Source organism: Microvirga aerophila, from assembly GCF_003332305.1.
GTDB lineage: Bacteria > Pseudomonadota > Alphaproteobacteria > Rhizobiales > Beijerinckiaceae > Microvirga > Microvirga aerophila.
Map to the genome: position 1 here is coordinate 57,672 of NZ_QOIO01000013.1, position 57,671 is coordinate 115,342.

The window sequence follows — 57,671 nt, forward strand, 5'->3', positions numbered from 1 at the left end:
ATCGATCCGGCGACCGGACAACCGGTCGGCTCTACGGACCCGTACTTCGTTTCGATCAAGGATGAGCTGTCCGACAAGGGCTTCCTGGTCACCTCGACCGAGGAGCTGATCACCTGGGCGCGCACAGGCTCGCTCATGTGGATGACCTTCGGTCTCGCGTGCTGCGCGGTCGAGATGATGCACATGTCCATGCCGCGCTATGACGCCGAGCGCTTCGGCTTCGCACCCCGCGCCTCGCCGCGGCAGTCCGACGTGATGATCGTCGCCGGTACGCTCACCAACAAGATGGCGCCCGCGCTCCGCAAGGTCTACGATCAGATGCCCGAGCCGCGCTACGTCATCTCCATGGGCTCCTGCGCCAATGGCGGCGGCTACTATCACTATTCTTATGCGGTGGTGCGCGGGTGCGATCGCATCGTGCCCGTCGACATCTATGTGCCGGGCTGCCCTCCGACCGCGGAGGCGCTCCTCTACGGCGTTCTCCTTCTCCAGAAGAAGATCCGCCGCACCGGTACGATCGAGCGGTAAGCAAAGGTCCTTCGCATGAGTGCGGAACTGCAAGCTTTAGGCGAACACGTCGCCTCGTCCCTTGGCGAGGCCGTCGTCGATTGGGCGATCGCCTATGGCGATTTGACCATGGTGGTTCGCGGCCAGGACATCGTGCGGGCGATCAGCTTCCTGCATGACGATCCGCAATGCCGCTTCGTCAGCTTCATCGACATCTGCGGCGCCGACTATCCAGGCCGCGAGAAGCGCTTCGACGTGGTCTATCACCTGCTCTCGCCGCAGCATAACCGCCGCATCCGCATCAAGGTCGAAGCGGACGAGGTCACCCCGGTGCCGTCCATCATTGGCATCTTCCCGGGGGCGAACTGGTTCGAGCGCGAGACCTACGACATGTACGGCGTTCTGTTCTCGGGCCATCCGGACCTGCGCCGGATTCTCACGGATTACGGGTTCGAGGGCCATCCCTTCCGCAAGGACTTCCCTCTCACGGGATACGTGGAGGTCCGGTACGACGATGCCGAGGGACGAGTGGTCTACGAGCCGGTGAAGCTCCCGCAGGAGTTCCGCAACTTCGACTTTCTCTCGCCCTGGGAAGGCACGGATTACGTGCTGCCGGGTGATGAGAAAGCCCCTCAATCGTAAGCGGGAGTCGTCATGGGCGAGCACAATATCCGCAACTTCTCGATCAACTTCGGCCCGCAGCATCCGGCGGCGCACGGCGTGCTGCGCCTCGTGCTGGAGCTCGATGGCGAGGTGGTCGAGCGGGTCGATCCGCATATCGGTCTCCTGCATCGCGGCACCGAGAAGCTGTGCGAGTACAAGACCTATCTCCAGGCGATGCCTTACTTCGACCGCTTGGATTACTGCGCTCCCATGAGCCAGGAACACGGTTTCTGCCTGGCTGCCGAAAAGCTCATCGGACTCGAGGTTCCGCGTCGCGGGCAGCTGATCCGCGTGCTGTTTCTGGAACTCAGCCGGATCATGTCGCACCTTCTCAACGTGACGACGCAGGCCATGGACGTCGGCGCGCTCACGCCGCCCCTCTGGGGCTTCGAGGAGCGCGAGAAGCTGATGATCTTCTACGAGCGGGTCTCCGGATCGCGCATGCACGCCAATTATTTCCGCGTCGGCGGCGTGCGCCAGGACGTGCAGCCCGAACTGCTCGACGACATCGAGGAGTGGTGCCACCATTTCCCGACGGTTCTCGACGATCTCGACAACCTCGTCATGAACAACCGCATCTTCAAGCAGCGCAACGTGGACGTTGGGCTGGTCTCGCTCGAGGATTGCTGGAAGTGGGGCTTCTCGGGCGTGATGGTGCGCGGCTCCGGCGCTGCCTGGGATCTGCGCAAGACCCAGCCCTACGAATGCTACGAAGAGCTCGACTTCGACATTCCGATCGGCAAGAACGGCGACAACTACGACCGCCAGATCATCCGCATGCACGAGATGCGCCAGTCCACGCGCATCATGCTCCAGTGCATCGCCAAGCTGCGCGAGCCCGCCGGGCAGGGGCCGATCTCCGCCGAGGACGGCAAGATCGTGCCCCCCTCGCGCAAGGACATGAAGCGCTCCATGGAAGCGCTGATCCAGCACTTCAAGCTGTTCACGGAAGGCTTCCACGTGCCGGCCGGCGAGGTTTACGTGGCGACCGAGACCCCCAAGGGTGAGTTCGGCGTCTATCTCGTGAGCGACGGCACCAACAAACCCTACCGGGTTCGGATCCGTCCGCCGGGTTTTGCCCATCTGCAGGGCATGGATTTCATGTGCCGCGGCCACATGCTGGCCGACGTCGCAGGCGTCCTCGGCTCGCTGGACATCGTGTTCGGCGAGGTGGACCGCTAAGGATCGACGCCAGCCTCCGGGATGGCGCCCACGCCCCACAGGCGCGGAGAATAAGTCAAGTCGCGGATGGCCGGGGTCGACCCCGGCCATGCCGATGAGGAGAAGATTGAATGGCCGTTCGTAAGCTCGCGCCTAAGGAAATACAGCCGAAAAGCTTCGCGTTCACGCCGGAGAACGAAGCATTCGCTGATCAGCAGATCGCCAAGTACCCGCCGGGCCGCGAGGCCTCGGCGATCATCGCCGTTTTGGGTAAGGCGCAGGATCAAGCCGGCGGCTGGCTGCCCCGGAAGGCCATCGAGACCGTCGCCGCGAAGCTCAACATGGCACCCATCCGCGTGATGGAGGTGGCGACCTTCTACACGATGTTCAACCTCGAGCCGGTCGGGAAGTATTTCATCCAGTTCTGCGGCACGACACCCTGCATGCTGCGCGGGGCTGGTGACATCAAGAAGGTCCTGGAAAGCCGCTTCGGCGAGCAGAACCACGTTTCGGCCGATGGGCTTTTCTCCTGGCTCGAAGTCGAGTGCCTGGGCGCGTGCTGCAATGCGCCGATGGTGCAGATCAACGACGATTATTACGAAGACCTGACGACCGAGAACTTCGAGAAGCTTCTCGACGATCTCGCGGCGGACCGCCCCGTGAAGCCGGGGCCGCAGAGCGGCCGCCGTTCGTCGGAGCCCTTCGAAGCCGTCAGTACCTTGCAGGACCCGTCGCTTTTCGACGGATCGATGATCGGCGCGTGGCGCAAGCGCTTCGAGGAGCAGGCCAAACCCGCCGAGACCGGTGAGGTCGCGGCCGAGATGGCGAGCATCCCGAAGGAGGTGAAGGCCTCAAAGCCGACGGCTGGCCGCGCCATCGAAAGCGATGCTGCCGACACGCCGGCCAAGCGCGCCAAGGAGGGTGAAACCCCGATCAATCCGGTCGATCGGAAGGAAGCGTCGGATCCCTCGACGGCCACCAAGATCGAACCGCGCCAGGAGGCCACTGACAAGCCTGCTCCCCAGAGCAGCAAGTCCTATGTGGCGACGCCGTCCAAGCCGGGAGAGGGAAAACCCGTGCCGACAAGCCCGACGACGCCGGAGGCGGGAACGCCGCCGGCTCAGGCCGAGACCCGCCGCGACGGCAGCGAAAGCAAGCCGGACGTTGTTATCGACAAAGACAACACACCGTCCTGATGGAGTGATGTGACAGATGCTTCAGGACAGAGATCGTATTTTCACAAACCTTTACGGGTTCCATTCCCCGGACCTGCAGGCCGCCAAGATGCGCGGCGCGTGGGACGGCACCAAGTTCCTGCTCGAAAAGGGCCGGGACTGGATCATCGATGAGATGAAGGCGTCGGGCCTGCGTGGCCGCGGCGGCGCGGGCTTCCCGACGGGCCTGAAATGGTCCTTCATGCCCAAGCAGTCGGATGGGCGTCCGCACTACCTCGTGGTGAACGCCGACGAGTCCGAGCCAGGCACCTGCAAGGACCGGGAGATCATGCGGCATGATCCGCACCTTCTGGTCGAGGGCTGCCTCATCGCCTCCTTCGCCATGGGCGCACATGCGGCCTACATCTATATCCGCGGCGAGTACGTGGCCGAGCGCTACGCACTTCAGCGGGCGGTGGACGAGGCCTACGAGGCCGGCCTGATCGGCAAGAACAACATCCACGGCTACCCGTTCGACCTTTACGTCCACCACGGCGCAGGCGCTTACATCTGCGGCGAGGAGACGGCGCTCATCGAGAGCCTCGAGGGCAAGAAGGGCATGCCGCGGCTCAAGCCGCCATTCCCGGCCAATATGGGCCTGTACGGTTGCCCCACCACGGTGAACAATGTGGAGTCGATCGCGGTCGCCGGCACCATCCTGCGCCGCGGCGCCGCCTGGTTCTCCAGCATCGGCCGGCCGAACAACGTCGGCACCAAACTCTTCTGCGTGTCGGGCAACGTGAACAAGCCCTGCAACGTGGAAGAGGAAATGGGTCTTACCTTCCGCGAACTGATCGACCGCCATTGCGGCGGCATCCGGGGCGGCTGGGACAATCTCCTGGCGGTGATCCCCGGCGGATCATCGGTTCCGCTGGTTCCGGCGGATCAGATCATCGACGCCAATATGGATTTCGATACCTTGCGGAATCTGAAATCCGGTCTCGGCACGGCTGCCGTGATCGTCCTGGACAAGTCCATTGACGTCGTGCGCGCGATTACCCGCATCTCGTACTTCTACAAGCACGAGAGCTGCGGCCAGTGCACTCCGTGCCGCGAGGGCACAGGCTGGATGTGGCGCGTGCTCACCCGCATGTCGGAAGGCCGCGCCCAAAAGCGCGAGATCGACATGCTCCTCGAAGTCTCGACCCAGATCGAAGGCCACACCATCTGCGCGCTCGGCGACGCGGCGGCTTGGCCGGTCCAGGGTCTGATCCGCCACTTCCGTCACGAGATCGAGAAGCGGATCGACGATTACGCGGCGAACCCGCATTCAGAATCCGTCATGATCGCGGCGGAGTGAGAAACCAGATGGCTAAAATCATCGTTGATGGCGTCGAGGTCGACGTTCCGCCGGAATACACCCTGCTCCAGGCCGCCGAGGCGGCCGGAGCGGAAATTCCGCGCTTCTGCTTCCATGAGCGGTTGTCGATCGCTGGCAATTGCCGCATGTGCCTCGTCGAGGTGAAGGGCGCGCCGAAGCCGGTCGCGTCCTGCGCCTGGGGCGTGCGCGACTGCCGCCCGGGCCCGAACGGCGAGCCGCCGCAGATTTCCACCAAGTCGCCCACGGTCAAGAAGGCCCGGGAAGGCGTGATGGAGTTCCTGCTCATCAACCATCCGCTCGATTGCCCGATCTGCGATCAGGGCGGCCAGTGCGACCTGCAGGACCAGGCCATGGCCTACGGCGTCGACACCAGCCGCTTCCAGGAGAACAAGCGCGCGGTGCCGGACAAGTATCTCGGCCCGCTGGTGCGCACCTCCATGAACCGGTGCATCCACTGCACCCGCTGCGTGCGCTTCACCACCGAGGTGGCGGGCGTGGAAGATCTCGGCGCGATCTGGCGCGGCGAGGACATGGAAATCACAAGCTATCTGGAAAAGGCTCTTGGTTCCGAGCTGCAGGCCAATGTGGCGGATCTATGCCCGGTGGGCGCGCTGACCCACAAGCCGGAGGCCTTCCACTACCGTCCCTGGGAACTCTCCAAGACCGATTCGGTCGATGTGATGGATGCGGTCGGCTCCTCGATCCGAGTCGACTCGCGCGGCCGCGAGGTCATGCGCATTCTTCCCCGCGTCAATGAGGACGTGAACGAGGAGTGGATCACCGATAAGGCACGCCAGATCGTCGACGGCCTGCGCCTGCAGCGTCTCGACCGTCCTTTCGTGCGCGAGAACGGCCGCCTGCGGCCCGCCACTTGGCAGGAAGCGTTCGCCGTTATCGCCAACCGGCTGAAGGGCACGAGCCCCGATCGCATCGGCGCCATCGCGGGCGACTTGCCGGCGGTTGAGGAGCTCTATGCGCTCAAGCTTCTCATGCAGAGCCTCGGCGTCGCGAACATCGACGCCCGCCAGGACGGCACGGCGCTGTCGCCGGCCTATGGCCGCGGCTCCTACCTGTTCAACTCCACCATCGCAGGCATCGAGGACGCGGATGCGATCCTGATCATCGGCTCGAACCCACGCATCGAGGCTTCGCTCGTCAACGTGCGCATTCGCAAGCGCTGGCGCGTGGCTCCGCCGCCAATCGCCATGATCGGCGAGAACGCGGATCTTACCTATTCCTACGACTATCTTGGCGCAGGACCTGAGACCCTGGCCGATCTAGTCGCCGGCCGGCACAGCTTCCTGGAGAAGCTGCAGGGAGCCCAGCGTCCGCTTATCATCGTCGGACAGGGCGCTCTCACCTGCCAGGATGGTTTTGCGCTTCTCTCCCTTGCGGCGCAGCTCGCGCAGAGCATCGGCGCGGTCAAGGACGGCTGGAACGGCTTCTCTGTTCTGCACACGGCGGCCGCGCGGGTCGGCGCTCTCGATCTCGGCCTCGTACCGGGCGAGGGCGGCCTGACAGCTCAAGCTATGGCCCAGGGCGGCGTAGACGTATTGTTCAACCTCGGCGCGGACGAGATCGACATCGCGCCCGGCCCGTTCGTGATCTACCAGGGCACCCACGGCGACCGTGGCGCTCACCGCGCCGACGTGATCCTGCCCGGGGCAACCTATACGGAGAAGTCCGGTACCTACGTGAACATGGAAGGCCGGGTGCAGATGGCGAACCGGGCGGCCTTCGCGCCCGGCGAGGCCCGCGAAGACTGGGCCATTCTGCGCGCCCTGTCCGACGTGCTGGGACACCGCCTGCCCTTCGACTCGCTCAACGCCCTGCGCCAGAAGCTCTATGCCGAGCATCCGCATTTCGCAGCGCTCGACAGAGTCTCGCCGGCGGACGCGGCATCGGCCGTGCAGGCGCTGGCCGGGATCGGCGGCAATCCTGGCCGCGACAGCTTCGCCAGCCCGGTCAAGGACTTCTATCTCACGAACCCGATCGCCCGCGCGTCCGGCGTTATGGCCGAGTGCTCCGCACTTGCTCGTGAGCTCCGGCTCGAGGCGGCCGAGTAAGAGGATCGGATCATGGAACTCGGAGACATTCTCCTCGCGGTTGCGATCATGCTGGGCAAAAGCCTGCTCATGCTCGTGGCGCTTCTCATCTTCATCGCCTACGCGCTTTACGCGGACCGTAAGGTCTGGGCGGCGGTCCAGCTGCGGCGCGGCCCGAACGTGGTCGGCCCCTGGGGGCTGCTCCAGTCCTTCGCGGACCTGCTCAAGTTCGTCCTGAAGGAGCCGGTGATCCCGGCCTCGGCCAACAAGGGCATGTTCCTGCTGGCCCCGCTGTTGATGTGTACCCTGTCTCTCGCGGCCTGGGCGGTGATCCCGCTCAATGCCGGCTGGGCCATTGCCGATATCAATGTGGGCATCCTCTACATCTTCGCGATCTCATCTCTGGGCGTCTACGGCGTCATCATGGGCGGGTGGGCCTCGAACTCGAAGTACCCGTTCCTGGGCGCGCTGCGTTCGGCGGCCCAGATGGTGTCCTACGAGGTCTCCATCGGGTTCGTGATCGTCACCGTGCTCATGTGCGCCGGCACCCTGAACCTTTCGGCCATCGTCGAGGCGCAGAACACGGGTCTGGGCATCCTGGGCTGGTACTGGCTGCCGCTCTTCCCGATGTTCGTCGTGTTCTTTATCTCGGCCATGGCCGAGACGAACCGCCCGCCCTTCGACCTTCCGGAAGCGGAATCGGAACTCGTGGCCGGCTACATGGTCGAGTACTCCTCGACCCCGTACCTGCTGTTCATGCTGGGCGAGTACGTGGCCATCATGACCATGTGCGCCTTAGGGACCATTCTGTTCCTGGGCGGCTGGCTCTCGCCGATCCCGTTCGCGCCGTTCACCTGGATACCCGGCGTGATCTGGTTCGTCCTGAAGGCGAGTTTCCTTTTTCTTCTCATCGCCATGGTGAAAGCCCTGGTTCCGCGTTATCGCTACGACCAGCTCATGCGTCTGGGCTGGAAGGTGTTTCTGCCGCTCTCGCTGGCCATGGTCGTCATCGTGGCGGGGGTTCTGATGCTGACCGGCACCGCGCCGGGCATGCGCTAGGGGAGATCGGCCGATGAAGCTCGATCGAATTGCCCAATCCCTTCTCCTGAGGGAATTCATCACGGGGTTCATCCTGACCGTGAAGTACTTCTTCAAGCCGAAGGCCACGATCAACTATCCCTTCGAGTTCGGGCACCGGGGGCCGCGCTTCCGGGGCGAGCACGCCCTGCGCCGTTATCCCAACGGGGAAGAGCGCTGCATTGCCTGCAAGCTCTGCGAGGCTGTCTGCCCGGCGCAGGCCATCACCATCGAGGCCGGCCCGCGCCGCAACGACGGCACCCGCCGCACGACCCGCTACGACATCGACATGGTAAAGTGCATCTATTGCGGCCTCTGCCAGGAGGCCTGCCCGGTGGACGCCATCGTGGAGGGGCCGAACCTCGAGTTCTCGGTCGAGACCCGGGAAGAGCTCTATTACGACAAGGCCAAGCTTCTCGCGAACGGGGAGCGCTGGGAACGGGAAATCGCGCGCAACATCAAGCGCGACGCTCCCTATCGGTAATGACGTCCCTGTCCTGGAAAGGGCAGGGGGCAAGCAGGCCCGGCGGGTTGTCCCGCCCGGATTCGGAAATTATAGACAGGCCGCCGGATTCTCCGGGGCCACGTCGGAAGGGGCCGCTTCTTGCGGCTTAAGCTTGAAGCATGACGGTTACCGCTGCCTTCTTTTACCTCTTTGCCACGATCACCGTCGCCTCGGGCTTTATGGTGATCGCTTCGCGCAACCCCGTGCAGGCGGTGCTCTTCCTCATCCTGGCCTTCGTCAATGCGGCCGGGCTGTTCCTGATGATGGGCGCCGAGTTCCTGGCGATGATCCTGGTCATCGTCTATGTGGGCGCGGTGGCGGTGCTCTTCCTGTTCGTGGTCATGATGCTGGACGTGGATTTCGCCGAGCTTCGCCAGGGCTTCCTACAATATCTGCCGGTGGGCGGCCTCATCGGGGCGGTGTTCCTGCTGGAGCTGATCCTGGTGATCGGCGCCTATGTGGTCGATCCGGGGTTGGTCCGGTCGCCGGCAGTCGCCATTCCGTCGCCTCAGGTCATGACCAATACCGAGGCCCTCGGTCAGGTTCTCTACACCCGCTACTTCTATTTCTTCCAGGCAGCCGGGCTGATCCTGCTCGTCGCCATGATCGGCGCCATTGTGCTGACCCTGCGTGAGCGGGTTGGCGTGAGGCGGCAGGACATTTCCAAGCAGAACGCCCGTACGCAGGAGACTGCCGTCGAGGTGCGGAAGGTTCCCTTCCGCCAGGGCGTCTAAGGAGGCACGTGATGGTCATCGGACTCGGCCACTATCTCACCGTCGCGGCGATCCTCTTCACGCTCGGTGTGTTCGGCATCTTCATCAACCGCAAGAACGTGATCGTCATCCTGATGTCGATCGAGCTGATCCTGCTCGCGGTGAACATCAACATGGTGGCCTTCTCGACCCACATGAACGACATCGTCGGTCAGGTCTTCGCGCTGCTGATCCTCACGGTCGCGGCGGCGGAGGCGGCCATCGGCCTTGCCATTCTGGTGGTCTTCTTCCGCAACCGCGGCTCCATCGCGGTTGAAGACGTCAACAGGTTGAGGGGCTAATCCCGTACGGATCGGCGAAGTAAACGACAATGTATCACGCAATCGTCTTCCTGCCGCTCGTCGGCTTCCTCATCGCAGGCCTGTTCGGGCGCATGCTCGGGCCGCGCCCTAGCGAGATCGTCACGACCGCGCTGCTGTTCATCGCCGCCGTTCTGTCCTGGGTGTCGTTCATCCAGGTGGGCTTCGGCGACGGCGCGACCCGCGTTCAGGTGGCCCACTGGATGTCCTCCGGGGACCTCGTGGTCGACTGGGCGTTCCGGATCGACACTCTGACCGCCATGATGCTGGTGGTGGTGAATACGGTTTCGGCGCTCGTTCACCTCTATTCCATCGGCTACATGCACGAAGACCCGCATCGTCCGCGGTTCTTCGCCTATCTGTCGCTCTTCACCTTCGCCATGCTCATGCTGGTGACGGCGGATAACCTCGTTCAGATGTTCTTCGGCTGGGAAGGCGTGGGCCTCGCGAGCTACCTGCTCATCGGCTTCTGGTACCAGAAGGACTCGGCGAACGCGGCCGCCATGAAGGCGTTCATCGTCAACCGGGTGGGCGATTTCGGCTTCCTGCTCGGCATCTTCACCCTGTTCGTTCTGTTCAACAGCGTCTCGTTCGACCAGATCTTCCCCCGCGTGGCGGAGATCGCGAACAACCGCTTCATGTTCCTCGGCATCGAGTGGCACGCGATGACTATCGCGGCCCTGCTGCTCTTCATGGGTGCCATGGGCAAGTCGGCGCAGTTCCTGCTGCACACCTGGCTGCCGGACGCGATGGAAGGCCCGACCCCCGTCTCGGCCCTTATCCACGCGGCCACCATGGTCACCGCCGGCGTCTTCATGGTCGCGCGCCTTTCGCCCGTGTTCGAGTATGCGCCCGCGGCGCTCACCGTGGTCACGGTCATCGGCGGCATCACGGCCTTCTTCGCCGCGACGGTCGGCCTCGTCCAGAACGACATCAAGCGGGTCATCGCCTATTCGACCTGCTCGCAGCTCGGCTACATGTTCGTGGGCCTCGGCGTCGGGGCCTATGGGGCCGGCGTGTTCCACCTGTTCACGCATGCCTTCTTCAAGGCGCTGCTGTTCCTCGGCGCCGGCTCGGTGATACATGCGATGCACCATGAGCAGGACATGCGCCACATGGGCGCGCTGCGCCGCTACATCCCGTTCACCACGGCCATGATGGCTATCGGAACGCTGGCCCTGACCGGCTTCCCGTTCACGGCAGGCTACTATTCCAAGGACGCCATCATCGAGGCTGCCTACGCGTCGCATTCGACGGCCGGTTCCTTCGCGTTCCTGGCGACCGTCATCGCGGCCTTCATGACGTCCTTCTACTCCTGGCGCCTGTTCTTCCTCACCTTCGAGGGCCGGGCGCGCTGGGGGCACGGTGGTCACGGCGCTCACGACCATCAGCATGCGCCTCACGATCATGAAGGCGTGGAGCATGACGCGCGCAGCCGCGACGTAGAGCCCGCCTCGCATGCCCAGCACGAGCATGTCCATGACGACCATGGCCACGGTCACCATGGCGCGCATCAGCCCCATGAAAGCCCGCTCGTGATGCTGCTCCCGCTGGTGGTACTCGCCCTCGGGGCGGTGATTGCAGGCGTGGTCTTCCACAACGCCTTCATCGGCGAGGGATACCAGGAGTTCTGGAAGGGCGCGATCTTCACCCGTCCGGAAAACCATATCCTGGAGGAGATGCATCATCTCCCGGGCTGGGTGCCGCTGCTCCCAACCGTCATGATGATTCTGGGCTTTGTGCTGGCAGTCTACATGTACATCGTCGACAACAAGCAGCCGGCGAGGCTGGCGGCGGATCACCCGATCCTTTACCGCTTCCTGCTCAACAAATGGTACTTCGACGAGCTGTACGACGCGATCTTCGTGCGGCCGGCCATGGCCATCGGGCGCTTCTTCTGGCGCACGGGCGACCAGAGGATCATCGACGGCCTCGGGCCTGACGGCATCTCGGCCCGCGTCCTCGACGTGACGCGCGGCGTGGTCCGCATCCAGACCGGCTACCTCTATCACTATGCCTTCGCGATGCTGATCGGCGTTGCGGCTCTCGTGACCTTCTATCTCTTCCGGGGAGCGCACTGATGCTCGGGTTCGGTATTCTCTCCGGCCTTCTGATCCTGCCGCTTGTCGGCGCGGCCTTCATCCTGACGCTTCGCGGCGACAGCCAGGCGGCCCGCTCCAACGCCCGCTGGGCGGCGCTCGCGACCACCGTCGCGACCTTCCTGCTGTCGCTGGTGGCCTGGGGCCGGTTCGACACGGCCTCGTCCTCGTTCCAGCTGGTCGAGACCCATGCCTGGCTGGCGGAAACCATCAGGTTCAAGCTCGGCGTCGACGGCTTCTCGATGCCGTTCATCCTGCTGACGACGTTCCTGATGCCGTTCTGCATCCTGGCGTCGTGGGATTCCATCGAGACCCGGGTGAAGGAGTATTTCGTCGCGTTCCTGATCCTCGAGACCACGATGATCGGCGTCTTCGCCGCCCTTGACCTCGTGCTGTTCTACCTGTTCTTCGAAGCGGGCCTCATTCCGATGTTCCTCATCATCGGCATCTGGGGCGGCAAGCGGCGCATCTACGCGAGCTTCAAGTTCTTCCTCTACACGCTGCTCGGCTCGGTGCTGATGCTGCTGGCCATCATGGCCATGTTCTGGGCCGCCGGCACCACCGATATCCCGACCTTACTTGCCTACAAGTTCCCGGCGCACCTTCAGACCTGGCTCTGGCTCGCCTTCTTCGCGTCGTTCGCCGTGAAGATGCCCATGTGGCCGGTCCATACCTGGCTGCCGGACGCGCACGTGGAGGCGCCGACAGCCGGCTCGGTCATCCTGGCGGGCATCCTCCTGAAGATGGGCGGCTACGGCTTCATCCGTATTTCCCTGCCGATGTTCCCGGACGCCTCGGTCTATTTCGCGCCGCTCGTCTTCTCGCTCTCCGTCATCGCGATCGTCTACACCTCGCTGGTCGCCTTGATGCAGGAGGACATGAAGAAGCTCATCGCCTATTCGTCGGTGGCGCATATGGGCTTCGTGACCATGGGCCTGTTCAGCATGAATCCGCAGGGCATCCAGGGCGCCATGTTCCAGATGGTGTCGCACGGGCTCGTGTCAGGCGCGCTCTTCCTGTGCGTCGGCGTCGTCTATGACCGCATGCACACCCGCGAGATCCGGGCCTATGGCGGACTAGTGAACCGGATGCCGCTCTACGCCGTGGCTTTCCTGGTCTTCACCATGGCCAATGTGGGACTTCCGGGCACGTCGGGCTTCGTGGGCGAGTTCCTGTCGCTCATGGGAGCGTTCCGCGCCAACACCTGGGTGTCGTTCCTCGCCACCACGGGCGTGATCCTGTCCGCGGGCTATGCCCTCTGGCTCTACCGGCGTGTGGTCTACGGGGTGCTCGACAAGCCGAGCCTCCAGGGCATCACGGATCTGAACCGCCGCGAGATCATCACGCTCGCGCCCCTTCTCCTGCTGGTCATCTATTACGGCGTTCAGCCCGGCCCGATCCTCGACGCTTTCGCCGCGCCGACGGATACGCTCCTCAAGAGCGTCGAGGCCGCGCTTACAACCGTGAAGACGGCGGCTGTCGCCGCACACTGAGGTCACGATGAACCCCGCCTTCGCTATTCCCGCTTTCGGTCCTGCGCTGCCGGAGATCATCCTGGCGGTCGGCGTTCTCGTCCTCGTCCTGTTCGGCGCGTTCCGCGGCGAGCGGTCGGGCGAGGGCATGAACATCACCGCGCTCGCGCTTCTGACGGTCGCGTTCGTGGCCGTGCTGATGCTCCCCTCTGAGCGCGTCGAGACCATGGCCGGCTCCTTCGTGGTGGACGGCTTTGCCAAGATCATGAAGGCTCTGACGCTTCTAGGTTCCGCCGGGGGCATCATCCTGTCGATGGATTACATGCGTCGCGAGGGCATCTATCGGTTCGAGTACCCGATCCTGATCGTGCTCTCGACGATCGGCATGCTCATGGTGATCTCCGCCAACGATCTCATCGCGCTCTACCTCGGTCTCGAACTCCTCAGCCTCTCTTCCTACGTCATCGCGGCCTTCGACCGGGACAACCTGCGTTCGACAGAGGCCGGCCTGAAGTACTTCGTGCTTGGCGCGCTGTCCTCGGGCATGCTGCTTTACGGTGCGTCCCTGGTCTACGGATTCACGGGCAGCGTGTCGTTCCCGGTGATTGCCTCAACGCTTCAAGGCAACGTCGGCAGCGGCGTGATCTTCGGACTTGTCTTCGTGTCGGCCGGCATCGCGTTCAAGATTTCGGCGGTGCCGTTCCATATGTGGACGCCGGACGTCTATGAGGGTTCTCCAACGCCGGTGACCGCTTTTTTCGCGGCCGCTCCGAAAATGGCCGGCATGGCCATGGCGACCCGGGTGTTCATCGACGCCTTCCCGGGCATCACCGGCCAGTGGCAGCAGATCATCGTCTTCATCTCGATTGCCTCCATGGCGTTGGGCTCATTCGCGGCCATCGGCCAGCGCAACATCAAGCGCCTGATGGCATACTCCTCTATCGGCAATGTGGGCTACGCCTTGATCGGCCTTGCGGCCGGCACACCGGAGGGCATCCAGGGCGTCGTCATCTACATGGCTATCTACCTGGCCATGACTTTGGGTTCGTTCGCGGTCATCCTCGGCATGCGCCGCGGCCGGGTGATGTTCGACACCATCGACGACCTTTCAGGTCTCGCGCGTACCCATCCCGCGCTGGCGTTCTGTCTGGCTATGATGATGTTCTCGCTCGCAGGCATCCCGCCGCTCGCCGGCTTCTTCGCGAAGTTCTACGTGTTCGCGGCAGCCATCCAGGCGAACCTGGTGACGCTTGCGGTGATCGGCGTCGTGACCAGCGTGATCGGGGCGTTCTATTACCTGCGCATCGTCAAGGTCATGTACTTCGACGCGCCGGGCGAGAAGTTCGAGCGCATGTCGCCGGGCGTGAGCTTCGTGCTCGCGGTATCGAGCGCCGTTGTGCTGCTGTTCTGGCTCGCGCCCGCTCCGTTCGTCAACGCCGCAGGCGCTGCTGCGCGCTCCTTGTTCTGACGTGCGTCTGTCGTCCAAGACCGAGTCCGCCGGATACCGGCTCGTTTCCCTCGAGACGACGGATTCCACGAACGATGATGCGCTTGAGGCTGCCCGCTCCGGCGATCCGGGGCGGCTCTGGATCGTGGCTGTCGAGCAGCGCGCGGGCCGGGGACGTCACGGCCGGCAGTGGTCATCGCCTCCGGGCAATCTCTATGCCAGCCTCCTGCTGATGGAGCCCTGCGAGCCGGCGGTTGCGCCGCAGCTGGGATTTGTAGCAGGGCTGGCCCTTCACGAGGCTGTCGAGACGATGACCAGCCTTGGCGCGCCGCGCCTGTCCCTCAAATGGCCAAATGATCTTCTGCTCGATGGGGCAAAGGTTTCCGGCCTGCTTCTGGAAGCCCATCGCGTCGGCCCACAGGCACGTCTCGCGATCATCATCGGCTTTGGTGTGAACGTCGCCTATGCGCCGACCGGAACGCCGTACCCGGCCGCTTCCTTGCAGGCCGTCAGCCCAGGCTTAGGTCGCGAGGGGGTTCTCCTCTCCTTGGGCGAGGCATTCGCCCGCACCCTGGCTGCCTGGCAGGCATCGGTGCGCCGCAGCCCTTCTGAGCCCTTCGCAGCGATCCGCCATCTCTGGCTCGAGCGCGCAGCCGGGCTCGGAAAAGAAGTCACGCTTCGCCTTCCCACGGGTCAGAGGAGCGGTATCTTCGAAGGGCTCGACCGCTTCGGTCGATTGCAGCTCAAAACGCCGTCCGGCGTGGAACTCATCGATGCAGGCGACCTTTATTTTCCCAATTTACAGCACGATATAGCCAAGCTCGACGCTGGCGCGACAAGGTCCTGATAATGTCATCCTCGAATGATGAACTCGTTTTTCTCCCCCTCGGAGGCTTAGGCGAAATCGGCATGAACGCCGCGCTCTACGGCTTCGGACCGGAGCTCGACCGCCGGTGGATCCTGGTGGATTGCGGGATGGGCTTTGGCGGCGAAGAGCACCTGCCGGGGATCGATCTGGTCTATCCGGACCTGCGTTTTATCGAGGAAGAGCGACATAATCTGCTGGGCATTTTAATCACCCATGCCCACGAGGACCATATTGGAGCCCTCGTGGAGATGTGGCCGCGCCTGCGCGCCCCAGTCTACGCGACGAAGTTCGCCATCGGTCTGCTGCAGACGCGCCGGCTGGCCGAGGCGGACGCGCCGAAGATCGAGCTCAACGAGATCGCGCCCAACGAGCGCCTGAAACTCGGCCCCTTCGAAGTCGAATATGTGCCCGTCGCCCACTCGATTCCTGAATCGAATGCCCTTGCGATCCGCACGCCTCACGGGCTCGTGGTCCATACCGGCGACTGGAAGCTCGATAACACACCCTATCTCGGCAGCCTGACCTCGGAAGAGAAGTTTCGGGCCCTCGGGGACGAGGGCATTCTGGCTCTCGTGTGCGACTCCACCAATGTCGTCCGCGATGGGGTGAGCCCCAGCGAGGCCGACGTGTCGCGCAACCTGGCGCAGCTCATCAAGGACGCACCCTATCGGGTCGCGATCACCACCTTCGCGTCCAATGTCGCCCGCATCCGGTCGGTCGCTGAAGCCGCGAAGGAATGCGGTCGCGAGGTTGTCGTGGTGGGCCGCGCCATGGACCGAGTGGTCGATGTGGCGAACGAATGCGGCTTCCTGGAGGGCCTGCCGGAATTCCGCTCCCCCGATACGTTCGGGTACCTGCCGCGCGACAAGGTTGTGGCGGTCCTCACAGGGTCTCAAGGCGAGCCGCGCGCCGCGTTGGCACGGATCGCACAGGATGAACATCCGGATATCGCTTTGTCCAAGGGCGATCGGGTGATCTTCTCGTCCCGGGCTATTCCGGGCAACGAGAAGGAGGTTGGGTCCATCATCAACCGCCTGATCGAGCAGGGCATCGAGGTGATCACCGACCGCACCGAACTCGTTCACGTGTCGGGCCATCCGCGCCGTGGCGAGCTGGCCCAGATGTACGAGTGGACCCGGCCACGCATCGCCATCCCGGCCCACGGCGAGGCGATGCACCTGGCCGAGCACGCGAAATTCGCCCACGCTCAAGGCGTGCCGGAAGTAGTCCGCGCACGGAACGGCTCCTTGGTTCGTCTTGCGCCGGGACCCGCCGAGATCGTCGACATGATCCCGGTCGGGCGTCTCTACAAGGACGGCAATATCGTCATCGGAAATGGGGAGCGGGCGCTTCCGGAGCGCCGCAAACTGGCTTTTGCGGGCATCGTCAGCGTCGCCGTCGCCATTGACGAGCGCGGCGAGATCGCCGGCGATCCGATAATCGACACGATGGGACTGCCGGAGAAGAACCGGCAGGGCGAGGACATCGCGGATCTTATCGCCGATGCGGTGGGCGACCTGCTCGACAATCTGCCCAAGGCCAAGCGCCGCGACCCGGAAGCCGTGGAGAATGCAGTTGTCAGAACTGTGCGGGCAGCCGTAAATCAGATGTGGGGCAAGAAGCCTGCCTGCCACGTGCTGGTGATCGAGGTCTGAGCATGATCGGTCGCCTCAATCATATCGCCATCGCGGTGCCGGATATCGCAGCCGCGTCCCGGCTATACCAGGGAACCCTGGGGGCCGAGGTCTCAGCGCCGGAGAAGCTTCCGGAGCATGGCGTAACAGTGGTCTTCATCACCCTGCCTAATACTAAGATCGAGCTGCTTGAGCCTTTGGGCGAAGCTTCGCCGATTGCCAGGTTCCTAGACAAGAATCCCGATGGCGGCATCCACCATGTTTGCTACGAGGTCGAGGATATCGGCGCGGCTCGCGACTGGCTCGTGACTTCCGGAGCGCGGGTGCTTGGCTCGGGAGAGCCCAAGATCGGCGCCCATGGCAAACCGGTGCTTTTTCTGCACCCGAAGGATTTCAACGGCGCGCTCATCGAACTCGAGCAGGCCTGAGGGAAAGCCATTGAACAAGCTCGTCAAAGCCGTCGCCGGGACCTTGTGGTCGACGCTGGCCGTCGTGGTGGTCGTATCCGGCTTGGCTGTCGCCGTCGTGGTCAACACGTTCGACTTGAGCGTGACCGGCGGACTCGCGCTCTACTTTGTCATTTGGTGGACATTGCTGTTCGCGATCCTGCCGTTCGGCGTGCAGAGCCAAGCCGAGAGCGGGGAGGTGGTTCAGGGGAGCGAACCGGGAGCGCCATCGGCTCCGGCTTTGCAGGAGAAGGCGGTTTGGACGACGCTGGTCGCATCCGTCGTTCTCGTCGTCGTCGCTGCCGTATTGCCCCTGTCGGGTCTCTAGCGGGTCTCTAGCCCAAAAGAAAAAAGCAAGGCTTTCGCCTTGCCTGAACTGCCTTTTGGCATGTTGACCCTTGGCTTTCTAATGCCGTCGCCTGCGGGGCGCGCGAGGGTCTTGTTCCTCCCGAAACTCGGACCGCAACCTCTGACTTCTGCAAGTCGAAGGCTTTAAGTAACGGCTTTATACTGATCCAAGTTAGTCGTGTCACCTTTTTTGGGCATGCCTTGATGCATTTTTCGGCACATACTGCATTGGTCTTTCGTCTAAGGCGGGGCTCGAAACCCTTCTGCTCCAATGACAGCTTGTCTTTTGCCGGCTCCCTGTGTTGTGTGCTTCAAACGAGTCGCAACCCGTCAATCCAACTTTATCGAGATTAAAGGCGTCCTATGCGTTTGAGCCGCTTTTTCCTGCCCATTCTCCGTGAGACGCCGAAAGAGGCGGAGATCGTGTCCCACCGCCTGATGCTGCGCGCCGGCATGATCCGCCAGGAATCCGCAGGCATTTACGCTTGGTTGCCGTTGGGCCTGAAGGTCTTGAACAAGGTCAACGCCATCGTTCGTGAGGAGCAGAACCGCTCGGGCGCAGTCGAACTTCTGATGCCGACGATCCAGTCGGCCGATCTCTGGCGGGAGTCGGGTCGCTATGAGGCCTATGGCAAGGAGATGCTTCGCATCCAGGACCGGCACGAGCGCGAAATGCTCTTCGGGCCAACCAACGAGGAAATGATCACGGAGATCTTCCGGGGCTACGTCCGCTCCTACAAGGATCTGCCTCTGAACCTTTATCACATCCAGTGGAAGTTCCGCGACGAGGTACGTCCGCGCTTCGGCGTCATGCGCTCGCGCGAGTTCCTGATGAAGGACGCCTATTCGTTCGACTTGGATCAGGCCGGCGCGCGCCATTCCTACAACAAGATGTTCGTGGCCTATCTTCGCACCTTTGCCCGCATGGGCCTGAAGGCGATTCCGATGCGTGCTGATACGGGCCCGATCGGCGGCGATCTCAGCCATGAATTCATCATCCTGGCATCGACCGGCGAGAGCGAGGTGTTCTGCCACGCGGACTATCTCGACTTCGACATCCCGGCGGCGGATACGGATTTCGACAGTGCGCCGGCGCTTCAGGGTCTCGTGGACAAGTGGACGTCGCTCTATGCGGCCACCTCCGAGATGCACGACGCCGCAGCCTTCGACGCCGTTCCGGCAGACAAGAAAATGTCGGCCCGCGGCATCGAGGTCGGCCATATCTTCTATTTCGGCACCAAGTACTCGAAGCCCATGGGCGCCAAGGTCATGGGGCCAGACGGGCAGGAGCACGAGGTGCATATGGGCTCCTACGGCATTGGCCCGAGCCGCCTCATCGCCGCCATCATCGAGGCGAGCCACGACGAGAACGGCATCATCTGGCCGGACGCGATTGCGCCCTTCGACGTGGCGATTCTCAACCTCAAGGCCGGCGACGCGGCAACCGACGAAGCGTCGAACAGGCTCTATCGTGAACTCACCGCCGCCGGCCGCGACGTGTTGTATGATGATCGGGACGAGCGTCCCGGCGGCAAGTTTGCCACCGCCGATCTCATCGGCATTCCGTGGCAGGTTCTCATCGGACCCAAGGGTCTTGCCGAGGGCAAGGTGGAGCTGAAGAATCGCCGCACCGGCGAGCGGGAACTCCTGCCGCTCGACGATCTCGTCGCGCGTCTGGCGCCACGCTGATCGAGGACTGCCCCAAGTTCGGCGCTAACGTTCGGCATAAAGGTTCGCATGGCCAAAACTGCCAAGACCGGAACGAAGCCTTTCAGCCTCTTCGAGTGGATGCTCGCCGGGCGTTACTTGCGCACGCGGCGGCGTGAAGGCTTCGTGTCGGTGATCGCGGGCTTCTCGTTCCTTGGAATCATGCTGGGCGTCGCCACGCTGATCGTGGTGCTCTCCGTCATGAACGGGTTTCGCAAGGAACTGCTCGACAAGATCGTGGGCATCAACGGCCACATCTTCGTTGCGCCCATCGAGTCTCCGCTGACGGACTACGCCGAGGTGGCGAAACGGATCGCGGCGGCTCCTGGCGTGAAGCGGGCGATCCCGCTGGTGGAGGGGCAGGCCTTCGGGTCATCGCAGTACAACGGCAGCGGCGTTCTCGTGCGCGGCATTCGCGGCGAGGATCTTCAGCGGATCGACTACATCGCCAACAATCTGCGCCAGGGAACCCTCGAAGGCTTCGAGAACGGGGAGGGCGTCGCCCTCGGCCGGCGACTGGCGGATTCCCTGTCCCTGCAGGCCGGCGACACCTTCACGCTGATCACGCCGCGCGGTGCAGCGACGCCCTTCGGAACGGCGCCCCGGGTGAAGGGCTATCCAGTCAAAGCCATCTTCGAAATTGGCATGTCGGAGTTCGACTCCACCTTCGTGTACATGCCCCTGACGGAGGCGCAGAACTACTTCAACCGTCAGGGCGACGTGCAGCTCATCGAGGTCTTTCTCGAGAACGCCGACCGGGTCGATGAAGCCCGCGCCGCCATCGAAGCGGCGGTCGGCAGGCCGATCCTTATGACCGACTGGCGTCAGCGCAACCGCACCTTCTTCGGGGCGCTGGAGGTGGAGCGGAACGTGATGTTCCTCATCCTCACCCTCATTGTCCTGGTGGCGGCCCTCAACATCATCTCCGGGCTCATCATGCTCGTGAAGGACAAGTCGGAAGACATCGCGATCCTGCGCACCATGGGAGCCACCCGGGGCTCAATCATGCGCGTGTTTCTCATCACCGGCGCGTCCATCGGCATCGTCGGTACGATCGCGGGCTTTGGGCTGGGGTTGCTGCTTGCTCTCAACGTGGAAAGCATCCGCAATTTCATCTCGCACCTGACGAGCACCAATCTCTTTCCGGCGGAGCTCTATTTCCTCAGCCGCCTCCCGGCCGAGGTCAATCCGACCGAAGTCGGCTCCATTCTGGTCATGGCGATGGTTCTGTCGCTTCTGGCCACCCTTTACCCATCCTGGCGGGCCGCGAAACTCGATCCGGTCGAGGCGCTGCGCTACGGTTAATCGATGTCATCCGCCAAGCCCCAACCCGCCCTGTTCCTGTCGAAGGTCGAACGCCGCTACCCGCAAGGGGAGGGCTTTCTCGAGGTGCTGCGCGGGGCCGATCTCGTGATTTGGCCGGGGGAAATCGTTGCGCTCATTGCACCGTCCGGGACCGGCAAGTCCACGCTGCTGCACGTCGCGGGCCTTCTGGAGAAGCCCGATGGCGGCGAGGTCTATGTGGGCGCGCAACCGACATCCGGCATGGGTGATCACGAGCGCACGCGAATTCGCCGGGAGGAACTCGGCTTCGTCTATCAGTTTCACCACCTGCTGCCGGAATTCTCGGCCCTTGAGAACGTGGTGATGCCGCAGCTCATCCGAGGATTACCGAAGGCGGAGGCGCAGGACCGCGCGAAACAGCTTCTGACCTTCCTTGGGTTGGGCAAACGACTCACCAATCGCCCCGGGGAGCTATCAGGCGGCGAGCAGCAGCGCGTCGCCATCGCCCGCGCCGTGGCCAACGCGCCGCGAGTGCTGCTCGCCGACGAGCCTACCGGCAACCTGGATCCCAATACCGCCGACCGGGTGTTTCAAACCCTCGTCGCCATCGTCAGGGCCTCGAAGCTCGCGGCGCTGATTGCGACGCACAACCTCGATCTCGCGGCTCGCATGGACCGCCGCGTCACGATTCGTGATGGATTGATCGTGCAGCTTCCGTAGAGGCCGATGCCGGGCGACCACCAGGGTCGATTAGGGCACGGCACGGCGGATTCACTGTCTCACTGCTTCGCGTCGACTCAGAGTGACAACCCCATCATGTTCCTATGCGGCATGACTGGGCTGGTCCAGGTCATCTTGTTTTGTAGAGCACAAGCAGATGTGTCTTCCCGGGGCCGCGCAGCGGGACCCGGGATCCAGAACCGTCAACAACTCAGAATACTTTGAGAGGCGTCCGCCTTTTCCTGTAACGTCCGCGCCTATGGATCGCGGGTTCTCGCTGGTGCTCGCCCAAGATGACGGTGAGGCACTCACCAACACAGCCGCACTCCAATGCATTGGGCATTAAGGCTTTGTTGACTCCAAAAGCAGCCCCCCGCAATTTACTGCTTTACACGGAACATACAACGAACGAACATGAACATATCAGAAACACGGAGAGTTCTATGCTTCGCTCGATCCTCGAAACTGCAGTGGAATTGGTCTCCCTTGGGCTCTTTGGCAGTGCGGTCGCAGTCTGGTCCCTCGTCCTTTCTCCCATGGTTTAGGGATTCGGCTATCCACAGGAAGATTCCATCTGCTAGGGAGGCGGAAGAAACTTTAAGGCCGGTTTGAGACTCTGCACCGAGAAGGGACTCAGGCATCCTGTGTCCGGTTCAGAGTAGGCTTTCATGTCCCGCGTTCTTCACGATATCGGTTTCGTCCACCTGCACGTGCATTCCTCGTATTCGCTGCTCGAGGGAGCACTGAAAGTTGCGCAGCTGGCGAAGCTGGCGGCGGCCGACAAGCAGCCGGCGCTTGCCCTGACCGACACCAACAACCTATTCGGCGCGCTGGAATTTTCTGAAAAGCTGGCGGGATCCGGCATCCAGCCCATCGCGGGAGTCCAGCTCTCCGTCTGCTTCGAGGAGCCGGACCCTTCGGCCCGGCTCGCTCCGCAGCCCTCCAACGTCGTACTGCTGGCGCAAACGGAAGAGGGCTATCGCAACCTCATGCGTCTCGTGAGCCACGCCTATTTCGGCGTGCCCTTGGGCGAGTCGCCACGCATTGCCGCACCGGATCTCGCGAAGCACTGCGAGGGGCTGATCGCGCTGACCGGCGGCTTCACCGGTCCGCTGGACTGCGCGCTGCGCGACGGCCGCCAGGAACTGGCGCAAGCGCGCCTCGACATTCTCAAGCGCGCGTTCGGGCATCAGCTCTATGTGGAAATCCAGCGCCACGGGCTCGATTCGGAGCGGATGGTCGAGGGCGAACTGATCGCCCTGGCCGATCGCAACGGCCTGCCGATCGTCGCCGCCAACGAGCCGTTCTTCTCGTCGCCGGGCGACTACGAGGCGCATGATGCGCTGCTCGCCATCGCCGAGGGGCGTATTGTCTCGGACGACAACCGCCGCCGCGTCTCGCCGCAGCACAACTTCAAGACCCGCCAGCAGATGATGGAGCTATTCGCGGATCTTCCCGACGCCCTTCAGGCGAGCGTCGAGATCGCCATGCGCTGCGCCACCCGAGTGCGGACCCAAAAGCCGATCCTGCCGGATTTCGGCGTTGGCTCGGACGCCGTTGCTCTCGACGAAGGCGAGGAGCTGCAACGTCAGGCGGAGGAGGGGCTTGCCAGGCGTCTCGCGGCGCACGGCACCGCGCCCGGCCTCACGGAGCAGGATTATCGCGACCGGCTTGCCTACGAGATCGGAATCATCCGGAACATGAAGTTTCCGGGCTACTTCCTCATCGTGGCGGACTTCATCAAATGGGCGAAGGACCACAACATCCCGGTTGGCCCGGGCCGCGGCTCGGGCGCGGGTTCGCTCGTGGCTTATGCACTCACCATTACCGATCTCGATCCGATCCGGTTCGGTCTCCTCTTCGAACGCTTCCTGAACCCGGAACGCGTGTCCATGCCCGACTTCGACATCGACTTTTGCGTCGAAGGTCGTGAGCGAGTGATCGAATACGTGCAGCAGCGCTATGGCGAGGAGCAGGTCGCGCAGATCATCACCTTCGGTACCCTTCTCGCCCGCGGCGTCATGCGCGACGTCGGCCGCGTTCTGGAGATGCCCTACGGGCAGGTCGACAAGCTGACCAAGCTGGTGCCGCAGAACCCGGCGAATCCGGTGACGCTCGCCCAGGCGATCGAGGGCGAGCCGAAGCTCCAGGCAGCTATCGACGAAGAGCCCGTCGTCAAGCGCATGCTGGACATCGCCCAGAAGCTGGAGGGGCTTCACCGCCATGCTTCGACCCACGCGGCTGGCGTGGTGATCGGCGACCGTCCCCTGCAAGAGCTGGTGCCGCTCTACCGAGACCCGAAAACCGGCATGCGGGTGACCCAGTTCAACATGAAATGGGTCGAGCAGGCGGGGCTCGTGAAGTTCGACTTCCTGGGCCTGAAAACCCTCACGGTCCTGCGCACGGCGGTGGACCTCATCCGCCGCACGGGGGTGGAGGTCGATCTCTCGGCGCTGCCACTGGACGACCGCAAATCCTACGAAATGCTGTGCAGGGGCGAGACGGTCGGCGTGTTTCAGGTGGAATCCGCCGGCATGCGCAAGGCGCTTGTCGAGATGGAGACCGACCGTTTCGAGGACATCATCGCGCTTGTGGCCCTTTATCGTCCGGGCCCGATGGCCAACATACCGGTCTATTGCGCCCGCAAGCTCGGTAAGGACGAGCACAACAAGAAGGACTGGTATCCCCACGACAAGCTTGAGCCGATCCTGAAGGAAACCTTCGGGATCATCGTGTACCAGGAGCAGGTGATGGAGGTGGCGAAGGTCCTCTCCGGCTACTCGCTCGGCGACGCCGACCTTCTCCGCCGCGCCATGGGCAAGAAGATCAAGGCCGAGATGGACGCGCAGCGTGAGCGCTTCGTCTCGGGCGCGGTGGCGGGCGGGATCAACAAGGCAAAGGCGAACGAGATTTTCGACCTGCTAGCCAAATTCGCCGATTACGGCTTCAACAAGAGCCATGCAGCGGCCTACGCCCTCGTGGCGTTCCAGACTGCCTATCTCAAGGCCAATTATCCGGTCGAGTTCCTGGCCGCGTCCATGACGCTCGACCTCGACAACACCGACAAACTCTCGGAATTTCGCCGCGAGACGCAGCGTCTCGGCTTCAAGGTGATCCCGCCTTCGATCAACCGCTCCGGCGTGGTGTTCGATGTGGAATACGACGAGGGGGACAAGGGCCAGATCCTCTATGCGCTCGCGGCCGTGAAGGGCGTCGGCCGGCAGGCCATCGAGGCTTTGATCGAGGCGAGGGGCGACAAACCCTTCAAGAATCTCGCCGACTTTGCCCGCCGGATCAATCCGCGCATGCTCAACAAGCGTACGCTCGAAAACCTCATTGCGGCGGGAGCCTTCGACGAGCTTGAGCCGGACCGCGCGAAGGCCTGCGCATCCATCGACGCCATGATGAGTCTCGCCCAGCAATCCCACGAGGCGGCCAATGGCGGCATGATCGACATGTTTGGCGGCGTTGCCTCAGCGGATGTTCAGCTGCGCATTCCGCCCTACGAGCCCTGGCCCGCCGCCGTGCGCCTGCAAAGGGAATACGATGCGGTCGGCTTCTTCCTGTCAGGCCATCCGCTTGATGAATACGGCGACCTCCTGAAAAAGCTCAGGCTCCAGACCTGGGTCGAATTCTGCCGCTCCGTGAAGGCTGGCAACTCGGTGGGACGCGTCGCCGCGACCATCCTCGACCGGCAGGAGCGCCGCACCAAGACCGGCAACAAGATGGGCATCCTCACCCTGTCCGATCAGACCGGGCAGTTCGAGGCCATCATCTTCTCGGAAGGCTTGCAACGCCTTCGAGACATCCTTGAGCCCGGCACTGCTGTCGTTCTGATGCTGCAGGCAGGCCTCGAAGGCGAGGAGGTGAGGGCGCGCATCGGCATGGCCGAGCCCTTGGAGGAGGCGGTTGCCAAGCACCAGAAGGGCATGCGCATCTTCCTGCGTGACGAGCGCCCCATCGGTAGCGTCTTCGAGCGCCTGAAGGCTAGGGGCGAGGGCGAGGTGTCGCTCGTGCTCATTCTCGACGACGGCGACCGGGAGGTGGAGGTGAGGCTCCCCGGCAAATACATGGCCACGCCGCAGATCGCAGGTGCGCTACGCGCCGTGCCGGGCGTGGTGGACGTTCATATGAATTGACTCGGTGGAGCCACCCACGCCTTTGAACCGCAGCGCTGACGAGACGTGAAATTCCGGAGCAAGTCTGCGGCTGATGCGGAGAGCGTCTGAGAGGCATGTGCCATCCCGGACGGCGTTAGCCGATCCGGGATCGTATGCAGGATAAGGCGCCATTCTCATCAGGCGATCCCAGGTTCCGCTACGCGGCCCCGGGATGACAGTGGAGCGGGAGACCGCCATATCTCACGGCGGCCCCCACGTTTCCTCAATTCGTTCCCGTTTTCACCAACGGGCATCCACCTTCTGCGAGGGGCCGGAAGGCTTGGTCGCCCGGGATGGTGCGGACGAGCTTCAGGTAATCCCAGGGCTCGCGGGACTCTGACGGCTTCTTCACTTCGAAGACGTAGAGGTCGTGGACCATGCGGCCGTCCTCGCGGACGCGGCCGTTCTTGGCGAAGAAGTCGTTGACCGGGAGCTCCTTCATCTTCTTGGCGACAGCCTGCGCCTCATCCGTGCCGGCGGCCTCGATGGCCTTCAGGTAGTGCACGATAGACGAATAGACGCCGGCTTGTCCCATGGTCGGCATGGCCTTATGGCGCTCGTAGAAACGCTTCGACCAAGCGCGCGTCTCGTCATTGAGATCCCAGTAGAACGCCTGGGTCATCAGGAGCCCTTGAGCCTGCTCCAGGCCGATCGCGTGAATGTCGGTGATGTGGAGATAAAGCCCCGCGAGCTGAACGCCTGTTTGTGTAATCCCGAATTCGTGCGCCTGCTTGATTGCATTGACCGTATCGGCCCCGGAATTGGCGATGCCGATGATCTTTGCGCCCGAGCTCTGCGCCTGGAGCAGGAAGGACGAGAAGTCGTGGTTGCCTTGCGGATGCCTCACGCCGCCTGCAACCTTGCCGCCCGCCTTGACGACGGCATCGGCCGTGTCGCGTTCGAGGGCATGTCCGAACGCGTAATCCGCCGTCAGGAAGTACCACGGCCCACGGCTTGCCAGAGGCTGGCCGGTTCCCACGGCCAGGCCGTAGGTGTCGTAGGTCCAGTGGATGCCGACAGGGGAGCAGAACTTGCCTGTAAAGTCCGACGAGCCACCCGTGGAAGCGATCACGAGTCGGTTCTTCTGACGCCCGATCTCCTGGACCGCCAGCATCACCGACGAGGTCGGGAGGTCGACGATCGTGTCCACCTTCTCCTGGTCGATCCAGCGACCAACAACGCCCGCTCCCACATCCGGCTTGTTCTGGTGGTCTCCGGCAACGATCTCGATGGGCTTCCCGAGCACCTTGCCTCCAAAGTCCTCGACCGCCATCCGGGCCGCAATGGTCGAGCCTGAGCCGGCCATGTCCGCATAGATGCCGGATTGATCGTTCAACACACCAATCTTGACAAGGTCATCGGAAACTCCGTCTGCGGCGATTGCCGGCATGTGTATCCCCACGGCCAATGCGCAGATTGCCAAGGCCGGAACGGTGCGGCGTGATTGGAGCATTGGCTTCTTTCCTTATGCAGGTTGAGTTGCAGGAGGGAAAAAGCGATAGGTTCCGTACTTGTCAACGGAAAAGTTCGTTATTACGAACAAAATGATCTTTTATACAGTGCGCCGCATCCTAATGCGGGCCTTGATCCTTCCTTGGCAGGGCTGCCGCTTTTCATCCTGCATCTTGCCTCCGCAAAGGAGGTTCGCCCTAAAGAACACGACGAGCTGCAGGCTAAAAGCCTCTGCGCACCGCGCGACAGGTCCTTAGATGACATCAAACTTGCGTTTAGGCTGAATAACCCCTATATGCGCGCCATCCCACACGCGGAGCCTGTCCTCATATCCATGAGGCAACCCCGGTGGCCGGCAGGGCCGGTCCACTGCTCCGCGGAGGCTTAACCGGAGAAACACTATGGCGCTTCCTGAATTCTCGATGCGCAGCCTGCTTGAGGCTGGCGCGCACTTTGGCCACCAGGCCCACCGCTGGAACCCGAAGATGGGTCAGTACATCTTCGGCACCCGCAACAACATCCACATCATCGACCTCGCCCAGACGGTTCCGATGCTGCACCGCGCCCTCCAGGCCGTGAGCGACACGGTTTCCAAGGGCGGTCGCGTGCTGTTCGTCGGCACCAAGCGCCAGGCGGCCGATTCGGTTGCTGACGCGGCCAAGCGTTCGGCTCAGTACTATGTGAACTCCCGCTGGCTCGGCGGCATGCTGACCAACTGGAAGACGATCTCGGGCTCGATCTCGCGTCTGCGCAAGGTCGACGAGATCCTCTCCGGCGGCGGTCAGGGCCTCACCAAGAAGGAGCGCCTGATGCTTTCCCGCGAAAAGGAAAAGCTCGAGCGCGCTCTCGGCGGCATCAAAGACATGGGCGGCACGCCCGACCTGATCTTCGTCATCGACACCAACAAGGAGCAGCTGGCGATCCAGGAGGCCAAGCGCCTCGGTATCCCGGTGGCTGCCATCGTTGACACGAACTGCGATCCGGACGGCATCACCTTCCCGGTTCCGGCCAATGACGACGCCGGCCGTGCGATCACCCTCTACTGCGACCTGATCGCCCGCGCGGCTCTCGACGGCATTTCTCGCGGCGCTGGCGCCATGGGCATCGACATCGGCGAGTCCGAGAACCCGATGGCCGAAGAGCTTCCGGCGAACGACGTCGGCGCACCGGCCGAGCAGGAAGAGCAGTTCGAGCGTCTTGCGGCTCCCCGCGGCGCGCCGGACGATCTGACCAAGCTCAACGGCGTCGGCCCGCAGCTCGAGAAGAAGCTCAACGAAGCCGGCATCTTCCACTACTGGCAGCTTGGCGCCATGCAGCCGGGCGATGTCGCCGAGCTGGACAAGGACCTCAAGCTCAACGGCCGCGCCGAGCGTGATGGCTGGATCGCCCAGGCCCGCTCGCTGATCGAGGCGGCATAAGTCCTGCCTTGGCGCCTTTCGCGGCGCCGCTTGAGCAAAATGATCGGGCCCGGCGTTCCATGAGCGCCGGGCTCCCTATATGCATGACACCCCATGAAAGGACGAGCCATGGCGAACATTACCGCTGCGATGGTGAAAGAGCTGCGCGATAAGACCAGCGCCGGCATGATGGACTGCAAGACGGCCCTCAACGAGACCAACGGCGACATCGAAGCCGCTGTCGATTGGCTCCGCAAGAAAGGCCTGTCCAAGGCCGCCAAGAAGGCCGGCCGCGTTGCGGCCGAGGGTCTTGTGGCTGTCGAGTCGTCCGGTCACACCGCCACGATCCTCGAGGTGAACTCCGAGACTGACTTCGTCGCCCGCAACGATCAGTTCCAGGCCTTCGCTCGCGAAGCCGCCAAGATCGCCCTCATGGGCGACGGCTCGGTGGAGGCTCTCGAAGCTGCTCACTTCCCGGGCTCGCAGACCACCGTGAAGGACCGCCTTCAGGAGCTGATCGCCACCATCGGCGAAAACATGACCCTGCGTCGGGTGGCCAAGCTCCAGGTCCAAAAGGGCCTTATTGCGTCGTACACCCACAACGTGGTGTCCGAAGGCCTCGGCAAGATCGGCGTGCTCGTGGCGCTCGAATCCGAAGGCGATGTGACGATTCTCGGCACCCTCGGCCGCCAGATCGCCATGCACATCGCCGCGACGAACCCGGTTGCGGTCGACGCGTCTGGCATCGATGCCGCGACGCTCGAGCGCGAGAGCGCGATCCTGCGTGAGAAGAATGCCGGCAAGCCGGAGAACGTGCTGCAGAAGATCGTCGAGAGCGGTCTCAAGAGCTACTACAAGGAGGTCACCCTCCTCGAGCAACCCTTCGTGCATGATCCGTCGAAGACCGTCGCTCAGGTGCTCAAGGAAGCCGAGTCGAAGGCCGGCAAGCCTGTGACCCTCAAGAGCTTCATCCGCTACGCCCTTGGCGAGGGCATCGAGAAGGAAGAGGCCCCTGACTTCGCCGCCGAGGTGGCGGCCGCGGCGGGCGGCAAGGCCTAACGAAATCCAGATTAAAAAAACGGCGGCGCTTCAGCCGCCGTTTTCATGAGAAGGTATGGATAGAGAGGTCAGGCAGTGACACAGTATCGACGAATCCTTGTGAAGCTTTCTGGCGAGGCCCTGATCGCCTCCGACGGATACTGGCTCGATCCTCAGATCCTGTCGGGACTGGCCAAAGACCTTGCCGATGCGACCCAGGCCGGCTTCGAGATCGCCCTCGTCATCGGCGGCGGCAACATCATCCGGGGCGCTCGCATGAGCGCCGCCGGCTGGATCGACCGTCCCACAGCCGATTCCATGGGCATGCTCGGCACGGTCATGAATTCACTGGCCATCGAGACGGCCTTGAACGCCGCTGGCGTCTCGGCCCGCACCATGTCGGCCGTCTCGATGCCGACCATCTGCGAGACCTATGCGCGTCAGCCCGCCCTGCATCACCTGGACAAGGGCCAAGTGGTGGTTCTGGCAGGCGGAACGGGCAACCCTTTCTTCACTACGGACACCGCCGCTGTGCTCCGGGCGGCTGAGCTGCGCTGCGATGCGGTTCTCAAGGCCACTCAGGTGGATGGGGTCTATTCCGCTGATCCGAAAAAGGACCCGGCAGCGATCCGTTACGACAGGCTGACCCATGACGAGGCAATCGCCAGGGACCTGAAGGTCATGGATACGGCAGCGTTTGCGCTCGCCCGTGAGAGCGGCCTGCCGATCATCGTCGGATCGGTCCATGCGCCGAGCTCCGTCACCGCAATTCTCCAGGGCAAGGTTCCCTCGACCATCGTCGCCCCTTGATGCAAAGTCTCGGGAAGCGTAAGCCCGTTCAAACAGTTCGCGTAGGGACAGGACTACACAATGGCCACGACCTTTGATCTCGAAGACATCAAGCGCCGCATGCAGGGCGCGATCAACGCCTTCAAGCACGATTTGGGCAGCCTGCGCACGGGACGCGCATCGCCGAACCTGCTCGATCCCATCCAAGTCGACGCGTACGGCACCGCGATGCCGATCACCCAGGTTGCAACCGTGAGCGTTCCCGAGCCGCGCCTCCTCAGCGTCCAGGTTTGGGACCGGAGCATGGTGTCGGCCGTGGAGAAGGCCATTCGCGAGTCGGATCTCGGTCTCAATCCACAGACGGAAGGGCAGGTCATCCGCCTGCGCATTCCCGAGATGAACGAGCAGCGCCGCAAGGAGATGGTCAAGGTCTCCCACAAATATGCCGAAGAGGCTCGGATCGCGATCCGCCACGTGCGCCGCGACGGCCTGGACCTCCTCAAGAAGCTCGAGAAGGACAGCGCCATCAGCGAGGACGACAGCAAGCGTCACGCCGAGCAGGTCCAGAAGGCGACCGACCAATTCGTGGCCGAGGTCGAAACCCTCGTGGTCGCCAAGGAAAAGGAAATCATGCACGTCTGATCAACTCCGGCCTGCATGCGGAAAGCACTCATGAGCGGTGAAGCCAAACGGTCGATTCCAGCCTTTGCCCAGCCATCGGGCGGGGGAGTGCCGGCGCACGTCGCAATCATCATGGACGGCAACGGCCGCTGGGCGGCTCAGCGCGGCCTACCCCGGTTCGAGGGACACCGGCGCGGCGTCGAGGCGATCCGGCGGGCGGTGCGCGCTGCGGGAGATCTCGGCATCCGTTATCTGACCGTCTACAGCTTCTCGTCGGAGAACTGGCGGCGACCCGCCCAGGAGGTCTCCGACCTCCTCGGGCTCCTGAAGCGCTTCGTCCGTCATGACCTTGCGGAACTGCACGCCAACAACATCCGGGTCAGGATCATCGGATTGCGGGAAGGTCTGACCCAGGACATTCGCATGCTTCTGGATGAGGCCGAGCAGCTGACGCGGGACAATACCGGCCTCACCTTGGTGATCGCCTTCAATTACGGCGGCCGTCAGGAAATCGTCCAGGCGATGCGCTCCCTGGCCCGCCAGGTCAAGGATGGAACTCTCGACCCGGACGCCATCGACATGGACACCGTCGAAACGGCTCTCGACACCTACGGCATTCCCGATCCGGATCTCGTCATCCGCACCTCCGGCGAGCAGCGGGTTTCCAACTTCCTGACTTGGCAGACGGCCTATTCGGAGTTCATTTTCCTGCCGGATTTCTGGCCGGACTTCGATGAGGCGACGCTTCGGGCAGCTCTGCTCGAATACGGCAGGCGCGAGCGCCGCTTTGGCGGGTTGAGCGCCCAGGCGAGCTGAGCATGGCGGCAAACGAGGACTCTTCCTTACCACCTGTCGCAAAATCCGGTCTCTCGAAAGAGCTGACCAATCGGATCGCCTCCGCGGTCGTCATGATCCCGCTCGCGCTCGTGACCGCCTATTGGGGCGGCTGGGCATTCGCGTTGTTCTGGCTGGCGGCCGGCATCGCCATGATGGTCGAATGGACCAACATGACCCGCGTCGAGCCGCTGCGCCCGGTGCAAATCGTCTACGGGGTGGGCCTTGCCGCTCTGACGGCGCTTTTCCTGATGGATGCCGAGTTCGGCGTCTCACTGCTCACGGGGCTCGCATTCCTGTTGGCCGGAAGTCTCCTGGCGCGGGAATCGGTGGGCAAGCTCTGGGGTGCCTTGGGCTTCGCCTATGCGGTGATCATCGTTCTCGTCCCGCCCATCGTGCGGGATCATCCCAATCTTGGCCTTGTCGGGCTCATCTGGATGTTCGCCGTGGTCTGGGCCACCGACATCGCCGCCTACTTTACCGGTCGCGCCCTCGGCGGCCCGAAGCTTTGGCCGCTCGTTAGTCCGAAGAAGACATGGTCGGGCTTTTTCGGGGGCCTGTTCGCCGGGGCGCTGGCTGGTTTCCTTGTCGCGTGGGGCGCACAGCGGCTCGGTTGGACAAACCCCTTTGGCCTTCCCGGCGTCATCATTCTGTCCATGGTTGCCTCCGTGGCAAGCCAGCTTGGCGATCTGGGGGAATCGGCCCTGAAACGCCACTGCGACGTGAAGGATTCGAGCCATCTCATCCCCGGCCATGGCGGAGTGATGGACCGCCTCGACGGATTCTGGGCCGTATCCCTGATTCTGGGAGTTGTCCTCCTGATCATCCGGCTGGCAGCATAAGATCATGACGCGCTCCCTCACCATTCTCGGCGCAACCGGCTCGATCGGCCGGTCGACGAGCGAAGTCGTCCTTGCTCACCGGGACGAGTTCCGCGTCGAGGCCGTCGTCGGCGGGCGGGATGCGGCTGCGCTGGCGGACACTGCGAAAAAGCTCGGCGCCCGGTTCGCGGCTCTAGCGGACGAGGCAGGGGGGCAGGCCCTGAAGGAGGCCCTCGCCGGAACTGGCATCGACAGCGGCGCGGGAGATGCCGCCGTCATCGAGGCTGCCGAACGGGACGCCGACCTGGTTCTGGCGGCCATCAGCGGCACCGCAGGCCTTCGACCGACCCATGCCGCTATGAAGCCGGGGCGGCGGCTTGCTCTGGCCAACAAGGAAAGCCTTGTCTGCGCCGGAGCGGCCTTCATGGCCGACGCGCGACGCCTACGGGTCGAGATCATGCCCGTCGATTCCGAGCACAACGCCCTGGACCAAGCGCTTGCGGCCGGCGGAAACAAGGATGTCGAGAAGGCGATCATCACCGCGTCCGGCGGACCCTTTCGGACTTGGCCCCGGGAGCGTATCGCCACGGCCAGCCCCAAGGAGGCCTCGGCGCACCCGGTCTGGTCGATGGGCAACAAGATCAACATCGATTCCGCCACCCTCATGAACAAGGGGCTGGAGTTGATCGAGGCCCATCACCTGTTCGGCCTAGAAGCGGAGCGCCTCGACGTCCTTGTGCACCCCGAATCCATCGTCCACGGCCTCGTGCAATGGAGCGACGGAGCCGTGACCGCTGGATTGGCGCTGCCCGACATGAAGGTGCCCATCGCCAACGCGCTGCGTCACCATGCACGCCTCCGGATGGACCTGCCTCGTCTCGATCTTGCCGCGATTGGGCGATTAAGCTTCGAGCGACCGGACGAGGCGCGCTTTCCATGCCTCACCCTTGCGAAGGCTGCGCTCCGAGCCGGTGGTGCGATGCCGACAATCCTCAACGCCGCCAACGAGATCGCCGTCGAGGCATACATGGCAGGACAAATAGGATTTTATGCGATATCTGAGACTGTTGAGAGCGTCTGCTCAACGTTTTCTGCAAGAAAAATCGCAGCGCCTGCAACCGTTTTCGAAGCCCTCGCTCTTGATGAAGAGGCCAGGGAGGGTGCGCGCAGGCTGATTCCGGCGTACACTGTATCAACGCTGCTCTCGGGAGCGCGAAAGGGACGATAATGGATTGGCTAGCAACGATCACGGGCGCGACAGGGTCCTTTTTCCTAACGGTGTTCTCCTTCATCGTGGTGCTCTCGGTGGTCGTGTTCATCCATGAATACGGCCACTTCTGGGTTGGGCGGCGCTGTGGCGTCGGGGTGACGGCCTTCTCGGTCGGGTTCGGCCGCGAGGTCTTCGGCTGGACCGACCGCCACGGAACGCGCTGGAAGATTTCAGCGATACCCCTGGGCGGCTACGTGAAATTCGTCGGCGACATCAATGCCGCCAGCGTCCCCGACAACGATCAGCTCGCCCATATGTCCGCCGCCGAGCGCGCCATCAGCTTTCCGCACCAGAGCGTCGCCAAGCGCGCAGCGATCGTGGCCGCAGGGCCGATCGCCAACTTCATCTTGGCGATCGCGATCTTCGCGGGCTTCAATTATTTCAGCGGGCGCCAAGTCCTCGAGCCTCGGATAGAGGCGGTTCAGGCGGGCAGCGCGGCGGAAAAGGCTGGATTTCAGCCCAACGACCTGATCCTCACCATCGACGGCAAGGAGATCCAGACGTTCGCCGACATGCAGCTCCTCGTGAGCTCGAGCGCCGGTGAGAGCCTCGTTTTCACCGTCGAGCGGGGCGGGCAGACGGTCTCCCTGAACGCTATCCCCAACTTTGTTGAGAAGACGACCCCATTTGGGAAGCAGCGCATCGGTCTGCTGGGCGTCGAGGCTTCCAAAGACCCCGCCGCGATCAAGAGAATCTCATATTCCATTCCTGGAGCCTTGAAGGCGGGAGCGGTCGAAACCTGGAATCTGGTTGACCGAACCTTCAACTTCCTCCGCAGGCTCATTCTCGGCTGGGAATCGGCTGATCAACTCTCCGGGCCCATCGGAATCGCCAGGGCTTCGGGGACCGCCTTTGATGTGGGCGGGGTCTACAGTCTGGTGAGCCTCATCGGATTCATGTCCGTCTCGATAGGCATCATTAACCTTTTTCCCATTCCGCTCCTCGACGGCGGACACCTGCTTTTCTACGCCATTGAGGCGATCCGGGGCCGTCCGCTGAGCGAAAAGGCTCAGGAAATCGGCTTCCGGATAGGCTTTGCAATCGTTGCAATGCTTATGCTTTTCGCCACTTGGAATGATCTTGTTCACCTTGGCACCAGTTTTATGGCGCGAGGAACGTGACAAGGACGCCACGCCCGGCAAAAATGCTACGGTGTTGGGGAAACCTCCGTTTGCAATGGCGGCGAAAGTTTGTACAAGCGAAACCACACCGATAAGGTTGGGGCGCGTGTCTCCAGCCGGCGAGGCAACTCGCTTTTGGGACAAAATATAAAGAGACGGGCCAGTTGATGATGTCGACGACCACGCCACGCCGGAAAAAACCGGCCGCCACCGCAGTTATCGCAATGAGCGCGCTGATGGCTGGAATCACCGCAGCCGACACGGCGTTCGCTCAGCGGGCGACGCAGGGGGCCCGCCGCGCATCGGCGGCTCAGGGTCCGGTCATCAACCGGGTGGTCGTTGAGGGCAACAAGCGCGTGGAGAAGGCTCTCATCGAGGGCGATCTCCAGGTTCGGGCGCGTACCCCCTACAATCAGACGGCGATCGACGCCGACGTGCAGCGTATCCTCGAAGTCTACCGCCGCTCTGGCCGCGGCCTGGCTCAAGTGACGCCCCGCGTGGTCGATCTCCCCAACGGCACCGTTGACGTGGTCTACACCATCGTCGAAGGCGACAAGACGGGCGTGAAGGAAATCCGCTTCGTCGGCAACAACCAGATTTCGTCCAGCCGCCTGCGTGGCGTCATGCAGACGACCGAGACGAACCTTCTCAGCTTCCTCAAGAGCACGGACGTATACGATCCGGACCGCATCGCGGCCGATATCGAGTTGATCCGGCGCTACTACCTCAAGAACGGCTATGCGGATTTCCGCGTCGTCTCCAACGACGTGCAGTTCGACCCCAATGCGGGCGGATACGTCGTGACCATCGCCGTGGAAGAGGGGCCTCAATACCGGATCGGCAGCGTCAACGTCGATTCCCGCATCCCAGAAATCCCGGTCGAATCGGTGAGCGGCGATGTGGTGACCTCGGCTGGCGCCGTCTACAACGCTGACGCGGTCCAGAAGTCGGTCCAAGCCATCACCGTCGACGTGGCCCGCCGTGGCTACCCGTTCGCTCAGGTCCGCCCAGTCGGAACGCGCGATCCGGCGACCCAGACGATCGGCCTCGGCTACGTGATCGAAGAGGGCCCGCGGGTCTACATCGAGCGCATCAACGTCCGCGGCAACAGCCGCACCCGGGACTACGTGATCCGTCGCGAGTTCGACCTTGGCGAAGGCGACGGCTACAACCAGGTTCTCATCGACCGCGCCGAGCGTCGCCTCAACAACCTCGGCTACTTCAAGCGCGTCCGAATCTCCAACGAGCCCGGCTCTGCGCCCGACCGCGTGGTCGTGAACGTGGACGTGGAAGATCAATCGACCGGCGCATTCTCGATCTCCGGCGGTTACTCGACCAATGACGGCTTCATTGGCGAGGTGGCGGTCAGCGAGTCGAACTTCCTCGGCCGCGGCCAGTTCGTTCGCGTAGCGGGCCAGCTCGGACAGCGCACCAACGGCGTCGACTTCTCCTTCACGGAGCCGTACTTCCTCGGCTACCGCATGTCGGCCGGTATCGATCTGTTCTCGAAGTTCAGCGACCAGACCCGGTACTCTCGTTACGAGAACCGGGTGACCGGCGGTCAGCTCCGCCTGGGCCTTCCCTTCACGGAAGAGTTCACGCTGACCCTGCGTTACTCGCTGTTCCAGCAGGAACTCGACATTCCGAACGACCTGAAGCAGCCCTTCAATGACTGCTCGGTTCCGATCGCCGATTATACGGTGTTGAACGCCAACGGAACGCCCAGCCGCGCATTCTGCGAAGGCAACGGCGAAGCGTCCCTGGCGATCAAGGAATCAGCGGGCGAGACCCTGACCTCGCTGGCGGGTCTGACGTTCAACTATAACACGCTCGACAGCAACAAGGACCCGCGCAACGGCTTCTACGCCGAGGCGAAGACGGACTTCGCCGGTCTGGGCGGCGATTCCCGGTACTTCCGCGCCACCGGCGACGCCCGTTACTATTACGAGCTGATGGAAGACATCGTCGGTATCGCCCGCGTCCAGGGCGGCCACATCGTCGGCTTTGGGGATAAGGGCACTGCGGGCAGCGGCGGCGATCTGCGCATCGTCGACCAGTTCTTCCTGGGCCCGTCGCTGGTTCGCGGCTTCGCTACTAACGGCATCGGCCCGCGCGACATCTCGAGCCTCGATGTCAACGCCAACGCCATCGGCGGCACCACCTATTTCGGCGGTACCCTCGAGGTTCAGTTCCCGATCTTCGGCCTGCCGCGGGATCTGGGCCTGAAGGGCGCGGTGTTCGCGGATGCCGGTACGCTGTTCGGCTACAAGGGCCCGACCACATTCGACGTGAACGGAAACTCCATCATCGACGGCTTCGGCCCGACGGGCTGCCAGCGCACCGCCGATGTCACTCAGGAGTGCATCTCGGTTCTCGACAGCAAGAAGCTCCGCTCGTCGGTGGGTGCTTCGCTCCTGTGGAGTTCGCCGCTCGGACCGATCCGGTTCGACTACGCCATCGCGACCTCGAAGGAAGAGGGCGTTCTGGTGGACGGCGTGAGGGTCGGCGGCGACCGCACCCAGGCCTTCCGCTTCTCCGGCGGCACCCGCTTCTAATTCGCACCTATCGGAGAGGGGGCGCCCGCAAGGCGCCCCCGCTTTTGATTCATGACAGAATCGACTTTCTTCCCGCAGAGCCAGACGCTTCGTCTGCGTCAGGTGGCGGAGATGGCGAACGCAACGCTCCCCGACGGCGCCGACGGGGAGTTTTTGCTTCATGGGGTTGCGCCTCTCGAAAACGCGGGCCCGACCGACCTCGCCTATATGGACAACGCGGCCTATGTCGCGGCTCTTGGATCGACACGAGCGGCCGCCTGTCTGGTTACACCGCGTTACGCTGCACGGGTTCCTGCTCACACCATCGCTCTCGTGACGCCGCTGGCGTACCGGGTCTTCGCGCAGGTGCTCGCCCTGCTGTTCCCGTCCGCCATGCGGCCGGAATCGTCTTTCGCCGCAACCGGCATCTCGCCCGGCTCCTTCGTGCATCCCTCTGCTCGTCTGGAGCGGGGCGTGCGGGTCGATCCCGGCGCGGTAATCGGGCCTGAGGCCGAGATCGGGGCAGGGACCCTGATTGGGGCGCACTCCGTCATCGGCCAGCGCGTCAAGATCGGCCGCGATTGCTCCATCGCCCCTCAGGTGAGCGTATCCCACGCCTTCATCGGCAACAGGGTGATCCTGCATCCCGGCGTGCGTATCGGCCAGGACGGCTTCGGCTTCGCCATGGGACCGCAGGGCCACCTGAAGGTGCCTCAGGTCGGGCGCGTGATCATCCAGGATGACGTGGAGATCGGCGCCAACACCACCGTGGACCGGGGCGCAAGCCGCGATACGGTGATCGGCGAGGGCACCAAGATCGACAACCTGGTCCAGATTGCCCACAACGTGGTGATCGGCCGCCACTGCGTGATCGTCGCGCAGGTGGGTATCGCAGGTTCCACCACCATCGAGGATTTCGTCGCCATCGGCGGGCAGGTCGCCGTGAAGGGGCACGTGCGGATCGGCATGGGGGCGCAGATCGCCGCGACCAGCGGCGTGAACGGCGATGTTCCGGCCGGCGCCCGTTGGGGCGGGATCCCGGCCCGCCCGATGCGCGAGTGGTTCCGCGAGATCACCGCATTGAAAAAGCTTGCATCCCAGGGCGATTCCAGCGATTCCGCCAAAGACGACGGCGCGTCCAGCTATAAAGACGCCAAGTATCATCCGGAGTGAACGTCATGTCCGAAGCGCCCACTACGCTTCAAACTGCCGACATCATGCAGATTCTGGATCTGCTGCCCCACCGCTATCCCTTTCTCCTGGTCGACAAGATCATTGAGATCGACGGGGACAATTCCTGCATCGGCATCAAGAACGTGACCTTCAACGAGCCGCAGTTCACGGGCCATTTCCCGTCGCGGCCGATCTTTCCGGGTGTGTTCCTGATCGAAGGCATGGCGCAGACCGCCGGCGCCATTTGCGTGAAGTCGAAAATGGCCCAGCAGGAAAAGCCCAAGCAGGTCTTCTTCATGACCATCGACAAGGTGAAGTTCCGCAAGCCCGTCGAGCCGGGCGACAGGGTTGAATTCCATATGCGAAAGCTGAACAACCGCCGCAACATGTGGTGGTACAAGGGTGAGGCCAAGGTTGACGGCAACCTGGTCTGCGAAGCCGAAGTCAGCGCCATGCTGGTGCTCGAGTAATGGAAACTGTGATCCATCCGATGGCCGTCGTTGAGGACGGGGCGAAGATTGGCGCAGGCGTCAAGATCGGTCCCTTCTGCACGGTCGGCCCCGAGGTCGAGCTTGGTGACGGCTGCCAACTCATCAGCCATGTGGCGCTTGCGGGACGCACCACCATCGGTCCGCGCAGCCGAATCTTCCCCTTCGCGTCCATCGGACACATTCCGCAGGACCTGAAATATCGCGGCGAGCCTTCCACGCTCACCATCGGGGCCGATTGCATGATCCGCGAAGGCGTGACCATGAACCCCGGCACCGAAGGCGGCGGCCTTAAGACCGTCATCGGCGACCGTTGCGCCTTCCTGGCGAACTCCCACGTGGGCCACGACACGAGGGTCGGCAACGACTGCATCCTGTCGAACAACGTCATGCTGGCCGGCCACGTCACGGTCGGTGACTATGTGATCTTCGGCGGTGGCTCCGCGGTGATCCAGTATGCCCGCGTCGGCTCGCATGCCTTCGTCGGCGGCATGTCCGGGCTCGAGAACGATCTCATCCCCTACGGCATGGCCATGGGCAACCGGGCGCACCTCGCGGGCCTCAACATCATCGGGCTGCGCCGCCGCGGCTTCACCCGGGAGCAGATCCACGACATCCGTCGCGCCTACCGTCTGCTCTTCGCAGATGAGGGCACGTTGTCCGAGCGTGTGGAGGACGTGGCGGAGGAGTTTTCCACCCATCCGTTCGTCCACGAGATTCTCGACTTCATCCGTGAGGGCAAGGATCGCTCGATCTGCACGCCCCGGGATCCTGTCGGGACCCCCTGATGAAATCGGACGGCCCGATCGCGATTCTCGCCGGGGCCGGGCAGCTACCCATCCAGCTCGTGAGGCATCTCGAGAGGGCGGGGCAGGAATACCGTGTCATGGCCTTCCGGGGCTTTGCCGCGACCGCGCTGCGCCGCCAGGCCCATGCCAACGTGGATCTCCTCGATCTCAAGACCATCATGGGATTGCTCGATGAGTGGCAGCCCAAGGCCGTGTCCCTGGTCGGCGCGGTGCGCCGTCCCGGCTTTTCGGCGCTTCTCGGAGCCTACTCGCTTCTGCGAAACCGGCAGGAGGTGAAGGAAGTCATCGCCCGTGGAGACGACCAGGTCCTGCGCGGAGCCGTGATGCTGCTGGAGGAGCGCGGCCACAAGGTCGTCGGTGCCCATGAGCTGGCGCCTGGCCTCGTCGCTCCCCCCACATTGCAGGGCGGGCTCCTGCCGTCCGAGGATGACCGCAGGGCCATCGCCATGGGGCTCGATGTCCTGAACTCCCTCTCGGCCTTCGACATCGGCCAGGCAGCCATCGTTTCCCGCGAGCATGTGCTTGCCATCGAGGGGCCCGAGGGCACGGACCGAATGCTGCGCCGGATAAGGGCGCTTCGGCAGACATGGCTGGGCCTGCGCCAGCGCGAGAAAGGGGGCGTTCTGATCAAGGCTGCTAAACGCGGCCAGGATTTGCGCGTCGACATGCCGACCATCGGCCCAAGGACCGTGGCCGAGGCCGCTCGCGCCGGACTTGCAGGGATCGCTGTCGGGGCAGGCTCGACCCTCGTGCTTGATCAGGAAGCAACCCTGAGAACCGCCGATCGCCTCGGCCTGTTTCTCGTGGCCGTTGACCTGCCCTGGATGGGGGCCCGCATTGAGTGACGCCCCGCTTTCGGTCTGGATTGTCTCAGGCGAGGAATCGGGTGACCAACTCGGGGCCAAGCTGATGCGCGCCCTGAAAGCGAGGCTTGGTGCGAACCGACTGCGGTTTAGCGGCGTGGGCGGACACGCCATGGCGGAGGAGGGGCTCAAGAGCCTGTTTCCCCTGGAAGACATCGCCGTGATGGGCTTCTCCGCCGTCATTGCGCGCCTGCCGACGATCCTCAAACGGATCAGGTTGACAGCCGACGCGGTGGTGGCCGCACAGCCCGACATCTTGATCATCATCGACAGCCCCGATTTCACCCACCGGGTCGCCAAGGCCGTACGCCAACGTGCGCCGCAGATCCCGATCGTGGATTATGTCAGCCCCTCGGTCTGGGCCTGGCGCCCGGGACGGGCGCCGAAGATGCGTCGATACGTGGATCACCTTCTGGCGCTGCTGCCCTTTGAGCCGGAAGCGCATCGCCGCCTGGGCGGTCCGCCCACCACTTACGTGGGCCATCCGCTCATCGAGCGCCTCGCCGAGATCAGGCCGAAGGCAGGTGAGAGGGGAAGCGCCGATGGAGGTCCAATAAAGCTCCTGGTGCTTCCCGGCAGCCGCCGCTCTGAGGTCGGCCGGCTGATGGAGCCGTTCGGGGAGGCTCTGACGCTGCTGCAACAGCGCTCGCCGCGTCCTTTCAAGGTGACGATCCCGGCCGTGCCGCATGTGACGGACGAGATCAAGGCCCGCGCGGAGGCCTGGAGCGTGAAGCCCAGGATCGTCGAGGGAGAGGCCGCCAAATGGGCCGCCTTCCGCGAGGCGGATGCGGCGCTTGCCGCATCCGGCACCGTGACCCTCGAGCTGGGGCTGTCCGGTGTGCCGATGGTGGTCGCATACCGGGTGTCGAAGATCGAGGAGGTGCTGAAATACCTTATCAAGGCCCCGTCCATCGTGCTGACCAATCTGGTGCTCAACGAGAACGTCATCCCGGAGCTGATCCAGTGGGATTGTACGCCCGAGAAGCTGGCCGATGCCGTGCTGCCCTTATTTTCCGACACTTCTGAGCGACGCAGGCAACTGGACGCGTTCCGGCGGATGGACGACCTCATGCGGATTGGCGACGAGGCCCCGAGCGAGCGGGCCGCCAGGATCGTGGAAGAAGTGTTGGCCGCCGAACGGAAGGCCTAAGGATCGAAACGACGCCCTCCGCTGTCATTCCAAGGCAGCTTGGAGAGGAGAACCCGGTACCCATAGCCGCCAATATTTCGGAACAGGTGACCAAGCGCTCTGTTTCTTCCTGCCTCGCCAGTGTTTATGAGCTCCGGCTGCGCGGCCCCAGAATGACAGTGGTCGTGCGGCTGCCGTCGAACTCCGCAATGGAAAAAGGGGCCTTTCGGCCCCTTTCGTTTTTCAATGCGCCGACGCTCACCCGCGCTGGGCGACCGTTACATAATCGCGCCTCGGCGAGCCCACATAGAGCTGGCGCGGGCGGCCGATGCGCTGGGACGGGTCTTCGATCATCTCGCTCCACTGGGCGATCCAGCCGACCGTACGGGCCAGCGCGAACAGCACCGTGAACATAGAGGTCGGGAAGCCCATCGCCTTCAGGGTGATGCCCGAATAGAAGTCGATGTTCGGGTAGAGCTTCTTCTCGACGAAGTACTCGTCCTTGAGGGCGATCTGCTCCAGCTCCACGGCCACGTCGAGGAGCGGGTCGTCCTTGATGCCGAGCTCGTTGAGCACCTCGTGGGTGGTCTTCTGCATGATGCGGGCGCGCGGGTCGTAGTTCTTGTAGACCCGGTGGCCGAAGCCCATGAGACGGAACGGATCGTTCTTGTCCTTGGCCTTGGCGATGTACTCCGGAATCCGGTCTGGCGTTCCGATCTCCTCCAGCATCTTCAGGGCCGCCTCGTTGGCGCCGCCATGGGCGGGCCCCCAGAGGCAAGCGATGCCGGCCGCGATGCACGCGAAGGGGTTCGCGCCCGACGAGCCTGCGAGGCGCACCGTCGAGGTCGAAGCGTTCTGCTCGTGGTCGGCGTGAAGGATGAAGATCCGGTCCAGCGCCCGCGCGAGCACCGGGTTGACCTTGTACTCCTCGGCCGGCACCGCAAAGCACATGCGCAGGAAGTTGGACGTGTAGTCCAGCTCGTTCTGCGGATACACGAAGGGCTGGCCCACATGGTACTTGTACGCCATGGCGGCGAGCGTCGGCATCTTGGCGATCATGCGCATGGACGCGACCATGCGCTGATGCGGATCCGAGATGTCCGTCGAGTCGTGGTAGAAGGCCGAAAGGGCGCCGACGCAGCCAACCATGATGGCCATCGGGTGGGCATCGCGGCGGAAGCCGGTGAAGAACCGGTTCATCTGGTCGTGCACCATGGTGTGGCGCGTGACGCGGTAGTCGAAATCGGCCTTCTGCGCCGCCGTCGGCAGCTCTCCGTAGAGAAGCAGGTAGCAGGTCTCGAGGAAGTCGCCGTGTTCGGCGAGCTGCTCGATGGGGAAGCCGCGATACAGAAGGACGCCCTTATCGCCGTCGATATAGGTGATCTTCGACTCGCAAGCCGCCGTCGAGGTGAAACCGGGATCGTAGGTGAACATCCCGGTTTGGCCGTAGAGCTTGGAGATATCGACGACGCTCGGACCGATGGTGCCTTCTTTGACGGCCAGTTCCACCGACTTATCGTCAACGTTGAGCATGCTGGAGGTAGAACTCATGCGTCTTCGCCCTTTCAAGAGGAGGCCGGGCATAACCTAGTGCAGCCATGAATTCGGAGAAGTGGTTCCGAAGCAAACTGCCGAACCGAGGTCGCCGGTCGGTAGGGATGATGGGGTGTTCGGTAGCTTATCCGTATGAAGGGGGCAAGCACGTCTAAAGGCGAGGATATGCTGTTATGCAGCAGGCGCATCCTTCAGCTGGTCCCGGAGGCGTGACAGGGTTTCGTCGCGCCCCAGCACGGCCATCACGTCAAACAGGCCGGGAGAGGTCGCCCGGCCGGTGAGAGCCGCCCGTAGAGGCTGCGCCACCTGTCCGAGTTTTGCCCCGATGGCTTCCGCGTGCTCGCGCACGACCGCTTCCACATTCGGACCAGTCCAATCGGAAACCGCCTCAAGCTTCGCGATGATGCCGTCGAGCCTTGCGCGCCCGTCCGCGAGCAGGCTCGCGGCCTTCTCGTCCAGGTGAAGGGGGCGCTTGGCGTAGAGGTAATAGGCGCTGTCGAGGAGCTCCACGAGGGTCTTGGCGCGCTCTTTGAGGCCCGGCATGGCCACCAGAAGCTTTTGCCTCAGGCCCGGCGTAAGGGTGCCCCCGAGATGGTGCTCGTCCTTGTCGAGCTCCGGCAGCAGCCCTTCGAGGGCGTTCACGAGATGCTCGTCGTCAGACTGGCGCATGTAATGGCCGTTGAGATTTTCCAGCTTGGCGAAATCGAACCGTGCTGGCGACCGCCCGATGCTTCCAAGATCGAAGGCATCGATCATCTCCTGTGTCGAGAAGATCTCCTGATCGCCGTGGCTCCAGCCGAGCCGCACCAGGTAGTTGCGCAGGGCCTCCGGCAGGTATCCCAAGCTGCGATAGGCCTCGACGCCCAATGCCCCGTGGCGCTTGGAGAGCTTGGCTCCGTCCGGGCCGTGGATGAGTGGGATATGGGCCATCTTCGGCACATCCCAGCCGAGCGCCTGATAGATCTGCGTTTGGCGCGCCCCGTTCGTCAGGTGGTCGTCGCCGCGAATGATGTGCGTCACGTTCATATCGTGATCGTCCACGACAACCGCGAGCATGTAAGTCGGCGTGCCGTCGGAGCGCAGGAGCACGAGGTCGTCCAGGTCCTTGTTCTGCCAGACCACGCGGCCTTGCACCTCGTCCTCCACGACCGTCTCGCCCTCGGTCGGGGCCTTCAGGCGGATGACGGGCTTCACGCCCTCCGGGGCTTCGGACGGGTCGCGGTCGCGCCAGCGGCCGTCATAGCGCATGGGCCGGCCCTCGCGGCGGGCGCTCTCGCGCATCTCCTCCAGCTCTTGCTGGCTCGCATAGCAGTAATAGGCGCGGCCCGACGCCAGAAGCGACTCCGCCACTTCCTTGTGACGGGCCGCCCGGGAGAACTGGTAGACCACGTCGCCGTCCCAATCGAGCCCGAGCCAGGTGAGGCCGTCGAGGATCGCCTGGATGGCAGCCTCGGTGGAGCGCTCCCGGTCTGTGTCCTCGATCCGCAGCAGCATCTTGCCTCCGTGCCGCTTGGCATAGAGCCAGTTGAACAGGGCCGTGCGTCCTCCGCCGATATGCAGGAAGCCGGTGGGCGAGGGGGCAAAACGGGTGATGACGGTCATCGAGGAAACCTTAACGGAGTAAAGAGTTCGCGCGGGCTTGGTCACACGCCGCGCCGACTCGTCCACAGGCCGGTTTTGGCCGGAACGCGCACTCGTCTAACATGCAACCCCACCCAGGGTTAAGCCGAACAGATGCTCGAACACAACAGGGGAGAAGGCCGCCGCATCGCGCGAATGTCCGCGCGGGCCGCCGTTCTGCCTCGTCCCTGGCCCGTCCTTGTCGGCTGGAGCCCTGACGAGGGGCGAGAATGGCTTGTCGGCTGTCTGCGCCACGAGGTGGAGCACCGCCGTCTCTTCCCGTGGATCGCCGTCTGTTTCGGCCTCGGCATTCTGCTGTTCTTTCAGGCCGATGGTCAGCCCGCTCTCTGGGCTCCAGTCAGTGCGCTGGCTATTTGCTGCGGCGGTGCCTTCACCCTGCGCCGCAACCTCGCCGCCATGGCGGCGATGATCGGCCTTGCAGCGCTCTTTGCCGGATTCGCAGCCGGAGTCGTCCGCGCCCGGAGCGTCGCGGCTCCCGTTCTGTCGCGGGTGATAATCGCGCCGGTCACGGGCTTCATCGAGGCGATTGAGGATCGCGAGGGTGGGAAGAGGCTTCTTCTGCGCGTTGCGGATATCCAGGGGGTCGATTCTGCGGCCCGGCCGGCTCTCATCAGGGTCTCGGTGCGAAGCGGAGAGGGGCTATCGGCCGGCCATTTCATCGGCGGGACAGCCCGCCTGCTGCCTCCGCCGCAACCGGCCTGGCCCGGCGGGTATGATTTCGCGCGCGACGCCTATTACAAGGGGATCGGCGCGGTCGGTTCCCTGACCGGCACGGTGAAACGCCTCGACCCTCCTGCCGGGCCGCCCTGGTCGGTTTGGGCGGCGGCCCGGATCGACGAGGCGCGCAACGCCCTTACGCATCGAATTGCGGCGGCCATCGGCGGGGCAGCGGGCGGCGTCGGTGCTGCCCTCGTGACAGGCAAGCGAGGACTAATCGGTGAGCCAACCAACGAGGTGCTCCGCTCAGCGGGCATCTATCACATCGTGTCGATTTCCGGCCTCCACATGGTCTTGGCCGCCGGCACGTTCTTCTGGCTGGCGCGGGCGCTCCTGTCTCTTGCGCCTGGCTTCGCCCTGCTGTGGCCGGTCAAGAAGATAGCCGCCGTGGCGGCGATCGTAGGCGCGACGACCTATTGCGTGTTTTCCGGGTCGGATGTGGCGACGGTGCGGTCGCTGATCATGACCCTCGTGATGTTCGGAGCGGTACTCGTGGACCGGCCCGCCCTGAGCATCCGCAACCTGTCCATCGCTGCCCTGATCGTTCTGGCGCGGGAGCCGGAGGCATTGCTGGGCCCGAGCTTCCAGATGTCGTTCGGAGCTGTCGCGGCCATGATGGCCCTGGTGCCGCTGCTGCAACGGAAAACGCGGGAGTCTGGCCCGGCCACCCTGCTGGACCAGGGGCTTGCCTGGATCGGCAGAAGCATTATTGGCCTTGTCACGACAACTCTCGTCGCCAGCCTCGCAACGGCTCCTTTCGCGGCTTATCACTTCCAGACCATGAACCCCTACGGCCTTGTCGGCAATGCGCTTGCTCTGCCGCTCGTCTCCCTGGTGGTCATGCCGTGCGCAGTTCTCGGCGTACTGGCCTACCCCTTCGGCCTCGACGGTCCGGTATGGCGGGTGATGGGTTTCGCCGTCACGAAGGTTCTGGAGGTTTCCGCATGGGTAGGCGGCTTCTCCGGTTCGACAATGATTGTGCCTGCTCTGGGCCTCGGCGCGCTCGGGCTCATGAGCGCAGGCCTTCTGGTGCTGACGCTCCCGGCATCGGCCTTGCGATGGCTTGCCGTGCTTCCGGTCGGGGCCGGGATGGCCATTGCGGCCTCGCCCAAACGGTTTGATGTCTATATCGACCGCGATGGTTCAGGGGCCGCCATCCGCAGCGCCGGCGGCCGGCTGGCCCTTGTGGGAAGGCCATTCGCTTTCGTCGTGGAGCAATGGCTGCGGGCGGATGGCGATGGCCGGAACGCTGATGACGAAAGCCTGAGGCGCAATGCGCGATGCGACAAGGCTGGATGCGTCGTCGAGGGGGGCGACAACCGAAACGTGGCGTTCGTGAAGGAAATGGCGGCGTTCGAGGAGGATTGCCGCCGCGCTGCGATCGTTATCACGCGCCTTAACGCGCCGTCTCGATGCGGCGCGCCTTTGGTGCTCGACCGTGAAGCTCTCGTGGCGCGGGGCGCGACGGCCCTTCGTCTGGCGCGCGAGACCATCGAGATGCATTCGGTCCGCAAGGGCGTGGAGACGCGGCCCTGGTCGGGAGCTGTCGCCGAGAAGGCGCAAACGCAAAACGGGCCACGGCATGCGCGGCCCGTTCCTGAACAGGATTTCCCGGAGGAAGAGATCAGTAGCGGCGAACCAGACTGACGAGCTTGCCCTGAATCTTGACCCGGTCGGGTCCGAGAACGCGGGTTTCGTAGGCTTGGTTGGCGGCCTCCAAAGCAATCGATGAGCCGCGGCGGCGGAAGCGCTTCAAGGTCGCCTCCTCGTCGTCAATGAGGGCCACGATGATGTCGCCGGTATTGGCATTGTCCTGCTTGCGGATCACCACCAGGTCGCCGTCGAGAATGCCGGCCTCCACCATCGAATCGCCTCGCACTTCGAGAGCGTAGTGCTCGCCCTGCGCCAGGAAATCGTTGGACAGGGTGATCGAGTGGCTGCGGTTCTGGATCGCCGAGATCGGCGTACCGGCCGCGATCCGGCCCATGACCGGAATCGACATGTCCCGGATCCGCTCCTCGGCGGGCGGCGGAGCAGGGGTCTTGCTGCGCGCCGTGAGGCCACCTTCGACCACGCTCGGGGTGAAGCGCCGCTGGGTCGCCGCGCCGCCGACGGTCTCGGGCAGACGCAGGACCTCGAGGGCGCGGGCCCGATTCGGCAGACGGCGGATGAAGCCGCGTTCTTCAAGCGCCGTGATCAGGCGGTGAATTCCGGACTTGGACTTGAGATCGAGCGCGTCCTTCATCTCGTCGAAGGACGGCGGAATTCCAGTTTCACGCAGCCGCTCATGGATGAAGCGGAGCAATTCGTGCTGTTTGCGCGTCAGCATGGTTGGCCCTTACTGCTCCCCATCGGAAGCGATTCTGAAACAAAGCAGGAACAGGTTAGCTGTTCTTGCTGTGTTCTGCAAGTCTATGGCAAAGCTGAGGCGGACAAGTTTTTCAACAAAATCGATCGAGCCGGATAATCCGGCAGGGCTCACCGGCCCGTGTCGCAGGCGCATGAGGCGGTCTGACGACCAAGGCGTCGGATCGTTCGAGGATGCTCAGCATCGAGGAATCCTGCGTCCGGTGAACCGTCGCGACGGGAAGCCGCAGCGTTCCGGCTTCGGCCCAGATGTCCTGAAAGGCAAGTCCCGCTCGCATGTAATCTTGCCGGTCACCGTTGGCGGGGAGTTCAGCGCCGAGGATGCCGCTTTCCGTCGGGTCGTCGCCTGCCCGTGGGTCCCCCGAGAGGGCGCGGATCGCAGGGATCAGGAACAGCAGGCTGCAGACCAAGGACGAGACCGGGTTGCCCGGAAGTCCGAGCAGCATCATGTCGCCCAGCTTGCCGTGCATCAGGGGCTTCCCCGGCCGCAGGGCCACGCGCCAGAAGCCAAGATTCATGCCCTGCTGCGCCAATGCCTTCTGCACGACGTCATGCTCGCCGACCGATGCGCCGCCAAGCGTCACGAGGATGTCCGCGCGAGCAGTTCGGGCCGCTTGGATGCGCTCTTCGAGAGAAACGAGCGTGTCGTGCGCAATGCCGAGGTCGATGGCCTCGCCGCCGGCCTTTTCCACCATCACAGCGGTTGCGGGCAAGCTCGACGCGGTGATCTGGTCAGGCCCCGTCGGCTCGCCGGGACGCACCAGCTCATCGCCGGTCGCCAGTATCGCGACGCGCACCTTTCTGCGAACCGAAAGACTGCCGTGGCCCATGGCGGCCGCCAGTGCGATATGACGACTGTCGAGGCGGCAGCCTGCCTGGAGCAGCACGCCGCCCGTCTTGAAGTCGAGGCCGGCGGGGCGGATATGCCGATGCGGCTGGGAGGCTTCCGTGATCGTCACATAGCCGCCTGAGGCCTGCGTGTTCTCCTGGATCACGACGGAGTCGGCGCCATCGGGCAGGGGGGCGCCGGTGAAGATCCGCACGGCCTGTCCAGACCTCACAGACCCATCGAAGCGGCGTCCGGCCGCGCTCACGCCGACGACCTCAAGGGTTACCGGAATGCTGCCGATGTCGTCGGCCCGAACCGCATAGCCGTCCATGGCTGAGGCCGGGAAGGGCGGCTGGTCTCGCCGGGCTGCGATGTCGTCGGCCAGGGTTCGGCCTGCGCAAGAAGCCAGCGGCGCCTGCTCGGCCTCGACCGGACGGTCGACCCCGGCGAGGACCCGGCGTAACGCCTCTTCGACCGGGATCAGGCTCATGTGGCCTCGTAGGTGCCCGAGCGGCCGCCGCTCTTCATGCGAAGATGGATGTTCGCGATCCGCATGTCCTTATCGGCGGCCTTCACCATGTCGTAGATGGTCAGGCAGGCGACGGAAACGGCGGTCAGCGCTTCCATTTCGACACCGGTCTGGCCCGACACTTTCACCTCGGCGGTGACCCGTACTCCAGGCAGGCTGTCGTCGAGAGCGCAGTCGACCCTCACCTTGGAAATCAACAGAGGGTGGCAGAGGGGAATGAGCTCGTGGGCGCGCTTCGACGCCATGATCCCGGCAAGGCGTGCGGTGCCCAGCACATCGCCCTTCTTGGCGTCGCCCTGGCGGATCAGCGCCACCGTTTCCGGCAGCATGACGACGCTTCCCTCGGCGATGGCGGTGCGAGTCGTGACGTCTTTTTCCGAGACGTCGACCATGTTGGCCGCGCCGGTTGCATCGAGATGCGTCAGCCCGCTCATGCGGCTTCGCCGAACAGAAGCCGGCGGGTCGCAGCTGTCACGTCCGCCTGCCGCATGAGGCTTTCACCGACCAGGAAAGTCTGAATGTTCACAGCCTTGAGGCGCGTGATGTCGTCGAGGGTGAAGATTCCGCTTTCGCCCACGATGATGCGGTCGGACGGGATCAGCGGAGCCAGTTCCTCGCTCACCGTCAGCGAAACATCGAAGGTGCGAAGATTGCGGTTGTTGATGCCCACGAGCTTGGTGCCCAACGGCAGCGCGCGCTCCAGCTCCGGGCGGTCATGCACCTCCACCAGCACGTCCATGCCGAGGCCATGGGCGGTGTCGATGAGAGTGCGCGCTTGGTCGTCCGTCACGCTCGCCATGATGACCAGGATGCAGTCCGCCCCCCAGGCCCGAGCCTCGTAGACCTGATACGGCTCGAACATGAAGTCCTTGCGCAGAGCCGGAAGGCCCGAGGCTTCGCGAGCCTGCGTCAGATATTCGGGCCGGCCCTGAAACGACGGCTCGTCAGTGAGCACCGACAGGCAGGTCGCCCCGCCATCCGCATAGGCTTTTGCGAGCGACGGCGGGTCGAAATCGGCCCGGATGAGACCTTTCGAGGGACTTGCCTTCTTGACCTCGGCCACGAGGGCGGGCCGGCCTTCGGCCAGGTGGCGCTCGATGGCTGCCGCGAAATTGCGGGGGGGCGGGGCCTCACGGGCGCGGCGCTCGATCTCGGCCTCCGGAATGGCGGTTTTCGCGGCCGCGATTTCCTGGCGCTTGTAGGCTTCGATGCGGGCGAGAACGTCACTCATCTTGATCACGCGTTCGAGGCTTGGACGAGACGGTCGAGGGTGGCCTTGGCGGCGCCGCTGTCGAGGGCGCGCGATGCACGGTCGATCCCGTCGCGCAGGTTCGCGGCCTCATCCGCCACCACAAGCGCCGCCGCGGCGTTGAGGAGCGAGACGTCCCGGTAAGCCGTGCGCTCGCCGTCCAGCACGGCGCGCAGTTGCGCCGCGTTATGAGCCGGGTCCCCCCCCTTCAGGTCAGCAAGTTTGGCGGTCGGCAGCCCAACCTCGTCCGGCTTGACCGTGAAGCGGCGGACCGCGCCGTCCTCAAGGGCCACCACGTGGGTGGGTCCGGTCGTGGTCATCTCGTCCAGGCCGTCGGAGCCGTGCACGGTCCAAACCTTCTTGGAACCGAGTTCTTTGAGAACCAGCGTCAACGGCTCCAGCCAAGCCTCTGAAAATACGCCGAGAAGCTGGCGCGAAACATTGGCCGGATTGGACAGGGGGCCCAGCAGGTTGAAGATCGTGCGGGTGCCGAGTTCCACCCGGACCGGGGCTACGTGGCGCATGGCGGCGTGATGGGTCTGGGCGAACATGAAGCACAGGCCGCTGGTCTTCAGACAGCCCTCGAGGCCCTTGGGCTCGACGCCGAGCTTCACCCCCAGCGCCGCCAGCACGTCCGCGGTGCCGGATTTGGAGGAGGCGGCCCGGTTGCCATGCTTGGCGACGGGAACGCCGCAGCTCGCCACGATGATGGAGGCAAGGGTAGAGATGTTGTAGCTGCCGGAATGGTCGCCGCCCGTGCCGACGATGTCGATGGCCTTCTCGGGCGCGTTTACCTTCAGCATGCGCCCACGCATGGCAGAGACCGCACCGACGATCTCTTCAAGGGCCTCCCCGCGCACCCGCAGCGCCATGAGGAAGGCCCCGGCCTGAGCGGGCGTGACCTCGCCCGAAAGCAGGTCGTCGAAGGCCGCATGGGCCTCGTCGCGGGACAGAGATGCGCCGGTGGCAACCTTGGCCAGGTAGGTTTTGAAGGATTCCATCGGTACTTAACGCCTCAGTGAAGCCGCGCCGTCGCGGGATGGCCTGTGCTTGGCGTTCCAGGCCACTGCAAGGTCGAAGAAGTTGCGCATGATCGTCACGCCGTGCTCCGACAGGATGCTCTCCGGGTGGAACTGCACGCCGTGAACCGGGAGCGAGCGGTGAGACAGGGCCATGACTAGGCCGTCGCCCGTCTCGGCTGTCACCGCGAGATCGGCCGGAAGGGGCTCGCGGTCGACAATCAGCGAATGATAGCGCGTGGCCTTGAACGGCCCGTTGATGCCGCGGAAGATCGTCTCCCCATGGTGCTCGACCTCGGACACCTTGCCGTGCATCGGCAGGGGCGCGCGGGAGACCGTGCCGCCGAAGACCTGGCCGATGGTCTGCAGGCCGAGGCACACGCCGAAGGTCGGGATCTCCGGGGAAGCGCGCTTGACGAGATCGAGGCAAATCCCGGCCTCGTTGGGCGTGCAGGGCCCCGGCGACAGCACGATGGCGTCCGGCGGCGAGGCCAGCACATCGTCGGTCGTGATGGCGTCGTTGCGCACTACGTCGACGGCGGTCGCGAGCGGGCCGAGCAGGTGCACCAGATTCCAGGTGAAACTGTCGTAATTGTCGATAACGAGAACACGTGTCATGGCGCGACGACGTTTGCGCAAGCGGGGCGGCCGGTCAAGTGAGGCGTTGCCGCCGCGGTCATTGGCCGAACCTTGCGCGGCTGGCAAAGCGCACGGCTTCCTCCGCTGCCCGGAACAGGGCTTTCGCCTTGTTGATGCATTCCTGCTGCTCCGAAACAGGATCGGAATCGTACACGATTCCCGCGCCGGCCTGGACGGCCATGCGGCCATCCTTCACGAGAGCGGTGCGCAAAACGATACAGGTATCCATCTCGCCGTTCGCGCCGAAATAGCCGACGCAGCCGGCGTAAGGTCCGCGCTTGTCCTTTTCCAGCTCGTCGATGATTTGCATGGCGCGCACCTTCGGGGCCCCGGAAACGGTGCCGGCCGGGAAGCCTGCCACGAGCGCGTCGAGGGCGTCGAAGCTCTCGTCGAGCCGCCCCTCAACGTTCGACACGATGTGCATCACCTGGCTGTAATACTCGAGGAAGAACGAATCCGTCACCTCCACAGAGCCCATCTCGGCCACCCGGCCCACGTCGTTGCGGCCTAGGTCCAGCAGCATCAGGTGCTCGGCACGCTCCTTCTGGTCCGCCAGAAGGCTTTCCGCATGAGCCCGGTCCTCAGCGGCATTCGCGCCGCGCGGCCGCGTTCCGGCGATCGGCCGGATCGTGACCTTGCCGTCGCGCACCCGCACCAGGATCTCGGGCGAGGAGCAGACGATCTGGAAATCCTCGAAGTCGAGATAGCAGAGGAAGGGCGCCGGATTGACCCGACGCAGCGATCGATAGAGCGCGAAAGCCGGCAGGGGAAAAGCCGATTCGAAGCGCTGGGACAGCACCACCTGGAAGATGTCGCCGGCGCGAATGTATTCCTTCGCCTTGGCGACCATGTCCTCGAATTCCTCAGGCGTGGTGTTGGAGACAGGAGGCTCGAAGGTGATCTTCGTTGGATCGGTGCGGTCCTCGGGCTCGAAGGGACGTTCCAGCGCCCACATGATCCCATCCAAACGCGCCATGGCGGCCTCGAAGGCGGCCTTCGCCGGAACGCCGGCTTGCGGCCGGACCGGAGTGATTAGAGAGATCTCATCCTTCACGGCGTCGAACACCACCATGACGGTGGGGCGCACCAGAACGGCGTCCGGAACCTTCAGCACATCGGTGTTGGGCTCCGGCAGGCTCTCCATCTGCCGCACCATGTCGTAGCCGAGATAGCCGAACAGCCCTGCGGCCATGGGCGGGAGCTCGTCGCCCAGCGGCAGAGAGCTCTCGGCGATGAGCGCGCGCAGGCTCTCCAGAGGGGAGCAATTGTCCGGCTTGAACGCATGCTTATGGCTCAGCGCCTGTCGGTCGATCGAGGCCGCGCCATCCTGACAGCGCCATACGAGATCGGGGTCGAGCCCGATCATCGAGAAGCGGCCGCGAACAGCTCCGCCCTCGACGGATTCGAGCAGGAAGGCCGGACCCTTGCGGTTGTGCCGCAACTTCAGGAAGGCCGCAACGGGAGTCAGGAGATCGCCCACGAGGGTGGCGCGAAGAACCCCCGCCTCGCCCGCGTCATAGGCTTTCGCGAAGGTGTCGAAGTCCGGCGTGATGCTCATGGGATTTAGAGCTCGCCGCCTGTCGCCTGACGCAGGGCCTGCTGATTGATCGTCACGCCGAGATCCTGGCGGATCTGGGCGATGTACTGGTTGATCAGATCGTCGCTCATGCCGTTGCGAAGCTGCGTTTCGGCGTTTTGCGCCTCCTGGGTCGTGGTGACGAGGGGAGGCACTGTGGCGGACGTGACCTTGAACACGGCGCGGGCATCGGCTCCGTTGGCCGAGTTGCCCGCCTTGCCCACCGGAACGGAGAAGATTCGGTTCACGGCATCCGCCGTCAGCTCGTCCTTAGCGGCCCTGCGGGCCAGGTCGGCGGCGGTCTTGACCGGAACGCCGAGTTCCTGACCTAGGGCTTCGATGGCCTCGCCCTTTTCGAGACGTTCGGTGAGCTGGCGCGCCTTCTCGGACAGGCGCTGGCCGATTTCGTCCTGACGCCACTGAGCAGTCACCTCGTCGCGTACTTCATCGAGGGTCTTTTCGCGGGCAGGCTCGATGCCGGTCACATCGTACCAGGCATAGCCGCCGCCGTTGCCGATCCGCAGAGCCTCGTTGTCCACGCCGATATCCGACGCGAAGGCCGCCTTCACGACGGCGTCGCGCTCGGGAATCCCCACCGGGTTGCCGGCCTTGTCGCGCCCTTGCGCATCCACGGCCGGGACTTGGACGAGGTTAAGGCCCTTCTCCTTGGCTATCTCCGCCAGGGGACGCGCACCGGCGCGCATGTCCTCGATCGTATCGTGAAGGGTCTCGATTTGACCCCGGGCGCGGGACTGCGCCACCTCGCGGCGAACGTCGGCCGCCACTTCCTCGAAGGGGCGCACGGATTCCGGCTGTATCTGCGTCACGCGGACAAGAACGGGCCCGAAGCGGCCGGCGACTGGACCGCTGGTGGCGCCTTGCTCGAGCGCAAAGGCGGCGTCCGCCACGGCCGGGTCGAGCATTTCGCCCTTGGTGAAGGTGCCGAGCTCCAAATCCGTACGGGAGACATTCCGTTCCGTCGCGATGGCCTCGAAGGAGGCGCCTTCCTTGATCTTGTTGAAGGCTGCCTCGGCCTCTGGGGTGGACGGGAAGGCGATCTGCTGGACCGCCCGGCGCTCGGGGGTGCCGTACTTGGCTTTTTCCTGCTCATAGCGCTGGCGGGCATCAGCGTCGCTCACCGACTCCGGCTTTGCGACCGCAGCTGCGTCGAGCACCATGACGGAGACCGCCCGGTATTCGGGAGCCTGGAAGGCGCTTTTGCGGTCGTTGAAGAAACTCTGCAGCTGCTCGGCCGTGGGAGCCGGGATCTCTCCCGCCAGGGTCGGGCCGATGACGAGGTACGAGGCCGCGCGGCGCTCGTTGTTGTAGCGGTTCATGGCCTCGCGGGCCGCCATTGGTACCGTGACGTCGCCGGCCAAGGCCTCAGCGAGGTGGAGGCGTGCCATGGAGGAGCGCTGCTCCTGTACGAATCCCGCCTCAGACAGGGATGCGTTGCGCAAAAGCTGGTCGAATAGGGCGCGGTTGAACTGCCCATCGGCCCCCTTGAAGGCCGGGTCTTCCATGATGGAGCGCGCCACGAGCTGGTCGGACACGCTCAGGCCCATCTTGCGGGCCTGCTCGCCCATGACCGCCTCGGTCACGAGGTTGGACACGACCTGCTGGTCGATTCCAAAGAGCTTGGCCTGCTGCGGAGTGATCACCGTGCGGAACTGCCGCCCGAGCCTCTGCAACTCGTTGTTGTAGGCATTGCGGACCTGATCGATCGTGATCTCGGTATCGCCGACCTTCGCGACCGTGGTGGGAGCGCTGGTGCGGAAAATGTCCCCGATGCCCCAGACCGCGAAGCTCAGGATCAGAATGCTGAACAGGATGGTGGCTATGATCTTGCCGACCAGGCTCTGCCCGGCCAAGCGCATTCCTCGAAGCATCGTGAACCCGTCATGTAAGAAACTGTTAAAGAGGCCGATAGCCGATCAGAAGCCCGGCGAAAAGGGCGAGTCTGGTTGAAAGAGGCCTCAACCCTCTGCTACTGCCAAATAAATAGAGCGTGACAGGAGTGCTTGGATGAGCGTCGATCGGCCGCGCCCGTTGGTGGCGGGGAACTGGAAAATGAACGGGTTGAAGTCCTCTGCCAGGGTCTTGAGCGAAGTCCATGCGGGCTACACCCCAGGCCTCAAGGCCAAGGTGGATCTGGCCGTCTGCCCTCCGGCGACCCTAGTAGGAGCTTTCGCGATCCAGTCGGTCGGCTCGCGAGTCGCGATCGGTGGCCAGGATTGCCACGCCAAGGAGACCGGCGCTTTCACGGGCGACATTTCGGCCGAAATGCTGGCGGATGCCGGTGCCTCCTACGTGCTCGTCGGCCATTCCGAGCGCCGCCAGTACCATGCGGAGAAGGACACGGACGTGTGCAACAAGGCCGTCGCCGCCCACCGAGCCGGCCTCACCGCCATCGTGTGCGTGGGCGAAACCCGGGAAGAGCGCGAGTCGGGCCGCACCCTCGCGGTGGTGAAGAAGCAGCTGCGGGGGTCCATCCCAGCCGATTCGAACAGCCGAAACCTCGTTGTCGCCTATGAGCCGGTCTGGGCCATCGGCACCGGGCTCACGCCTACCGCTGCAGACGTGGCCGAAGTGCACACCCTCATCCGGGAGGAGCTCAAACGCCTCGTCGGCAAGGCGGAACAAGCGAAGGTTCGCATCCTTTATGGAGGATCGGTGAAGCCCTCCAATGCGGCCGAGTTGATGGCCGTAGAGAACGTGGACGGGGCCCTCGTAGGCGGGGCGAGCCTCGTTGCGGCCGACTTCCTGGGCATTGCCGGGGCTTATCTCGCGTAATGCGGCAAAAGGGTGCTTGCAGGTCTTTGATCCCGCGCACACCTATGCTACAGGCCCGGCTTAACGAACGGATTGCGAGCGGCTGACGCCCCATGGCGCAGCCGCTTGAGGTTTTGGAAACGATGCAAACAGTCATCATCATCATCCACCTGATCATTGTGCTGGCGCTGATCGGCGTGGTTCTTCTGCAGCGCTCGGAAGGCGGCGGCATGGGTCTCGGCGGAGGTGGAGGCGGCGTGTCCGGCTTCATGACCGGCCGCGGGCAGGCCAATGCCCTGACCCGGGCGACGGCGGTTCTGGCGGCGCTCTTCTTCCTGACCAGCATGGCGCTTGCCATCATGGCAAGCACCAATCGCGCTCCGCGCTCGATTCTCGACGGGGCGGCCCCGGCGGCTCCGGGCCAGCAGGCTCCGGCAGGCGGGCAGGGCGGCAACGTGCTGGAGCAGCTTCAGCGGATGCAGGGCGAGCAGCCCGCCGCCCCAGCGCCGTCACCCGGCGCGCCGGCTCCGGCGCCCGCCCCGACAGCGCCTCAGGTGCCTCAGTCTCAGTAAGACGAACAGGGCCGGTCCTTCCGGCCCTCTCTTTTTGTGGATGACAATCGAGCGTTTGGGTTCGCCATTGCGAATCGGCGCTCCTTCTTTATGGATAGGGGTCCATGACGCGGTACGT

General features: G+C 63.9%; 50 protein-coding genes (2 of these 50 cut by a window edge). 39 read left to right on the forward strand and 11 right to left on the reverse strand.

All coding sequences use genetic code 11. The annotated features are described in order from the left end of the window. From DRB19_RS09275 to dnaE, 21 genes are all read left to right on the forward strand, one after another. On the forward strand, positions 1 to 528 hold the 3' portion of the coding sequence (locus DRB19_RS09275; protein WP_114185758.1) for a NuoB/complex I 20 kDa subunit family protein. 57 nt of this gene lie to the left of the window's left edge; 528 of the gene's 585 nt are visible here — the last part of the coding sequence; the start codon falls outside the window, past its left edge; it ends in the stop codon at positions 526 to 528. A gap of 15 nt (positions 529 to 543) precedes the next feature. Continuing rightward, positions 544 to 1,149, forward strand: coding sequence for an NADH-quinone oxidoreductase subunit C (locus DRB19_RS09280; RefSeq protein ID WP_114185759.1), 606 nt, complete (start codon positions 544 to 546; stop codon positions 1,147 to 1,149). A 12-nt stretch (positions 1,150 to 1,161) separates the two neighbouring features. After that, entirely contained in the window at positions 1,162 to 2,352 is a 1,191-nt protein-coding gene (locus DRB19_RS09285) for an NADH-quinone oxidoreductase subunit D (protein WP_114185760.1), read from the forward strand. Between the two features lie 110 nt (positions 2,353 to 2,462). After that, complete coding sequence (nuoE, locus tag DRB19_RS09290; RefSeq protein WP_114185761.1) at positions 2,463 to 3,527, forward strand: NADH-quinone oxidoreductase subunit NuoE; 1,065 nt, start codon at positions 2,463 to 2,465, stop codon at positions 3,525 to 3,527. A gap of 16 nt (positions 3,528 to 3,543) precedes the next feature. Continuing rightward, on the forward strand, positions 3,544 to 4,845 hold the full coding sequence (nuoF, locus tag DRB19_RS09295) for an NADH-quinone oxidoreductase subunit NuoF (protein WP_114185762.1): 1,302 nt from the start codon (positions 3,544 to 3,546) through the stop codon (positions 4,843 to 4,845). Positions 4,846 to 4,853: 8 nt separating this feature from the next. Continuing rightward, the gene (nuoG, locus tag DRB19_RS09300; RefSeq protein ID WP_114185763.1) at positions 4,854 to 6,932 is read left to right on the forward strand and encodes an NADH-quinone oxidoreductase subunit NuoG; all 2,079 of its coding nucleotides are present in this window, start codon (positions 4,854 to 4,856) and stop codon (positions 6,930 to 6,932) included. Positions 6,933 to 6,944: 12 nt separating this feature from the next. Beyond that, positions 6,945 to 7,970, forward strand: a complete 1,026-nt coding sequence (gene nuoH / locus DRB19_RS09305; protein WP_114185764.1) for an NADH-quinone oxidoreductase subunit NuoH — start codon at positions 6,945 to 6,947, stop codon at positions 7,968 to 7,970. 13 nt (positions 7,971 to 7,983) lie between these two features. After that, positions 7,984 to 8,472, forward strand: coding sequence for an NADH-quinone oxidoreductase subunit NuoI (nuoI, locus tag DRB19_RS09310; RefSeq protein ID WP_114185765.1), 489 nt, complete (start codon positions 7,984 to 7,986; stop codon positions 8,470 to 8,472). A 140-nt stretch (positions 8,473 to 8,612) separates the two neighbouring features. Beyond that, positions 8,613 to 9,227 (forward strand): NADH-quinone oxidoreductase subunit J, encoded by a 615-nt coding sequence (locus DRB19_RS09315; RefSeq protein ID WP_114185766.1) that lies wholly within the window; start codon positions 8,613 to 8,615, stop codon positions 9,225 to 9,227. A gap of 11 nt (positions 9,228 to 9,238) precedes the next feature. Then, complete coding sequence (gene nuoK, locus DRB19_RS09320) at positions 9,239 to 9,547, forward strand: NADH-quinone oxidoreductase subunit NuoK (protein WP_114185767.1); 309 nt, start codon at positions 9,239 to 9,241, stop codon at positions 9,545 to 9,547. A gap of 29 nt (positions 9,548 to 9,576) precedes the next feature. Then, positions 9,577 to 11,646, forward strand: coding sequence for an NADH-quinone oxidoreductase subunit L (nuoL, locus tag DRB19_RS09325; protein WP_114185768.1), 2,070 nt, complete (start codon positions 9,577 to 9,579; stop codon positions 11,644 to 11,646). Next, positions 11,646 to 13,157, forward strand: coding sequence for an NADH-quinone oxidoreductase subunit M (locus DRB19_RS09330; RefSeq protein WP_114185769.1), 1,512 nt, complete (start codon positions 11,646 to 11,648; stop codon positions 13,155 to 13,157). The genes nuoL and DRB19_RS09330 overlap by 1 nt, the downstream gene beginning before the upstream one ends. Positions 13,158 to 13,164: 7 nt before the next feature. Further along, entirely contained in the window at positions 13,165 to 14,604 is a 1,440-nt protein-coding gene (gene nuoN, locus DRB19_RS09335; protein WP_114185770.1) for an NADH-quinone oxidoreductase subunit NuoN, read from the forward strand. Between the two features lies 1 nt (position 14,605). After that, positions 14,606 to 15,430, forward strand: coding sequence for a biotin--[acetyl-CoA-carboxylase] ligase (locus DRB19_RS09340; protein WP_114185771.1), 825 nt, complete (start codon positions 14,606 to 14,608; stop codon positions 15,428 to 15,430). A gap of 2 nt (positions 15,431 to 15,432) precedes the next feature. Further along, entirely contained in the window at positions 15,433 to 17,106 is a 1,674-nt protein-coding gene (locus tag DRB19_RS09345) for a ribonuclease J (protein ID WP_114185772.1), read from the forward strand. Between the two features lie 2 nt (positions 17,107 to 17,108). Further along, the gene (gene mce / locus DRB19_RS09350) at positions 17,109 to 17,513 is read left to right on the forward strand and encodes a methylmalonyl-CoA epimerase (RefSeq protein ID WP_114185773.1); all 405 of its coding nucleotides are present in this window, start codon (positions 17,109 to 17,111) and stop codon (positions 17,511 to 17,513) included. 10 nt (positions 17,514 to 17,523) lie between these two features. Further along, positions 17,524 to 17,859 carry a DUF1467 family protein gene (locus DRB19_RS09355; protein ID WP_245439356.1) on the forward strand — a complete coding sequence of 112 codons (336 nt, stop codon included), beginning with the start codon at positions 17,524 to 17,526 and terminating at the stop codon, positions 17,857 to 17,859. A 383-nt stretch (positions 17,860 to 18,242) separates the two neighbouring features. Next, on the forward strand, positions 18,243 to 19,568 hold the full coding sequence (proS, locus tag DRB19_RS09360) for a proline--tRNA ligase (protein WP_114185775.1): 1,326 nt from the start codon (positions 18,243 to 18,245) through the stop codon (positions 19,566 to 19,568). A 48-nt stretch (positions 19,569 to 19,616) separates the two neighbouring features. Continuing rightward, on the forward strand, positions 19,617 to 20,891 hold the full coding sequence (locus tag DRB19_RS09365) for a lipoprotein-releasing ABC transporter permease subunit (RefSeq protein ID WP_114185776.1): 1,275 nt from the start codon (positions 19,617 to 19,619) through the stop codon (positions 20,889 to 20,891). A 3-nt stretch (positions 20,892 to 20,894) separates the two neighbouring features. Beyond that, positions 20,895 to 21,590: an ABC transporter ATP-binding protein gene (locus DRB19_RS09370; protein ID WP_114185777.1), complete on the forward strand. Its 696-nt coding sequence runs from the start codon at positions 20,895 to 20,897 to the stop codon at positions 21,588 to 21,590. A gap of 668 nt (positions 21,591 to 22,258) precedes the next feature. After that, on the forward strand, positions 22,259 to 25,729 hold the full coding sequence (dnaE, locus tag DRB19_RS09380) for a DNA polymerase III subunit alpha (RefSeq protein ID WP_114185779.1): 3,471 nt from the start codon (positions 22,259 to 22,261) through the stop codon (positions 25,727 to 25,729). Between the two features lie 244 nt (positions 25,730 to 25,973). Here the strand turns inward: dnaE and DRB19_RS09385 are convergent, their stop codons facing one another. Next, a complete protein-coding gene (locus DRB19_RS09385) occupies positions 25,974 to 27,203 on the reverse strand; it encodes an ABC transporter substrate-binding protein (RefSeq protein ID WP_114185780.1) in 1,230 nt (409 codons plus the stop codon). A 400-nt stretch (positions 27,204 to 27,603) separates the two neighbouring features. Between DRB19_RS09385 and DRB19_RS09395 the strand changes: the two genes are divergently transcribed. From DRB19_RS09395 to lpxB, 14 genes are all read left to right on the forward strand, one after another. Further along, the gene (locus DRB19_RS09395; protein WP_114185782.1) at positions 27,604 to 28,620 is read left to right on the forward strand and encodes a 30S ribosomal protein S2; all 1,017 of its coding nucleotides are present in this window, start codon (positions 27,604 to 27,606) and stop codon (positions 28,618 to 28,620) included. 108 nt (positions 28,621 to 28,728) lie between these two features. Next, positions 28,729 to 29,658: a translation elongation factor Ts gene (gene tsf, locus DRB19_RS09400; RefSeq protein WP_114185783.1), complete on the forward strand. Its 930-nt coding sequence runs from the start codon at positions 28,729 to 28,731 to the stop codon at positions 29,656 to 29,658. A 75-nt stretch (positions 29,659 to 29,733) separates the two neighbouring features. After that, positions 29,734 to 30,447, forward strand: coding sequence for a UMP kinase (pyrH, locus tag DRB19_RS09405; RefSeq protein WP_114185784.1), 714 nt, complete (start codon positions 29,734 to 29,736; stop codon positions 30,445 to 30,447). 60 nt (positions 30,448 to 30,507) lie between these two features. Then, positions 30,508 to 31,068, forward strand: coding sequence for a ribosome recycling factor (frr, locus tag DRB19_RS09410; protein WP_114185785.1), 561 nt, complete (start codon positions 30,508 to 30,510; stop codon positions 31,066 to 31,068). A gap of 30 nt (positions 31,069 to 31,098) precedes the next feature. Then, a complete protein-coding gene (locus DRB19_RS09415) occupies positions 31,099 to 31,863 on the forward strand; it encodes an isoprenyl transferase (protein WP_114185786.1) in 765 nt (254 codons plus the stop codon). Between the two features lie 2 nt (positions 31,864 to 31,865). Continuing rightward, positions 31,866 to 32,723 (forward strand): phosphatidate cytidylyltransferase, encoded by an 858-nt coding sequence (locus DRB19_RS09420; RefSeq protein ID WP_114185787.1) that lies wholly within the window; start codon positions 31,866 to 31,868, stop codon positions 32,721 to 32,723. A 4-nt stretch (positions 32,724 to 32,727) separates the two neighbouring features. Then, positions 32,728 to 33,930 (forward strand): 1-deoxy-D-xylulose-5-phosphate reductoisomerase, encoded by a 1,203-nt coding sequence (dxr, locus tag DRB19_RS09425; protein ID WP_114185788.1) that lies wholly within the window; start codon positions 32,728 to 32,730, stop codon positions 33,928 to 33,930. Beyond that, a complete protein-coding gene (gene rseP / locus DRB19_RS09430; protein ID WP_114185789.1) occupies positions 33,930 to 35,093 on the forward strand; it encodes an RIP metalloprotease RseP in 1,164 nt (387 codons plus the stop codon). Before dxr ends, rseP begins: the two co-directional genes overlap by 1 nt. A 167-nt stretch (positions 35,094 to 35,260) precedes the next feature. Beyond that, the gene (gene bamA / locus DRB19_RS09435; RefSeq protein ID WP_114185790.1) at positions 35,261 to 37,648 is read left to right on the forward strand and encodes an outer membrane protein assembly factor BamA; all 2,388 of its coding nucleotides are present in this window, start codon (positions 35,261 to 35,263) and stop codon (positions 37,646 to 37,648) included. Between the two features lie 51 nt (positions 37,649 to 37,699). Then, entirely contained in the window at positions 37,700 to 38,800 is a 1,101-nt protein-coding gene (gene lpxD / locus DRB19_RS09440) for a UDP-3-O-(3-hydroxymyristoyl)glucosamine N-acyltransferase (RefSeq protein ID WP_114185791.1), read from the forward strand. Positions 38,801 to 38,805: 5 nt separating this feature from the next. Then, entirely contained in the window at positions 38,806 to 39,270 is a 465-nt protein-coding gene (gene fabZ, locus DRB19_RS09445) for a 3-hydroxyacyl-ACP dehydratase FabZ (protein WP_114185792.1), read from the forward strand. Further along, entirely contained in the window at positions 39,270 to 40,076 is an 807-nt protein-coding gene (lpxA, locus tag DRB19_RS09450) for an acyl-ACP--UDP-N-acetylglucosamine O-acyltransferase (protein WP_114185793.1), read from the forward strand. The genes fabZ and lpxA overlap by 1 nt, the downstream gene beginning before the upstream one ends. Beyond that, positions 40,076 to 40,942 (forward strand): LpxI family protein, encoded by an 867-nt coding sequence (locus tag DRB19_RS09455; protein ID WP_114185794.1) that lies wholly within the window; start codon positions 40,076 to 40,078, stop codon positions 40,940 to 40,942. The genes lpxA and DRB19_RS09455 overlap by 1 nt, the downstream gene beginning before the upstream one ends. Next, positions 40,935 to 42,110 (forward strand): lipid-A-disaccharide synthase, encoded by a 1,176-nt coding sequence (gene lpxB, locus DRB19_RS09460; protein WP_114185795.1) that lies wholly within the window; start codon positions 40,935 to 40,937, stop codon positions 42,108 to 42,110. Before DRB19_RS09455 ends, lpxB begins: the two co-directional genes overlap by 8 nt. A gap of 237 nt (positions 42,111 to 42,347) precedes the next feature. Here the strand turns inward: lpxB and gltA are convergent, their stop codons facing one another. Both gltA and gltX read right to left on the reverse strand, forming a co-directional pair. Beyond that, complete coding sequence (gene gltA, locus DRB19_RS09465; RefSeq protein ID WP_114185796.1) at positions 42,348 to 43,640, reverse strand: citrate synthase; 1,293 nt, start codon at positions 43,638 to 43,640, stop codon at positions 42,348 to 42,350. Positions 43,641 to 43,814: 174 nt separating this feature from the next. After that, a complete protein-coding gene (gltX, locus tag DRB19_RS09470; protein WP_114185797.1) occupies positions 43,815 to 45,245 on the reverse strand; it encodes a glutamate--tRNA ligase in 1,431 nt (476 codons plus the stop codon). 132 nt (positions 45,246 to 45,377) lie between these two features. Here gltX and DRB19_RS09475 point away from each other — a divergent pair, with 132 nt between their 5' ends. Beyond that, a complete protein-coding gene (locus DRB19_RS09475) occupies positions 45,378 to 47,648 on the forward strand; it encodes a ComEC/Rec2 family competence protein (protein WP_245439358.1) in 2,271 nt (756 codons plus the stop codon). On the opposite strand, the gene lexA is transcribed toward DRB19_RS09475, so the two are convergent. From lexA to DRB19_RS09515, 8 genes are all read right to left on the reverse strand, one after another. Then, positions 47,626 to 48,330 (reverse strand): transcriptional repressor LexA, encoded by a 705-nt coding sequence (lexA, locus tag DRB19_RS09480; protein ID WP_114185798.1) that lies wholly within the window; start codon positions 48,328 to 48,330, stop codon positions 47,626 to 47,628. The genes DRB19_RS09475 and lexA overlap by 23 nt on opposite strands. Before the next feature lie 112 nt (positions 48,331 to 48,442). Continuing rightward, positions 48,443 to 49,687, reverse strand: coding sequence for a molybdopterin molybdotransferase MoeA (locus DRB19_RS09485; RefSeq protein ID WP_114185799.1), 1,245 nt, complete (start codon positions 49,685 to 49,687; stop codon positions 48,443 to 48,445). After that, positions 49,684 to 50,160: a cyclic pyranopterin monophosphate synthase MoaC gene (gene moaC / locus DRB19_RS09490; protein WP_114185800.1), complete on the reverse strand. Its 477-nt coding sequence runs from the start codon at positions 50,158 to 50,160 to the stop codon at positions 49,684 to 49,686. Before moaC ends, DRB19_RS09485 begins: the two co-directional genes overlap by 4 nt. Further along, entirely contained in the window at positions 50,157 to 50,957 is an 801-nt protein-coding gene (gene trpC, locus DRB19_RS09495) for an indole-3-glycerol phosphate synthase TrpC (protein WP_114185812.1), read from the reverse strand. The genes moaC and trpC overlap by 4 nt, the downstream gene beginning before the upstream one ends. 5 nt (positions 50,958 to 50,962) lie before the next feature. Further along, positions 50,963 to 51,976, reverse strand: coding sequence for an anthranilate phosphoribosyltransferase (trpD, locus tag DRB19_RS09500; RefSeq protein ID WP_114185801.1), 1,014 nt, complete (start codon positions 51,974 to 51,976; stop codon positions 50,963 to 50,965). Between the two features lie 6 nt (positions 51,977 to 51,982). Beyond that, a complete protein-coding gene (locus DRB19_RS09505; RefSeq protein ID WP_114185813.1) occupies positions 51,983 to 52,612 on the reverse strand; it encodes an anthranilate synthase component II in 630 nt (209 codons plus the stop codon). Between the two features lie 58 nt (positions 52,613 to 52,670). After that, positions 52,671 to 54,191, reverse strand: a complete 1,521-nt coding sequence (trpE, locus tag DRB19_RS09510; protein ID WP_114185802.1) for an anthranilate synthase component I — start codon at positions 54,189 to 54,191, stop codon at positions 52,671 to 52,673. A gap of 5 nt (positions 54,192 to 54,196) precedes the next feature. Next, positions 54,197 to 56,098 (reverse strand): SurA N-terminal domain-containing protein, encoded by a 1,902-nt coding sequence (locus tag DRB19_RS09515; protein WP_114185803.1) that lies wholly within the window; start codon positions 56,096 to 56,098, stop codon positions 54,197 to 54,199. Between the two features lie 136 nt (positions 56,099 to 56,234). Between DRB19_RS09515 and tpiA the strand changes: the two genes are divergently transcribed. From tpiA to DRB19_RS09530, 3 genes are all read left to right on the forward strand, one after another. Continuing rightward, positions 56,235 to 57,002 (forward strand): triose-phosphate isomerase, encoded by a 768-nt coding sequence (gene tpiA, locus DRB19_RS09520; RefSeq protein ID WP_114185804.1) that lies wholly within the window; start codon positions 56,235 to 56,237, stop codon positions 57,000 to 57,002. A gap of 122 nt (positions 57,003 to 57,124) precedes the next feature. Continuing rightward, complete coding sequence (gene secG, locus DRB19_RS09525; RefSeq protein WP_114185814.1) at positions 57,125 to 57,553, forward strand: preprotein translocase subunit SecG; 429 nt, start codon at positions 57,125 to 57,127, stop codon at positions 57,551 to 57,553. Positions 57,554 to 57,657: 104 nt separating this feature from the next. Continuing rightward, positions 57,658 to 57,671: the beginning of a CTP synthase gene (locus DRB19_RS09530; RefSeq protein ID WP_114185805.1), read on the forward strand. It continues 1,615 nt past the right edge of the window; only the first 14 of its 1,629 coding nucleotides appear in the window; its start codon is at positions 57,658 to 57,660; its stop codon lies beyond the right edge, outside the window.

Excerpts from the sequence above, each read along its gene's own strand:
- mce (WP_114185773.1), top strand. The coding sequence starts at position 17,109 with ATGATCGGTCGCCTCAATCATATCGCCATCGCGGTGCCGGATATCGCA.
- nuoE (WP_114185761.1), top strand. The coding sequence starts at position 2,463 with ATGGCCGTTCGTAAGCTCGCGCCTAAGGAAATACAGCCGAAAAGCTTC.
- gltX (WP_114185797.1), bottom strand. The coding sequence starts at position 45,245 with ATGACCGTCATCACCCGTTTTGCCCCCTCGCCCACCGGCTTCCTGCAT.
- DRB19_RS09370 (WP_114185777.1), top strand. The coding sequence starts at position 20,895 with ATGTCATCCGCCAAGCCCCAACCCGCCCTGTTCCTGTCGAAGGTCGAA.
- DRB19_RS09505 (WP_114185813.1), bottom strand. The coding sequence starts at position 52,612 with ATGACACGTGTTCTCGTTATCGACAATTACGACAGTTTCACCTGGAAT.
- nuoF (WP_114185762.1), top strand. The coding sequence starts at position 3,544 with ATGCTTCAGGACAGAGATCGTATTTTCACAAACCTTTACGGGTTCCAT.
- DRB19_RS09455 (WP_114185794.1), top strand. The coding sequence starts at position 40,076 with ATGAAATCGGACGGCCCGATCGCGATTCTCGCCGGGGCCGGGCAGCTA.
- nuoH (WP_114185764.1), top strand. The coding sequence starts at position 6,945 with ATGGAACTCGGAGACATTCTCCTCGCGGTTGCGATCATGCTGGGCAAA.
- DRB19_RS09345 (WP_114185772.1), top strand. The coding sequence starts at position 15,433 with ATGTCATCCTCGAATGATGAACTCGTTTTTCTCCCCCTCGGAGGCTTA.
- rseP (WP_114185789.1), top strand. The coding sequence starts at position 33,930 with ATGGATTGGCTAGCAACGATCACGGGCGCGACAGGGTCCTTTTTCCTA.
- DRB19_RS09365 (WP_114185776.1), top strand. The coding sequence starts at position 19,617 with ATGGCCAAAACTGCCAAGACCGGAACGAAGCCTTTCAGCCTCTTCGAG.
- DRB19_RS09420 (WP_114185787.1), top strand. The coding sequence starts at position 31,866 with ATGGCGGCAAACGAGGACTCTTCCTTACCACCTGTCGCAAAATCCGGT.
- dxr (WP_114185788.1), top strand. The coding sequence starts at position 32,728 with ATGACGCGCTCCCTCACCATTCTCGGCGCAACCGGCTCGATCGGCCGG.
- lpxD (WP_114185791.1), top strand. The coding sequence starts at position 37,700 with ATGACAGAATCGACTTTCTTCCCGCAGAGCCAGACGCTTCGTCTGCGT.
- DRB19_RS09485 (WP_114185799.1), bottom strand. The coding sequence starts at position 49,687 with ATGAGCCTGATCCCGGTCGAAGAGGCGTTACGCCGGGTCCTCGCCGGG.
- trpD (WP_114185801.1), bottom strand. The coding sequence starts at position 51,976 with ATGGAATCCTTCAAAACCTACCTGGCCAAGGTTGCCACCGGCGCATCT.
- proS (WP_114185775.1), top strand. The coding sequence starts at position 18,243 with ATGCGTTTGAGCCGCTTTTTCCTGCCCATTCTCCGTGAGACGCCGAAA.
- trpC (WP_114185812.1), bottom strand. The coding sequence starts at position 50,957 with ATGAGTGACGTTCTCGCCCGCATCGAAGCCTACAAGCGCCAGGAAATC.
- bamA (WP_114185790.1), top strand. The coding sequence starts at position 35,261 with ATGATGTCGACGACCACGCCACGCCGGAAAAAACCGGCCGCCACCGCA.
- nuoK (WP_114185767.1), top strand. The coding sequence starts at position 9,239 with ATGGTCATCGGACTCGGCCACTATCTCACCGTCGCGGCGATCCTCTTC.
- moaC (WP_114185800.1), bottom strand. The coding sequence starts at position 50,160 with ATGAGCGGGCTGACGCATCTCGATGCAACCGGCGCGGCCAACATGGTC.
- secG (WP_114185814.1), top strand. The coding sequence starts at position 57,125 with ATGCAAACAGTCATCATCATCATCCACCTGATCATTGTGCTGGCGCTG.
- nuoN (WP_114185770.1), top strand. The coding sequence starts at position 13,165 with ATGAACCCCGCCTTCGCTATTCCCGCTTTCGGTCCTGCGCTGCCGGAG.
- lexA (WP_114185798.1), bottom strand. The coding sequence starts at position 48,330 with ATGCTGACGCGCAAACAGCACGAATTGCTCCGCTTCATCCATGAGCGG.
- DRB19_RS09315 (WP_114185766.1), top strand. The coding sequence starts at position 8,613 with ATGACGGTTACCGCTGCCTTCTTTTACCTCTTTGCCACGATCACCGTC.
- DRB19_RS09395 (WP_114185782.1), top strand. The coding sequence starts at position 27,604 with ATGGCGCTTCCTGAATTCTCGATGCGCAGCCTGCTTGAGGCTGGCGCG.
- nuoI (WP_114185765.1), top strand. The coding sequence starts at position 7,984 with ATGAAGCTCGATCGAATTGCCCAATCCCTTCTCCTGAGGGAATTCATC.
- DRB19_RS09385 (WP_114185780.1), bottom strand. The coding sequence starts at position 27,203 with ATGCTCCAATCACGCCGCACCGTTCCGGCCTTGGCAATCTGCGCATTG.
- fabZ (WP_114185792.1), top strand. The coding sequence starts at position 38,806 with ATGTCCGAAGCGCCCACTACGCTTCAAACTGCCGACATCATGCAGATT.
- tpiA (WP_114185804.1), top strand. The coding sequence starts at position 56,235 with ATGAGCGTCGATCGGCCGCGCCCGTTGGTGGCGGGGAACTGGAAAATG.
- DRB19_RS09285 (WP_114185760.1), top strand. The coding sequence starts at position 1,162 with ATGGGCGAGCACAATATCCGCAACTTCTCGATCAACTTCGGCCCGCAG.
- DRB19_RS09415 (WP_114185786.1), top strand. The coding sequence starts at position 31,099 with ATGAGCGGTGAAGCCAAACGGTCGATTCCAGCCTTTGCCCAGCCATCG.
- DRB19_RS09475 (WP_245439358.1), top strand. The coding sequence starts at position 45,378 with ATGCTCGAACACAACAGGGGAGAAGGCCGCCGCATCGCGCGAATGTCC.
- DRB19_RS09330 (WP_114185769.1), top strand. The coding sequence starts at position 11,646 with ATGCTCGGGTTCGGTATTCTCTCCGGCCTTCTGATCCTGCCGCTTGTC.
- DRB19_RS09280 (WP_114185759.1), top strand. The coding sequence starts at position 544 with ATGAGTGCGGAACTGCAAGCTTTAGGCGAACACGTCGCCTCGTCCCTT.
- DRB19_RS09515 (WP_114185803.1), bottom strand. The coding sequence starts at position 56,098 with ATGCTTCGAGGAATGCGCTTGGCCGGGCAGAGCCTGGTCGGCAAGATC.
- lpxA (WP_114185793.1), top strand. The coding sequence starts at position 39,270 with ATGGAAACTGTGATCCATCCGATGGCCGTCGTTGAGGACGGGGCGAAG.
- frr (WP_114185785.1), top strand. The coding sequence starts at position 30,508 with ATGGCCACGACCTTTGATCTCGAAGACATCAAGCGCCGCATGCAGGGC.
- nuoG (WP_114185763.1), top strand. The coding sequence starts at position 4,854 with ATGGCTAAAATCATCGTTGATGGCGTCGAGGTCGACGTTCCGCCGGAA.
- gltA (WP_114185796.1), bottom strand. The coding sequence starts at position 43,640 with ATGAGTTCTACCTCCAGCATGCTCAACGTTGACGATAAGTCGGTGGAA.
- trpE (WP_114185802.1), bottom strand. The coding sequence starts at position 54,191 with ATGAGCATCACGCCGGACTTCGACACCTTCGCGAAAGCCTATGACGCG.
- dnaE (WP_114185779.1), top strand. The coding sequence starts at position 22,259 with ATGTCCCGCGTTCTTCACGATATCGGTTTCGTCCACCTGCACGTGCAT.
- tsf (WP_114185783.1), top strand. The coding sequence starts at position 28,729 with ATGGCGAACATTACCGCTGCGATGGTGAAAGAGCTGCGCGATAAGACC.
- nuoL (WP_114185768.1), top strand. The coding sequence starts at position 9,577 with ATGTATCACGCAATCGTCTTCCTGCCGCTCGTCGGCTTCCTCATCGCA.